The sequence below is a fragment of the Lysinibacillus sp. Y5S-8 genome, assembly GCF_036894365.1.
Lineage (GTDB): Bacteria > Bacillota > Bacilli > Bacillales_A > Planococcaceae > Lysinibacillus > Lysinibacillus fusiformis_D.
Genome location: NZ_CP145889.1, coordinates 3,234,261 through 3,291,931, shown reverse-complemented (window position 1 = coordinate 3,291,931; position 57,671 = coordinate 3,234,261). Strand labels below are relative to the sequence as shown.

General features: G+C 37.8%; 67 protein-coding genes, 5 pseudogenes and 1 other annotated feature (2 of these 73 cut by a window edge). Of the genes and pseudogenes, 67 read left to right on the top strand and 5 right to left on the bottom strand.

Annotated elements, in window-relative coordinates:
- The 7 genes and pseudogenes from V6670_RS16020 to radC form a co-directional block, all read left to right on the top strand.
- A protein-coding gene (locus tag V6670_RS16020; protein WP_141905012.1) for a valine--tRNA ligase crosses the window boundary here: on the top strand, positions 1–1,293 show its 3' portion. The gene continues 1,353 nt to the left of window position 1, outside the view; the window shows 1,293 of its 2,646 coding nt (coding positions 1,354–2,646); its start codon lies beyond the left edge, outside the window; the stop codon is at positions 1,291–1,293.
- A 227-nt stretch (positions 1,294–1,520) separates the two neighbouring features.
- Entirely contained in the window at positions 1,521–1,679 is a 159-nt protein-coding gene (locus V6670_RS16015; protein WP_338651651.1) for a hypothetical protein, read from the top strand.
- A 364-nt stretch (positions 1,680–2,043) separates the two neighbouring features.
- Positions 2,044–3,324: a folylpolyglutamate synthase/dihydrofolate synthase family protein gene (locus V6670_RS16010; protein WP_186436208.1), complete on the top strand. Its 1,281-nt coding sequence runs from the start codon at positions 2,044–2,046 to the stop codon at positions 3,322–3,324.
- Positions 3,321–4,571, top strand: coding sequence for a folylpolyglutamate synthase/dihydrofolate synthase family protein (locus V6670_RS16005; RefSeq protein WP_338651650.1), 1,251 nt, complete (start codon positions 3,321–3,323; stop codon positions 4,569–4,571). Before V6670_RS16010 ends, V6670_RS16005 begins: the two co-directional genes overlap by 4 nt.
- 199 nt (positions 4,572–4,770) lie before the next feature.
- On the top strand, positions 4,771–5,415 hold the full coding sequence (locus tag V6670_RS16000) for a hypothetical protein (protein WP_141905015.1): 645 nt from the start codon (positions 4,771–4,773) through the stop codon (positions 5,413–5,415).
- Positions 5,416–5,513: 98 nt separating this feature from the next.
- Entirely contained in the window at positions 5,514–6,107 is a 594-nt protein-coding gene (locus V6670_RS15995) for a Maf family protein (protein WP_089934701.1), read from the top strand.
- 33 nt (positions 6,108–6,140) lie between these two features.
- Positions 6,141–6,605, top strand: a pseudogene (radC, locus tag V6670_RS15990) (DNA repair protein RadC); the annotation flags it as partial.
- A 78-nt stretch (positions 6,606–6,683) separates the two neighbouring features.
- On the opposite strand, the gene V6670_RS15985 reads toward radC, so the two are convergent.
- The 3 genes from V6670_RS15985 to V6670_RS15975 form a co-directional block, all read right to left on the bottom strand.
- The gene (locus V6670_RS15985; RefSeq protein WP_338651649.1) at positions 6,684–7,862 is read right to left on the bottom strand and encodes a tyrosine-type recombinase/integrase; all 1,179 of its coding nucleotides are present in this window, start codon (positions 7,860–7,862) and stop codon (positions 6,684–6,686) included.
- Between the two features lie 110 nt (positions 7,863–7,972).
- The gene (locus V6670_RS15980; RefSeq protein WP_338651648.1) at positions 7,973–8,440 is read right to left on the bottom strand and encodes an ImmA/IrrE family metallo-endopeptidase; all 468 of its coding nucleotides are present in this window, start codon (positions 8,438–8,440) and stop codon (positions 7,973–7,975) included.
- Between the two features lie 3 nt (positions 8,441–8,443).
- Entirely contained in the window at positions 8,444–8,785 is a 342-nt protein-coding gene (locus V6670_RS15975) for a helix-turn-helix transcriptional regulator (RefSeq protein WP_058844891.1), read from the bottom strand.
- Between the two features lie 394 nt (positions 8,786–9,179).
- On the opposite strand from V6670_RS15975, the gene V6670_RS15970 reads away from it, so the two are divergent.
- Positions 9,180–9,404: a hypothetical protein gene (locus V6670_RS15970; RefSeq protein ID WP_338651647.1), complete on the top strand. Its 225-nt coding sequence runs from the start codon at positions 9,180–9,182 to the stop codon at positions 9,402–9,404.
- On the opposite strand, the gene V6670_RS15965 is transcribed toward V6670_RS15970, so the two are convergent.
- On the bottom strand, positions 9,401–9,676 hold the full coding sequence (locus V6670_RS15965; protein ID WP_338651646.1) for a hypothetical protein: 276 nt from the start codon (positions 9,674–9,676) through the stop codon (positions 9,401–9,403). The two genes, V6670_RS15970 and V6670_RS15965, sit on opposite strands and share 4 nt — an antisense overlap.
- 92 nt (positions 9,677–9,768) lie before the next feature.
- Here V6670_RS15965 and V6670_RS15960 point away from each other — a divergent pair, with 92 nt between their 5' ends.
- The 4 genes from V6670_RS15960 (at position 9,769) to V6670_RS15945 (ending at position 10,889) form a co-directional block, all read left to right on the top strand.
- A complete protein-coding gene (locus V6670_RS15960) occupies positions 9,769–9,981 on the top strand; it encodes a helix-turn-helix transcriptional regulator (RefSeq protein ID WP_338651645.1) in 213 nt (70 codons plus the stop codon).
- Positions 9,966–10,148, top strand: coding sequence for a helix-turn-helix transcriptional regulator (locus V6670_RS15955; RefSeq protein WP_058844894.1), 183 nt, complete (start codon positions 9,966–9,968; stop codon positions 10,146–10,148). The genes V6670_RS15960 and V6670_RS15955 overlap by 16 nt, the downstream gene beginning before the upstream one ends.
- A gap of 35 nt (positions 10,149–10,183) precedes the next feature.
- A complete protein-coding gene (locus tag V6670_RS15950) occupies positions 10,184–10,402 on the top strand; it encodes a helix-turn-helix domain-containing protein (RefSeq protein WP_338651644.1) in 219 nt (72 codons plus the stop codon).
- Positions 10,403–10,487: 85 nt separating this feature from the next.
- Positions 10,488–10,889 (top strand): DUF6877 family protein, encoded by a 402-nt coding sequence (locus V6670_RS15945; RefSeq protein ID WP_338651643.1) that lies wholly within the window; start codon positions 10,488–10,490, stop codon positions 10,887–10,889.
- Here V6670_RS15945 and V6670_RS15940 read toward each other — a convergent pair.
- Positions 10,876–11,163, bottom strand: a complete 288-nt coding sequence (locus V6670_RS15940; RefSeq protein ID WP_338651642.1) for a hypothetical protein — start codon at positions 11,161–11,163, stop codon at positions 10,876–10,878. The two genes, V6670_RS15945 and V6670_RS15940, sit on opposite strands and share 14 nt — an antisense overlap.
- Positions 11,164–11,223: 60 nt before the next feature.
- On the opposite strand from V6670_RS15940, the pseudogene V6670_RS15935 reads away from it, so the two are divergent.
- From V6670_RS15935 to obgE, 55 genes and pseudogenes are all read left to right on the top strand, one after another.
- A pseudogene (locus V6670_RS15935) lies at positions 11,224–11,376 on the top strand (AbrB/MazE/SpoVT family DNA-binding domain-containing protein); the annotation flags it as partial.
- 117 nt (positions 11,377–11,493) lie between these two features.
- Positions 11,494–11,745, top strand: coding sequence for a DNA-entry nuclease (locus V6670_RS15930; RefSeq protein WP_338651641.1), 252 nt, complete (start codon positions 11,494–11,496; stop codon positions 11,743–11,745).
- Between the two features lie 5 nt (positions 11,746–11,750).
- Positions 11,751–11,909, top strand: a complete 159-nt coding sequence (locus V6670_RS15925; RefSeq protein ID WP_131522500.1) for a hypothetical protein — start codon at positions 11,751–11,753, stop codon at positions 11,907–11,909.
- Positions 11,910–11,994: 85 nt separating this feature from the next.
- Positions 11,995–12,474, top strand: a complete 480-nt coding sequence (locus V6670_RS15920) for a hypothetical protein (RefSeq protein WP_338651640.1) — start codon at positions 11,995–11,997, stop codon at positions 12,472–12,474.
- Positions 12,471–13,646 (top strand): DUF2800 domain-containing protein, encoded by a 1,176-nt coding sequence (locus tag V6670_RS15915; protein ID WP_338651639.1) that lies wholly within the window; start codon positions 12,471–12,473, stop codon positions 13,644–13,646. Before V6670_RS15920 ends, V6670_RS15915 begins: the two co-directional genes overlap by 4 nt.
- 26 nt (positions 13,647–13,672) lie before the next feature.
- Positions 13,673–14,488: a DUF2815 family protein gene (locus V6670_RS15910; RefSeq protein ID WP_338651638.1), complete on the top strand. Its 816-nt coding sequence runs from the start codon at positions 13,673–13,675 to the stop codon at positions 14,486–14,488.
- Complete coding sequence (locus V6670_RS15905; RefSeq protein WP_338654657.1) at positions 14,488–16,455, top strand: DNA polymerase; 1,968 nt, start codon at positions 14,488–14,490, stop codon at positions 16,453–16,455. The genes V6670_RS15910 and V6670_RS15905 overlap by 1 nt, the downstream gene beginning before the upstream one ends.
- A 12-nt stretch (positions 16,456–16,467) precedes the next feature.
- Positions 16,468–16,893, top strand: coding sequence for a hypothetical protein (locus tag V6670_RS15900; RefSeq protein WP_338651637.1), 426 nt, complete (start codon positions 16,468–16,470; stop codon positions 16,891–16,893).
- An 18-nt stretch (positions 16,894–16,911) separates the two neighbouring features.
- Positions 16,912–19,326 (top strand): virulence-associated E family protein, encoded by a 2,415-nt coding sequence (locus V6670_RS15895; protein ID WP_338651636.1) that lies wholly within the window; start codon positions 16,912–16,914, stop codon positions 19,324–19,326.
- A 315-nt stretch (positions 19,327–19,641) separates the two neighbouring features.
- Positions 19,642–19,917, top strand: a complete 276-nt coding sequence (locus V6670_RS15890; protein ID WP_058844905.1) for a VRR-NUC domain-containing protein — start codon at positions 19,642–19,644, stop codon at positions 19,915–19,917.
- Positions 19,918–19,919: 2 nt separating this feature from the next.
- On the top strand, positions 19,920–21,296 hold the full coding sequence (locus V6670_RS15885) for a DEAD/DEAH box helicase (RefSeq protein WP_338651635.1): 1,377 nt from the start codon (positions 19,920–19,922) through the stop codon (positions 21,294–21,296).
- Positions 21,297–21,308: 12 nt separating this feature from the next.
- Complete coding sequence (locus V6670_RS15880; protein WP_338651634.1) at positions 21,309–21,809, top strand: hypothetical protein; 501 nt, start codon at positions 21,309–21,311, stop codon at positions 21,807–21,809.
- A 260-nt stretch (positions 21,810–22,069) separates the two neighbouring features.
- Entirely contained in the window at positions 22,070–22,987 is a 918-nt protein-coding gene (locus V6670_RS15875) for a DUF4868 domain-containing protein (RefSeq protein ID WP_338651633.1), read from the top strand.
- A gap of 23 nt (positions 22,988–23,010) precedes the next feature.
- The gene (locus V6670_RS15870) at positions 23,011–23,559 is read left to right on the top strand and encodes a hypothetical protein (protein ID WP_338651632.1); all 549 of its coding nucleotides are present in this window, start codon (positions 23,011–23,013) and stop codon (positions 23,557–23,559) included.
- A gap of 187 nt (positions 23,560–23,746) precedes the next feature.
- Positions 23,747–24,196: a hypothetical protein gene (locus V6670_RS15865; RefSeq protein ID WP_338651631.1), complete on the top strand. Its 450-nt coding sequence runs from the start codon at positions 23,747–23,749 to the stop codon at positions 24,194–24,196.
- Positions 24,197–24,285: 89 nt separating this feature from the next.
- Positions 24,286–24,711 (top strand): annotated as a pseudogene (locus V6670_RS15860) (terminase small subunit); the annotation flags it as partial.
- Positions 24,704–25,954 (top strand): PBSX family phage terminase large subunit, encoded by a 1,251-nt coding sequence (locus V6670_RS15855; protein ID WP_058844910.1) that lies wholly within the window; start codon positions 24,704–24,706, stop codon positions 25,952–25,954. The pseudogene V6670_RS15860 and the gene V6670_RS15855, both read left to right, overlap by 8 nt.
- 12 nt (positions 25,955–25,966) lie before the next feature.
- Positions 25,967–27,379 carry a phage portal protein gene (locus V6670_RS15850; protein WP_338651630.1) on the top strand — a complete coding sequence of 471 codons (1,413 nt, stop codon included), beginning with the start codon at positions 25,967–25,969 and terminating at the stop codon, positions 27,377–27,379.
- The gene (locus V6670_RS15845; RefSeq protein ID WP_338651629.1) at positions 27,360–28,376 is read left to right on the top strand and encodes a phage minor head protein; all 1,017 of its coding nucleotides are present in this window, start codon (positions 27,360–27,362) and stop codon (positions 28,374–28,376) included. Before V6670_RS15850 ends, V6670_RS15845 begins: the two co-directional genes overlap by 20 nt.
- Positions 28,377–28,380: 4 nt before the next feature.
- Positions 28,381–28,665 (top strand): ImmA/IrrE family metallo-endopeptidase, encoded by a 285-nt coding sequence (locus tag V6670_RS15840; RefSeq protein WP_338651628.1) that lies wholly within the window; start codon positions 28,381–28,383, stop codon positions 28,663–28,665.
- Positions 28,666–28,914: 249 nt separating this feature from the next.
- Positions 28,915–29,505: a phage scaffolding protein gene (locus V6670_RS15835; protein WP_338651627.1), complete on the top strand. Its 591-nt coding sequence runs from the start codon at positions 28,915–28,917 to the stop codon at positions 29,503–29,505.
- A gap of 10 nt (positions 29,506–29,515) precedes the next feature.
- Positions 29,516–30,373, top strand: a complete 858-nt coding sequence (locus tag V6670_RS15830; RefSeq protein ID WP_338651626.1) for a N4-gp56 family major capsid protein — start codon at positions 29,516–29,518, stop codon at positions 30,371–30,373.
- Positions 30,374–30,419: 46 nt separating this feature from the next.
- Positions 30,420–30,641, top strand: a complete 222-nt coding sequence (locus V6670_RS15825) for a hypothetical protein (protein ID WP_058844914.1) — start codon at positions 30,420–30,422, stop codon at positions 30,639–30,641.
- Positions 30,622–30,957, top strand: a complete 336-nt coding sequence (locus tag V6670_RS15820; protein WP_338651625.1) for a hypothetical protein — start codon at positions 30,622–30,624, stop codon at positions 30,955–30,957. The genes V6670_RS15825 and V6670_RS15820 overlap by 20 nt, the downstream gene beginning before the upstream one ends.
- A gap of 1 nt (position 30,958) precedes the next feature.
- Positions 30,959–31,276 (top strand): phage head closure protein, encoded by a 318-nt coding sequence (locus tag V6670_RS15815; RefSeq protein WP_338651624.1) that lies wholly within the window; start codon positions 30,959–30,961, stop codon positions 31,274–31,276.
- A complete protein-coding gene (locus V6670_RS15810; protein ID WP_338651623.1) occupies positions 31,276–31,692 on the top strand; it encodes an HK97-gp10 family putative phage morphogenesis protein in 417 nt (138 codons plus the stop codon). Before V6670_RS15815 ends, V6670_RS15810 begins: the two co-directional genes overlap by 1 nt.
- On the top strand, positions 31,689–32,132 hold the full coding sequence (locus V6670_RS15805) for a DUF3168 domain-containing protein (protein ID WP_338651622.1): 444 nt from the start codon (positions 31,689–31,691) through the stop codon (positions 32,130–32,132). Before V6670_RS15810 ends, V6670_RS15805 begins: the two co-directional genes overlap by 4 nt.
- A gap of 42 nt (positions 32,133–32,174) precedes the next feature.
- Positions 32,175–32,945, top strand: a complete 771-nt coding sequence (locus V6670_RS15800) for a phage major tail protein, TP901-1 family (protein ID WP_271910549.1) — start codon at positions 32,175–32,177, stop codon at positions 32,943–32,945.
- 60 nt (positions 32,946–33,005) lie between these two features.
- Positions 33,006–33,482 carry a tail assembly chaperone gene (locus V6670_RS15795; RefSeq protein ID WP_096365116.1) on the top strand — a complete coding sequence of 159 codons (477 nt, stop codon included), beginning with the start codon at positions 33,006–33,008 and terminating at the stop codon, positions 33,480–33,482.
- 35 nt (positions 33,483–33,517) lie between these two features.
- On the top strand, positions 33,518–33,829 hold the full coding sequence (locus V6670_RS15790; RefSeq protein ID WP_338651621.1) for a hypothetical protein: 312 nt from the start codon (positions 33,518–33,520) through the stop codon (positions 33,827–33,829).
- A 5-nt stretch (positions 33,830–33,834) separates the two neighbouring features.
- Positions 33,835–38,388: a hypothetical protein gene (locus V6670_RS15785; RefSeq protein ID WP_338651620.1), complete on the top strand. Its 4,554-nt coding sequence runs from the start codon at positions 33,835–33,837 to the stop codon at positions 38,386–38,388.
- 15 nt (positions 38,389–38,403) lie between these two features.
- Entirely contained in the window at positions 38,404–39,267 is an 864-nt protein-coding gene (locus V6670_RS15780) for a phage tail family protein (protein WP_338651619.1), read from the top strand.
- Between the two features lie 11 nt (positions 39,268–39,278).
- Positions 39,279–41,444, top strand: coding sequence for a hypothetical protein (locus V6670_RS15775; RefSeq protein WP_338651618.1), 2,166 nt, complete (start codon positions 39,279–39,281; stop codon positions 41,442–41,444).
- An 11-nt stretch (positions 41,445–41,455) separates the two neighbouring features.
- On the top strand, positions 41,456–41,800 hold the full coding sequence (locus V6670_RS15770; RefSeq protein WP_338651617.1) for a hypothetical protein: 345 nt from the start codon (positions 41,456–41,458) through the stop codon (positions 41,798–41,800).
- A gap of 1 nt (position 41,801) precedes the next feature.
- Positions 41,802–41,951, top strand: coding sequence for a hypothetical protein (locus V6670_RS15765; RefSeq protein WP_338651616.1), 150 nt, complete (start codon positions 41,802–41,804; stop codon positions 41,949–41,951).
- A 49-nt stretch (positions 41,952–42,000) separates the two neighbouring features.
- Entirely contained in the window at positions 42,001–43,152 is a 1,152-nt protein-coding gene (locus V6670_RS15760; RefSeq protein WP_338651615.1) for a siphovirus ReqiPepy6 Gp37-like family protein, read from the top strand.
- A gap of 330 nt (positions 43,153–43,482) precedes the next feature.
- The gene (locus V6670_RS15755; protein ID WP_338651614.1) at positions 43,483–44,220 is read left to right on the top strand and encodes a hypothetical protein; all 738 of its coding nucleotides are present in this window, start codon (positions 43,483–43,485) and stop codon (positions 44,218–44,220) included.
- A gap of 35 nt (positions 44,221–44,255) precedes the next feature.
- Positions 44,256–44,660 (top strand): phage holin family protein, encoded by a 405-nt coding sequence (locus tag V6670_RS15750; RefSeq protein ID WP_338651613.1) that lies wholly within the window; start codon positions 44,256–44,258, stop codon positions 44,658–44,660.
- Positions 44,657–45,133, top strand: a pseudogene (locus V6670_RS15745) (N-acetylmuramoyl-L-alanine amidase); the annotation flags it as partial. The gene V6670_RS15750 and the pseudogene V6670_RS15745, both read left to right, overlap by 4 nt.
- 629 nt (positions 45,134–45,762) lie before the next feature.
- Positions 45,763–46,374 (top strand): hypothetical protein, encoded by a 612-nt coding sequence (locus V6670_RS15740; RefSeq protein WP_336636923.1) that lies wholly within the window; start codon positions 45,763–45,765, stop codon positions 46,372–46,374.
- A 132-nt stretch (positions 46,375–46,506) separates the two neighbouring features.
- Positions 46,507–46,986, top strand: a complete 480-nt coding sequence (locus V6670_RS15735) for a hypothetical protein (RefSeq protein ID WP_338651612.1) — start codon at positions 46,507–46,509, stop codon at positions 46,984–46,986.
- A gap of 906 nt (positions 46,987–47,892) precedes the next feature.
- Positions 47,893–49,704 (top strand): reverse transcriptase domain-containing protein, encoded by a 1,812-nt coding sequence (locus V6670_RS15730; protein ID WP_338651611.1) that lies wholly within the window; start codon positions 47,893–47,895, stop codon positions 49,702–49,704.
- A 105-nt stretch (positions 49,705–49,809) separates the two neighbouring features.
- Positions 49,810–50,013 (top strand): annotated as a pseudogene (locus V6670_RS15725) (JAB domain-containing protein); the annotation flags it as partial.
- 572 nt (positions 50,014–50,585) lie between these two features.
- Positions 50,586–51,605: a rod shape-determining protein gene (locus V6670_RS15720; RefSeq protein WP_036124163.1), complete on the top strand. Its 1,020-nt coding sequence runs from the start codon at positions 50,586–50,588 to the stop codon at positions 51,603–51,605.
- A gap of 13 nt (positions 51,606–51,618) precedes the next feature.
- Positions 51,619–52,533, top strand: coding sequence for a rod shape-determining protein MreC (gene mreC, locus V6670_RS15715; protein WP_036124096.1), 915 nt, complete (start codon positions 51,619–51,621; stop codon positions 52,531–52,533).
- The gene (gene mreD / locus V6670_RS15710) at positions 52,533–53,057 is read left to right on the top strand and encodes a rod shape-determining protein MreD (RefSeq protein WP_080717089.1); all 525 of its coding nucleotides are present in this window, start codon (positions 52,533–52,535) and stop codon (positions 53,055–53,057) included. Before mreC ends, mreD begins: the two co-directional genes overlap by 1 nt.
- Before the next feature lie 27 nt (positions 53,058–53,084).
- Positions 53,085–53,753 (top strand): septum site-determining protein MinC, encoded by a 669-nt coding sequence (gene minC, locus V6670_RS15705; RefSeq protein ID WP_058843996.1) that lies wholly within the window; start codon positions 53,085–53,087, stop codon positions 53,751–53,753.
- A 1-nt stretch (position 53,754) separates the two neighbouring features.
- Positions 53,755–54,552, top strand: a complete 798-nt coding sequence (gene minD / locus V6670_RS15700; RefSeq protein WP_036124107.1) for a septum site-determining protein MinD — start codon at positions 53,755–53,757, stop codon at positions 54,550–54,552.
- A gap of 93 nt (positions 54,553–54,645) precedes the next feature.
- On the top strand, positions 54,646–55,200 hold the full coding sequence (locus V6670_RS15695) for a peptidoglycan DD-metalloendopeptidase family protein (protein WP_036124111.1): 555 nt from the start codon (positions 54,646–54,648) through the stop codon (positions 55,198–55,200).
- Positions 55,190–55,801, top strand: coding sequence for a stage IV sporulation protein FB (locus V6670_RS15690; protein ID WP_141905017.1), 612 nt, complete (start codon positions 55,190–55,192; stop codon positions 55,799–55,801). The genes V6670_RS15695 and V6670_RS15690 overlap by 11 nt, the downstream gene beginning before the upstream one ends.
- A gap of 45 nt (positions 55,802–55,846) precedes the next feature.
- Positions 55,847–55,924, top strand: a sequence feature (ribosomal protein L21 leader region).
- Positions 55,925–55,938: 14 nt separating this feature from the next.
- Entirely contained in the window at positions 55,939–56,247 is a 309-nt protein-coding gene (rplU, locus tag V6670_RS15685; RefSeq protein WP_036124117.1) for a 50S ribosomal protein L21, read from the top strand.
- A 16-nt stretch (positions 56,248–56,263) separates the two neighbouring features.
- The gene (locus V6670_RS15680; protein ID WP_036124121.1) at positions 56,264–56,620 is read left to right on the top strand and encodes a ribosomal-processing cysteine protease Prp; all 357 of its coding nucleotides are present in this window, start codon (positions 56,264–56,266) and stop codon (positions 56,618–56,620) included.
- On the top strand, positions 56,617–56,916 hold the full coding sequence (gene rpmA / locus V6670_RS15675; protein WP_004226673.1) for a 50S ribosomal protein L27: 300 nt from the start codon (positions 56,617–56,619) through the stop codon (positions 56,914–56,916). Before V6670_RS15680 ends, rpmA begins: the two co-directional genes overlap by 4 nt.
- Before the next feature lie 179 nt (positions 56,917–57,095).
- Complete coding sequence (locus tag V6670_RS15670; protein ID WP_338651610.1) at positions 57,096–57,623, top strand: Spo0B domain-containing protein; 528 nt, start codon at positions 57,096–57,098, stop codon at positions 57,621–57,623.
- Between the two features lie 5 nt (positions 57,624–57,628).
- On the top strand, positions 57,629–57,671 hold the beginning of the coding sequence (gene obgE, locus V6670_RS15665; RefSeq protein WP_036124130.1) for a GTPase ObgE. The gene runs 1,247 nt beyond the window's last position; the window shows 43 of its 1,290 coding nt (coding positions 1–43); the start codon lies at positions 57,629–57,631; its stop codon lies off the right edge, out of view.

Here is a 57,671-nt window from a genome sequence, read left to right as displayed (position 1 = left end):
TGGTTCTCTTCTGCGCTATGGCCGTTTTCTACAATGGGCTGGCCAGATGAGGCAAATGAAGAATATAAACGTTATTACCCAACCAGCACATTAGTAACGGGATATGATATTATTTTCTTCTGGGTATCTCGCATGATTTTCCAAGGTCTTGAATTTACAGGTCAACGCCCATTCAAAGATGTGTTAATTCACGGTTTAGTACGTGATGGCGAAGGTCGTAAAATGAGTAAATCACTTGGTAATGGTGTAGATCCAATGGATGTTATTGAGCAATACGGTGCAGACTCTTTACGCTATTTCCTAGCGACTGGTTCATCACCTGGTCAAGATTTACGCTATACAACTGAAAAAGTAGAGGCAGTATGGAATTTTGCCAATAAGATTTGGAATGCATCACGTTTCGCACTTATGAATATGGACGGTATGACCTATGATGAAATCGACTTAACAGGTGAAAAATCCGTTGCTGACAAATGGATCTTAACACGCTTAAATGAAACGATTGAACGTGTAACTTCTCTTGCAGAACGTTATGAATTTGGAGAAGTTGGCCGTGAATTATACAATTTCATTTGGGATGATTTCTGTTCTTGGTATATTGAAATGGCGAAATTACCACTTTACGGTGAGGATGAAGTAGCTAAAAAGACTACTCGTTCTATTTTAGCTTACGTACTGGATCAAACAATGCGTTTATTACATCCATTTATGCCATTCATTACAGAAGAAATTTGGCAGCACTTACCACATGAAGGTGAATCTATTACAGTGGCTGCATGGCCAACAGTACGTGCGGATCTTCATTTTGCTGATGAAGCAGATAATATGAAGCTCCTAATGGATATTATACGTTCAGTACGTAATATTCGTGCGGAAGTGAATACACCGATGAGCAAAAAAGTACCGCTATTTATTTCAGCGAAAGATGCGGCAACAGTAGCTGTTCTTGAAGCGAATCAGGGCTATTTAGAAAAATTCTGTAATCCTGATGCCCTAACTATTGGTGAAGGTTTAGAGGCTCCAGGTCAATCAATGACGGCTGTTGTCACAGGAGCGCAAGTTTTCCTACCACTTGTTGGTCTTATTAACTTAGAGGAAGAAATTGCTCGCCTTGAAAAAGAGTTAGAGAAATGGGCAAAAGAAGTAAAGCTTGTTACTGGTAAGCTATCAAATGAGAAGTTCGTATCGAAAGCACCTGAAGCGTTAGTCAATGCAGAGCGTGAAAAATTAGCAGATTATGAAAGCAAGCATGCTGTTGTGTTAAAACGTTTAGAAGAATTAAAAAATATGTAATGATGAAGCAATGGATGGCTGTAAAGTCATCCATTGCTTCTTTTTATATGGAGCAAAAGGTATGTGTTCAATTAGGTGAAAATATATAATATTATTTGAAACGATAAGTCTAATAGATTATTGTTATCGTTCGCTCAGTAGGATAAAAAACCTGAATGTTTTGGCGAGTTGGGGTGGCTAGCCCCCTTTTTGTAGAGCCTATTGTATGAAAAAAGGAGGTGTTGAGGTTGACAGGACACATTGCAACAAGTATTACGAAAGTCAATAAAGCATGTGATGAATTAGATTTTGTAAGTGCAAGGGTACTGATAGAAACGAATCTCTTGAAATTATCAGAAGCAAAGTATTATCGTTTATTAAATGCCAGTGGACGTGTGCTCTATTAGCAAATAAACCTCAACAGAATTGTATCCAGTTATCACGTACAGATTTATTAACGATTCAAAAAATAAATGAGTATTGCTCGAATTTCGATATTTAAATGTTAAAAAGAACGTTAAAAAATTCCTTTGAATTAGTACAACGTCCAGATATTCTCCCGCTGTTAAATAATGATGCCAAAATTATTTTAGACAATATGGGTCTCTATTAGATGCTCACCAAGTACATTAATTGAAAAAATAAAACTAACACGCAGTCGCTAGCTGTGTGTTTTTTCGAGTGTTTTGCTATTTAACGATGTTATTAAACATTACTTGTACTAAAATAAAGGTATTGCAGTAAGAGGGAGTGTTTCTTTTGTTTAACACAATGAACGAATGTACAAAATTTATCTTTACATTAAAAGCAGTTGATCATAAACGTGCACCACTTGTCCTCATGCGAGAAGTACTTGCCCATTTAGGTCATCCGCACAATCAACTACGTGTAATTCATGTGGCAGGTTCAAATGGCAAAGGCTCTACGGTGAATGCCTTAAGAGAAATGCTACAACATGCGGGTTACAAAGTAGGAGCATTTACGTCCCCGCATTTGGAGAGAGTCAATGAACGGATGACTATTAACGGCAAGCAAATCTCGGATGAGCAATTTTTAGCCTATTTCAATCAACTAGCCAAAATTATAGAAGAGCAATACAATGGCGATTTTCCCAGCTTTTTTGAGGTAGTAACACTGATTATGTTTCAATATTTTGCCCATCAAGGAGTAGATATAGCGATTATTGAAACAGGGCTTGGAGGACGTTTAGATGCGACCAATGTTGTCACGCCGCTTTTAGCGATTATTACAACGATTTCGCTAGAGCATACTGCATTTTTAGGTGATACATTCGCAAAGGTTGCCACTGAAAAAGCAGGCATCATCAAAAGAGGCGTACCAGTTGTAGTAGGAGTTGGGAATGAGGAGGCATTAGCTGTTATTAAAGCCACGGCAGAGGAACGATACGCACCATGCTTCGTTTTAGGACAAGATTTTACGGTGACAAATAGTGAGCAAGGCACAGATTATCAGCAATTTACATATAAAAAAGAACAGGTCGTGATGATGGATGTACCTTTAAAAATGGCTGGTCCCCATCAAATTAATAATGCAAGTCTTGCTATTACGGCTCTACTTTTATTACGTGAAGACGGATACCTTTCCTTTGCTGATGATACAATTCGTCAAGGACTACAACGCGCACAGTGGGCTGGCCGTTTCGAGCAATGGCCGAATCATATCGTGCTAGATGGCGCTCATAATTCAGAAGGTACAGCTGCCCTAATCCAAACACTCAAGGATGTCTATCCTAACAACCAATATCGATTCATTTATGCAGCATTGGCTGATAAGGATCATGCCAACAGTATAGAGCTAATGGATGCTGTGGCGATTTCAATTGCCTTTACGCAAATAAACCTGCCCAATGCAATGCCTGCCGAGAGCTTAGCGATGTTATCGACACATGCACATAAAACACATCACGAAGAATGGCTAGAAATTGTTCAAACTGTACTACATGAACGCCATGAAGAGGATATTGTGGTCATTACAGGTTCTTTATACTTTATAGCAGAAGTTCGACAATGGCTACAGGAGGAAGGTCAATGATTCCAAAACTTGATCATTATAAAGAAAAATGGCATGTCAAAAGCGATGATGCGATTAAACCTGGTCTTGAGGCGATTGAAGAGGCCTTGTCCTTAGTAGGCAACCCTGAGCAAACATTGCGTGTTGTCCACTTAGCAGGCACAAATGGTAAAGGATCTACGTTAACGTTTCTGGAGGCAATTGCTCAAGAACATAGCTTACGCGTAGGCAAATTTATGTCTCCGTGTATAGTGGATGTACATGATCAAATTCAAATAGCTGGTCACCCTATAACGGAAGCTGAAATGGATCGAGTTTTTCAACAAATGCAACAGGCAGAGCTTAGTGAAAAACTAACGGATTTTGAATTACTAACTGTAGCTGCATTTTTACATTTTGTGAATGAGCACGTGGATATCGTGCTTATTGAAGCAGGTATGGGTGGGTTACTGGATAGCACGAATGTGGTTACACCGATTGTCTCCATTATCCCAAGCATCGCGTTAGAACATACAAAATTTTTAGGCGATACGCTTGCCCATATTGCCCGTCATAAAGCAGGTATTATTAAACGATCTCGCCCCGTCATTATAGGTGATTTGCCAGATGAAGCTAAGCGTATTGTTGATGGTGAAGCCGCTCGAAAAAATGCCAATGTTCTAGCATTAGGTCAACATTTTACTGTCAAATCAACAGCTGATGGAGAATGCTATACCAATGTAGTGCAACAGTTCCAAATAGCAAAACTAACTCGGTCTATGAAGGGAACACATCAAGCGAATAATATGGCACTTGCCATTACAGCATTTTTTGAAGTGGCATCTGTATTAGATGTACCTACGAGTGAAGCAGCTATACGTCAGGCAGTGCAAAGGGCTACTATTTTAGGACGTTTTGAAGAAATAATGCCTTGTGTTATTTTAGATGGTGCTCATAATCCAGCAAGTGCGGAAAAATTAGTGGAAACGATTCAATGTGAGTTTCCAAATGAGCGCATAACATTTGTTATTGGCATATTAGCAGATAAAGACGTACAGCAGATTCTCCGCCTTTTTGAGCAGGTCAGCGATAATTTTTATTTTGTTGATTTTGACAATCCGCGAGCGATGACTGCGCAACAAATGCTAGCCCTTTCCAATGCAGCATCCAAAGCTGTCCTTGTTGATTATGTCCCTTTTTTACATGCACAGTCACTAAGTCAGCAAAGAACAATCGTATCCGGCTCATTGTATTTACTAACAGCGGTACGTAATAGATTAAAAGAATAAACCGACTAGGACTCTTGAGAGGGAGTCCTAGTTTTTTTATAGCTAGAGACCATGTTTTCCTTTCAACAGTTCTGTAGCAAATCACAATTAACTCGCATTTACACTTCGTAATCTACATATACTTATATCATATTGAGTCATCGAATTTTTGCAACGTTACTAGTTGGATAGATCGGTGGAAGGGTGAGGTGATAGATGAATGAAAATTGTAAGTCATGTGATGAAAAAACAAATATTTCGAGCAATGATTATTGGTGGATTTGTTGGTTTATTAGGTGTGGCGATTTTTTTAGGCGTGTTACAGGCCAGTACACAGTTACCGTTAAAGATAAATGGTAGTGAAGTAGCAAATAATCAATCAAAAACAGAGACGATTCCAACTGCCGGTGAGACAACCAATACATCTAATGCCCCTATGTTTTTTGCCAGTCAAGCAGGTGTGTATTCGAATTATGAGAGTGCCAGTTCTTTTGTTGCGGAATACCCAGCATTAAAAGAGAGTGCGATTGTTCAGGTTGAAGGAAAATTCTATGTATGGACAAGCATGGTCACAGAAGAAAGTCAGCTAGAATTTTTACAGGAACCCGCAACCTTTAAAAAAGCATTTACTGTCAGTGGCGCAAGCTGTAAGGAACCAACACTTGCAGAACTGCCAACAGCCTTAGCAGACAAAAAAGCTACAAAATTAAATTTTAAAGAAAATGGAAAGGACTCTACATTACCAGAGGATTGGCAATCAATTGGAGCGGCTGCCTCTACTATTTCCAACGATGTTAACATTATTCGACTGCATGTTTTTGCGCATTATCAATCTAAAAATACATGTCTTCAGGTGAAGTTTTAAGCATAAAAGATCGCGAAAGTATCATTATCTTGATTTTTTGAAAATTTTCAAATCGTCTATTCTTCGTTATCATAAGGATAAGGAGGAATGGTCAGATCATGTTGAAAACAAATTATAAGCTTGTCCTTGCTTCTGCGTCACCAAGGAGAAAGGAATTACTGGGCATGTTAGCACTTCCGTTTGAAGTAATGACTAGTGAAGTGGAGGAAACAAGTGTACAAGCCAACACTATGCAGGATTATGTAAAGGGAGTGGCTCTATTAAAGACGCGTGATGTAGCCAGAAAAGCACCTAATGCCACGATTATTGGTGCAGATACAATCGTGGTTTACAAGGATGAGCTACTACATAAACCAAAAACACGTGAGGAAGCTATTTCACATTTACAGCGATTGTCAGACAACAAGCATGTTGTTATGACAGCGGTAGCAATTATCGAACCAAATGGAAAAGAAACGATTTTTGTAGAGGAAACTACAGTTGTTTTTCATCATTTATCACAAGAGTTAATCGAAGCCTATGTAGATTCTGGAGATCCATTTGATAAAGCTGGTGGTTATGGTATTCAGACAGTAGGCACACTATTAGTTAAACGAATTGAAGGAGATTATAACAATGTTGTAGGTCTACCACTTGCAGCTTTGTTTTCGCAATTGGTAGCACGACAAATTATCCAATTTGCGAAGGAGTGAGTATTTTTGCTGGAAGAGGTTTTACCAAGTTTGATGATACGTGATGTCCATATGGAGGATCGTCCTCGTGAACGGCTGTTACGGCAAGGAGCTGAAAGTCTATCCAATCAAGAGCTGCTCGCCATTTTATTGAGAACAGGGACGAAGGAAGAATCTGTGCTTGCTCTTGCAAATAGAGTATTAAATGTGTTTGAACGTTTACATCATTTGAAGCATGCAACCATCGAAGAAATGGTGGCTATTAAAGGAATCGGTGAGGTGAAAGCCATTCAATTACTCGCAGCTATTGAACTTGGTAGACGATTGGCTCAAAAACAAAATATTGAGAAATTTACGATACGTTCTCCGCAAGATGCAGCAGCCTACTTAATGCCTGATATGACGTCGCTTAACCAAGAGCATTTTGTTGTTCTTTTTCTGAATATCAAGAATCAAATTATTCATAAACAGACCATTTTTATAGGTAGTTTAAACGCCTCGATCGTTCATCCCAGGGAAGAGAAGTCTTATATTTACTGGTGTAAAAGGCTTTAGAGACTGGGAAATATAAAATGAGTGACCAAAAAGTGACCAACGTTATAAAATATCGTCAAACTTTGAAAGTTCTTTTAACTTTACATCTTTTGTTAAATGACTGTATGTTTGGATTGTTTGTCTAACATCGGTGTGTCCTAACTGTTCTTGAATTACTTTAATATTTGAGTTTTTGGCCACCATAAAAGAAGCGAAAGAGTGCCGCAATCCGTGGAAATTTATATAATCAAGATTGTGCCTTTTCAATAACTTTACCCATTCATTTGTCATACTGTTTATATGATTCGGGTATCCGTATGGATTGGTATATAGTAAATCAAGAGGTTCTCCATTTTCGTCGATTGCTGGTTCCCATGCATCGCCGCATAACTCTTTTTGTTTCCTATGTTCTTTCATATATTCTTTTATCTCCTCCATAAATTTATCTGGAACTATAACAGTTCTGGCTAATCCGTTTTTAGGAGGGCCAAGCAGGAACTTTTTTTGTTCGTGATCATAATGTAATTGTGCATCGATTAAAATCGTATTATTATTAAAATTAACAGAGTGGTGGCGTATACCTAAGATTTCAGACCGTCTTAGTCCTAATACTGCTGCCATTTTTATTGCTATTCTTTGTTTCGGTTGCACTCCTTCAAGTACTTTGAATAAAATCAAAAGTTCCTCTTCATTGTAATAACTCTTTTCTCGATGTCGCTTATCAACATTTGGTTCTTTTATTTCTTCCATGGGATCATTCTCTTTAGAGATAAACTTCCATGTTATAGCCTTCGTAAATATACTTTTCAGGATCAGATACTTGCCTTTCAAGTTTTTTCGTCCTGAATCTTTCTCATAAGCAAAAAATTCCTCGATATCAATCGGTTTAATCTTGCTTAATTTCATACCTTTGAAAAATGGAATGATGTAATTTGTTAGTGTGCTATTGTAAGTTTGATAGGTTCTTAATCTTAAATTCTTTTTCACATGCAACTTCATCCATTTTTCCAATACAAAAGCTTCAAATGAAATTTCCTCGTTTTTGGTTACCTTATTAGATGTTGCCACCTCAAGTTCAAATTCCTTTATAGCCTTTTTAATCGCTCTATCAGATAGACTCTTCATACGTACAGTTTTTGTAAAACGAATGCGCCGTCCTCTATCATCATAGCCTTCTTCCACGGTAATTTTTATTCGTGGTTCACCTTTTTTAGTAGGGTTTAAAATTTCATAACTTGCCATAGCTTTTCTCCTTTCTCCTTTCTATTATCTATTTTTTTATTAACTTCACATGAGAACCACCACCTTTAGGGAATGTATGTTCTGTTTTAGGGTAAAAAATTTTTAGGTGTTTAAAGCCAATCGAACATTTCAATGACGCCCAAGGGTTCAAAGCAAACTGTGAAATTATCAATAGATACATATAATCCGTATTTACTCTTGTACCATTCCAAGGCAGCATCTAAAAAGTCTTCTGTAACATTAAGAAAATCTGCAAGTTCGTAGCGATTTACTATGTGTAATTTGTGTGCTTGTATTAATTTAGAAAAAGGGATAAGTCTCTCGTATGCCCAAGCACGGGCCCTTAACTCTTGTTTGCGATTCTCTATACTGGATAGATCAAGGATATCACCAGCAGTTGTGTGATGATGTCCTATCTCTTCAGTAAGTATGCAGTATTTTTCGATGATGGAGGGTAACAATTTGTTTATCCATATGACATTGTCAGCATATAAACCTTTACTTTTCATGCCATTTTTTTCGTATACCTCTATATCTAAATTGTCACATTCCTTTAATAATTCATCATATAAATACATGGGCTATTCCCCTTTTTGTTTGCGCGCCTCACGTCTCATTGCTACAAAGCGTTTAAATTCTTCAATCTCTTCTAATTCTTCTTCAGTCCATTCGTCGCCTTCATGGTGAGCAGCAATGGTATGAACCGTATTATCCTCTGGAATACTTTTTATATTTGTTCGTCCTACTAGATAATCAATTGAGACGTTAAAATAATCTGCTACCTTCTCTAATGTTTCAGCTTTAGGACTTTGTGTTTTTAAAGTGTAAAAGTAGTTTTCGCCAAGTCCCATATCTACAGCGACTTGTTTTAGATTTTTTCCTCTGCTTTTTGCTAATTGTTTTATCCTTTCAAACATTGTCATATCAATAATCTCCTTTAAGCAAGAGATAAAATATATCAAAAAGTACACAACTAGATAAAAATAGTTGACTTAAGTACTCTATTGGGTTATTATCATCTCATAAGCTAAGTTATTAGCTAAAAAAGAGTACAAAAAATACGACCTATGTAAACACATTATTTCGTTGGGGAACGGGTAAAGTGTAGGTTTCAAAGGCTTTATAAAGTCTTATTTAGCTATGCTTAAATAGTACTCTACAGAGTAATTGTTGTCAATGCTATAAGCTAATAATTTAGCTTATAACTTCCAATTAGTTGAAGCGCTGTGATACCGAGCCCATGACGGTATATCTATTTCTACTTATAGCTGATGTGACGGTAGCAACGTTAGAACAGGCGGAAATGAGGTGAGAAGGATGAAGGAGAGCAAAAAGCTAACCAATGAAGAAATACTCCGCCAGCAACTGGAATTGCTAGCAGAGCGCAGTGTCAATGTAGTAAGCGAATCTGAATTAACGCAACTCACATTAGTAATGGTTGAAGTGTACAAACTTTTGCCAAATGAAAAGAAACTGAACTTTATTCCAGAAACTGCAAATGGCAAATGCAAAAATAGTGAACGTGGTCCAAGTTCAAACTAAAACATCTTATTGATATAGTCCCATAAATCTTTTTGTATCCAGCCTTGCGAGTTGTTTTTAACTTCTATAACTAGCCATTCGTCATTAGCATCAGCTTGTGCTTTGATAATTTCTGATATTTGATTTGCTGAAAAATTAGATTTTATTAAAAATACTGATTTTAATGGTTTGCACCAAACATTATTTGTAGAAGCACTTTTAATAGCTTTTATTACACCTTCGTAATTCTTATCAGATTTATTAAGGTCATACGAGATTAAGTATACAGTCAAGGTATAGTCTCCTTTTTAGATGGTAATTTAATAGCTTTAATATCAATGTAACACAATATATTGTGGTAATCAAATGAGGAGTGCACTATATATTGAAAATTCGAGTTAAAGAATTAAGAGAGTATCGTAAGTTATCAAGATATCGACTTGCAAAACTATCAGGGGTTAATGAATCTACTCTTCAAATGATAGAAAACAGTGATAATCCTAACCCTACTTTTCGAGTGATGTGTAAGATTGCAGATGCCCTAGAAGTAAGTTTGGATGATTTAAGAAAGGAGGCTAAGGTATGTCAGAAGAGTTAGGTGCTCTAGTACGTTCAGCATTATTCAAGCGAAAGTGGAGCCAAAAGAAACTGGCAGAATTGGTCGGTATTTCAGATGTCTATCTATCAGACATTATTCGTGGTAATAAAACGGGTCCCAAAGCACAAGAGCATATCAAACACATTCGTAAAATTTTAGAAATTTAACGTGTCCCATTAGTTGTTAGAGAGGAAGTGAAAGTATGACTGAGAAGATTAGGGCAGTAAGAACAGTAGATAAATTAATGCAGTATTTAACTGAACATAATTGTCCTATTGGAAAATCAACTCTTTTAAATTTAATTCATAGTGATGAAATACCTCATGTAAAACTCACTTCACATATATGGATATTTCATTTAGATGCTATTGACCAATGGTTGCAAGGGGAGTGGAAAAAGGAAGGGTGTGAAACCAAATGAACACAACCAACCTACAATGGCTAGCAATGTCGGATGAGGATAAGCAGGCTGAGTTGAATAAGCGAGTGAAAAGGAGGTCATTAAGGTGAATCCAGTGAACATTAAATCAGTTCCAGTTGCATTGGTTGGTGAAGCATTAACATGCAACGTTAGCCCGCTGTATGAATTACACCAAATCGCCTATGAGTTACCTTTAAACGTTTTATCAGATGTGAAACAGCGTATAGGGGATTGGCTTGGCAGCGGTGGCAAAGAAACAGATCCGTACGTTAGGCAACAAGTCGCTTATGCCAAGAATGTTTATTTAGCTTTGAGTGGAAAGGAGAAGCGGAGAGTGGAGGACCAAAAACAATATTCGTTATATCGCAGGTTTGAGGTCATTAACAAAGAACTCTTGGCAGCAGCTGAAATATTAATAGAATGTAAGAGCTTAACACGCCAAGAGCTGATGTTGTTATTAAAAACTTATCAAATTAAGAATACTTGACGCTTAATTCTTCTAATTTTTCTTTTAATTCATTAAGTGATGTAACATTTTGAACTCTATCAACAATTCTGGAACCGTTTCTACAGTCCCAAACATAAATGTCAGCTTTAAACGCCTGCTTTTGATTGTTGAGTCCACTAACTTCAATATCAAAGCCATTCTGTAAGTTACGGTAAATACATTGTTCAGCATCAATCACTTTAATTTCATAGTTAGTTCCTAGTTCTTCTAAAATGGACTTTATTTTCTTACCGGGGTTTTTAACTTCAAACATTTCTATCACCTACCTTTCTACCAATAGTTTAACAGAAAGGAAATATAAGGAGGAAATCAAATGAAATCAACAGGTATTGTTCGTAAAGTGGATGATTTAGGGCGTGTGGTCCTTCCAAAGGAGTTACGTCGCACATTAGGTATTGAAGAAAAGGATGCCTTAGAAATCTATATAGATAACAAAAACATCATCTTAAAAAAATATCAGCCAAATGCTGAAAAGGACGAAGTAATTGCTAATTTGAAGAAGATGGCTGCCAATGCTAAAAATCCAAATATGCTTGAGACAATTGATCGTGCAATTAAATTAATTCGGTAGGGGCTGAGTCTAATGATTGTAGATGATATTACTTATGACAAACATGGACGTATGCAGTACCATCCAGAATTTCATTTTTCTCATGGTAAACCTTTTAGTGAGTCGGAACTTGAATACATTTGTAAGTTTTATGAGGTAGATCACGCTAGAACAATATCATTCGCCATTGGGAGAACAGAACACACTATTCGATCAAAAGTGGATTATTTAAGAAAAAAAGTTTGTTCCATTACTATAAAAATCTTAAAAAGCATTGGTAGGTGAGTTGTTTGAAAACAGTTGAAGATTATCCAATCGAAGATATGTATGGTACTGAAATTCAAAAAGGGGATATTTATTATATTTTTGGTGAATCGGTTGTCTTAGAAAGTAATTTAGATGATTACCTTACAGAACATCTAAAAGGTGAAATGCTTCTTGCGAAATAAAATGAGCCCACACCGTTGCACCGGTCATAGGCTCACATGTAATACACCAATATCAACACTATAACATGAAAAGAGGTAAACATATATGAATTTTACATTATCTATACAAGCACCTGGTCTTGAAAAGGCCCTGAATAACTTAGCTTCTGCACTACAAGGAAATAACGTTGTGAATATTGCACCGGTTGTTAGCGAACCACAATCATTACCTCAACAACAGCCGATGCCTGAACAAATTCAGCAACCTGTACAACCTGCAGCTGTTCCAACTTCTACGCCAGTTCAGCAACCAATGCAGCAGGTGCCACAGCAACAACCAATGGCACAACCCACGCAACCAGTACAGCAACAACAGGCAATGCCTCAACAATCTGTACCAACTTCACAAACAGCTTATTCAATGGACCAATTGGCTGTAGCTGCAACTCAACTTATGGACACTGGCAAACGAGATCAATTAATGCAACTTCTAGCCACATTCGGTGTACAAGCTTTAACAGCTTTACCACAAGAGCAGTATGGCGCATTTGCAACAAAATTACGTGAATTAGGTGCGAACATATGACAAAGGAAATAAAGCACGCTGAGAGGGCGCACGCGTTACTCTCAGCCTCAGCATCGTCTCGTTGGTTGAATTGTACGCCTAGTGTTCGTTTAGAAGAACAGTTTCCGGAATCTACTTCTACCTATGCAGAAGAAGGAACACTAGCGCATGAAATTGCTGAATTAAAGCTCCGTAAATATTATATGGAGCCCATGAGTCAACGTACTTTTAATACTCGTCTGAACAAGATGAAAAAGCATGAGTTGTTTCAAGATGAAATGTTAAAACACACTGACACATACCTGGAATACTTGAAGGGCCTAACTATCGGCATGAAATCAATCCCTTACGTTGCTGTAGAAAAAAGAATTGATTATAGCACATATGCACCTGAGGGCTTTGGTACAGTCGACTGCTTAATTATCAGCGGTGACACATTATATGTTACCGATTTTAAATACGGTAAAGGTGTTCTGGTGAGTGCTGAAAACAATCCTCAAATGAAGCTATATGCGTTAGGTGCTTTGCTAGAATACAGCTTTTTGTATCCAATCAAGGCTATTAAACTGGCAATCATTCAACCTCGTTTAAATAGTATTTCAGAGTTTGACCTTGCAGCTGATGAATTGCTTGCATGGGGCGAAGAAATAAAACGGATTGCCCAACAAGCTTTTAATGGGGAGGGTGATTTTGTACCTGGTGAGCATTGTAAATTCTGTAAAGCTAAAGCACAATGCAAGGCACGTGCTGAACAATATACAGCACTCGAAGATTTTACTTCAATGCATCCAGGGCTATTAACAAATGCAGATATTGGAGAGATTCTTCAACGCGCAGAAGGTATTGAATCCTGGGTTAAAGCCTTAAAAGATTTCGCACTGGCAGAAAGTTTAAAAGGTGCAGAGATTTCAGGATGGAAAGCTGTAGAAGGTAGAGGTTCACGATCTTTTACAGATTTAGATAAAGCATTTGCACACCTTAAGGAAAATGGCATCGATGAAGCATTGCTCTATGATCGCGTACCATTAACAGTCGCAAAAATTGAAAAAGTATTAAAGACAGAACAGTTTAGAAGTTTGCTAGAAGAACCAGGGCTGGTTCAGAAGTCTGCAGGTAAACCAACGCTTGCACCGATAAGTGATAAACGTAAACAGGTGTTTAATGCGCCTGATGCAGCAAGCGATTTTAGCTAATAAAACAAAAAAGGAGAAATGAAATTATGACAAATCAAAATCCAACTCGAGTTATTACAGGTGAAGTACGTTTAAGCTATGTGAATTTATTAAAACCTCGCGAAAGTCAATTCGGAGGCGAACCAAAATACAGCGTGACTTTGTTAATTCCCAAAAATGATTTTGCAACTAAACAGCGCATTGACGCAGCAATTGAGGCTGCAAAAATGCAAGGTAAAGCCAATAAATGGGGAGGGGTAATGCCTCCTGTTGTACCTACTCCGATTCATGATGGTGACGGTGTTAAATCTGACGGAACGTCCTTTGGAGAAGAATGCCGTGGACACTGGGTAATCTCAGCAAGTTCAAGCGTAGACCAACCGCCTAAAATTGTAGACATTAACCTTAATCCAATTCTTGATCCGACAGAGGTCTACAGCGGTATGTATGCACGTGTTGCTATCAATTTAGCTCCTTATGCCTCAATGGGTAAAAAAGGTGTTGGCTGCTACTTAAGTACAAACGTTCAAAAAACACGTGATGGGGAGCCACTAGGTGGGTCAGCTCCAGCTGCAGCAGATGATTTCGGCCCAGGTGCAGGAGGCGCGCCAGGTGTACAAGTGGATCCGTCACAATTGCCATTCAATCAACCACCACAATATGGCCAACAACCACCAGTGCAACCAGGTTACGGACAACAACCTCAATATCAACAACAGCCACCGGCACAACCGATGTATGGTCAACAGCCACCAATGCAACAACCAGGTTATGGCCAACAACAGCAACAACCGGCACAACAGCCTCAACAACAGTTTGACCCAATCACTGGCGCGCCAATTGGTGGCGTGTATGGGCTATGATTCAAACATTAAATATCGACATTGAGACGTTTAGTAGCGTTGATATTAAAAAGGCGGGATTGTACAAATATGTGCAATCCCCCGATTTTCAAATACTGCTTTTTGCGTACTCAGTGAACGGTCAACCTACTCAGATTATTGATTTAGCACAGGGTGAAACGATACCACAAAACATTGTTCAAGCTTTGGCGGATCCTTATGTAACAAAAAACGCATATAACGCAGCCTTTGAATGGTACTCGTTGAGTAAGTTCTTTAAAACGCCTTTAGATCAATGGCGCTGTACGATGTTTCACGGCTTGTATTGCGGATTTACAACTGGACTTGGGCCAACAGCTGTTGCCCTGGGTTTACCGCAAGATAAAAGGAAAATGACTGCAGGTACAGCCCTGATTAAACTGTTTTGTACACCGACAAAGCCAAACAAGAAAAACGGAGGGCGTACTCGCACATTACCTCATCATGAACCTGAAAAATGGCTGCTTTTTAAAGATTATTGCGTGCAGGACGTTGAAGTTGAGAAAGAAATCGCGAACCGATTATACCGTTTTCCAGTACCTCAAGCTGAACAGCAACTTTGGGAGTTGGATCAGCGAATAAATTTAAGAGGGGTAAAGATTGATCAGGAGCTAGTAAATGGTGCTTTACATGTTGATGCCTTAACTACTGCAGCACTAACTATTGAAGCCTCAAATATCACAAAATTATCTAATCCTAACAGTACACAACAGCTTACAGAATGGCTAGAAAGCAAGGGAATCAAAGTTGAAAATCTTCAAAAAGATACAGTTTCGAAATTAATAAATGAATCAACCGATGAAGTAAAACGAGTCTTAGAGATCCGACAAGAGCTTTCAAAAACAAGCGTAAAGAAATACCAAGCAATGATGGCAGCCGTTGGCGAAGATGGGCGAGTAAGAGGACTATTGCAGCACTACGGAGCAAACCGGACAGGGAGATGGGCGGGCCGGTTAGTTCAGGTACAAAACTTACCACGGAATTACCTGGATACATTGGGGCTTGCTAGAGATCTTGTAAGTGCTAAGAAAGTTGAAACCCTTAAACTCATTTATGGAAATGTGCCTGATACGTTATCACAGCTTGTAAGAACAGCATTTATCCCAAGTAAGGGTAATACCTTGTTAATTTCAGATTTTAGTGCTATTGAGGCGCGTGTCATTGCCTGGTTAGCAGGTGAGCAATGGCGTTTAGATGTGTTCAATACGCATGGCAAGATTTACGAAGCCTCAGCCTCACAGATGTTCGGTGTTCCTCTTGAACTGATTAAAAAGGGCAATCCTGAGTATGAGTTACGACAAAAAGGGAAAGTGGCCGAACTTGCTTTAGGGTATCAAGGGGGATCCGGTGCGCTTATACAAATGGGTGCCTTAAATAACGGTTTATCAGAAGACGAGTTACCGGACATTGTAAGGCGCTGGCGGTCTTCAAATAAAAGAATCGTAGATTTGTGGTATTCGCTAGAAAATGCAGCCCTTGCAGTATTACGGACAGGGCAACCAGTGGGTGTGAAAGGTTTACTATTCGCAAGGGAAAGCGATATTCAAAACGGATTAGATTTCTTAACTGTCACGCTACCAAGTGGCCGCAAATTGTACTATGCAAAACCTTTTCTTGCTGAAAATGATTTTGGTAAAGAAGCTATCCATTATTGGGGCATGGATCAAACGACTAAGAAGTGGAGCAAGGTTGGAACATACGGAGGAAAGCTTGTTGAGAATATTGTACAAGCGATTGCTCGCGATTGTTTGGCTGAAACATTAAAACGATTAGAAATATCCGGCTATGAAACCGTAATGCACATTCATGACGAGGTTGTACTTGATGTGCCGGTGCATTTAGCTGATTTAGATAAAGTGGCAGCCATTATGGGTCATCCTATAGCCTGGGCGCCAGGATTACCTCTAAATGCCGATGGATTTATTTCGGCTTACTATATGAAAGATTAGGAGGGTGAAAGTATGTCCTATGAAGATCATTTTAATTCTATCATTAAAAAATTACGATCAGAGGCACAAAGCATTAAAGGGAAATTAAGAGCGCAAAACATTGACCGTGATAAAGAATGGAATTTAGAAAATCAGTTGGCCAAGCTTCAAAATACAATTTCACAGTTTGATATTAAAAAAATAAAGCCCCGAAAACTTTCAAATGGTTCTGTGGTAAACGTATTTATTCTTGATGCTTTCTTGAAGAAATTAAAACAGTTTGACCACGAATTAGTTGAAACAAGTGAAGGGCTAGAATTGCGCTATTGGTCCAAAAAACTACTGGATCAGTCCAAAGGGAAAATGATTTTTTATGCCTTGGATCGGTACCTACTCTTTGAGATCCCTTTAATAGAAGAAACTTATAGAGTGGTAAAGCTTGAAAAGGCCATGGCATAAGGAAGGATGAATGCTGCTATGCAAAATAACAGGCAAATAACAATATCGGCAGCTGGCAGCAGGAAAGCGACTGTATGGCCTGCTCAAAAATTATATTGGTCGGAATTTATTGAACGATTAAGAACACCAATACGAGGCACAGAAACGTTAGAAGAATATCTGAAAATGCCTAAATCCGAACAGGACGAACTAAAAGATGTTGGGGGCTTTGTAGCAGGTGAATTACTGAATAACAGACGTAAAGCTACTAACGTATTAAGTCGCGACATTTTAACGCTGGATTTAGACAATATTCCTTCTAGCGGTACGCAAGATGTGCTAAGAAGGTTAGAAGGCTTAGGGTGTGCTTATTTAACGTATAGCACGCGTAAACACCATGAGAGCAAGCCACGTTTACGCGTGCTTGTTCCATTTAGTAGAACTGTTACAGCTGATGAATACGAGCCTTTAGCACGTAAAATAGCATCAATTATTGGGATTTCTTTTGCGGATCCTACAACGTTTGAAGCTTCAAGGCTGATGTATTGGCCGAGTTGTTCAGCTGATAGCCAATACGTATTTCAGTTTGGGGATAAGCCGTTTTTAGACGCTGATGGTGTGCTTGCTATGTACGGTGACTGGCGCAACATTCAGGAATGGCCAGAAGTACCAGGGGCAGGGCAAACGCATGTCCGTTTAGCAGCCAAACAAGGGAATCCATTAGAAAAGCGCGGTGTAATCGGTGCCTTTTGTCGTCAATACGATATTCACGCAGCCATTGAGGCATTTTTACCCGGTGTCTATACACCAACAGATGATGGCAGTGGACGTTATACATTTATTGAAGGATCAACCGTTGGTGGTGCTGTTATTTATGAAGAGGGCTTATTCCTTTTCTCGCATCATGCTACAGATCCGTGTAGTGGGAAATTAGTAAATGCTTTTGACTTGGTACGATTGCATAAATACAGCGATTTAGATGATGAAGCAAAGGCCGATACACCAGTAAATAAATTACCTTCTTTCGTGCAAATGAGTTCATTCGCTTTAAATGACGCAGGTGTTGCGGCCATCATGAACCAGGAACGCTATGAACGTGCAGTTGCAGACTTTGGCCAACCAGGAAATGCAGTAACAGCAGGTGATGAAGTGAGTTGGATTCACAAATTAAAATTAAATCCTGCAAATGGCCAACCGCAAAGAACAAGCGAAAATGTGTTGATTACTTTAGAAGGTGACACAAATTTACGTGGCCGGATCCGGTTAGATGAATTTGCAAATGCCATTGTTGGTTTTGCACCGATGCCCTGGGCGCCTCGCGATCAGGAACAAGATTCATTTCAATGGGGTGAAAACGATGATTTTGGCCTAGCAATCTATTTGGAAAAGGTACTAGGTTTTCAGTCAAGAGACAAGATTAAACCGGCTTTAAATCAGTGTGCTGCACGTAACCGGTTTAATCCTGTTACGGAATACTTAAACAATGTTACCTGGGATGGTGTGAAACGATTAGAGGCGCTATTTATTGAATATCTTGGCGCAGCTGATACGCCATATGTGCGTGCTGTGACACGTAAATCATTTGTTGCTGCAGTATCAAGGGCAATGGTTCCAGGTTGTAAATATGACACAATGCCAGTATTAACAGGGGCACAAGGGTTAGGGAAAACTACCTTAATTCAAATAATGGGGAAAGCTTGGTTCAGTAACAGCATTGAAACGTTTGAGGGGAAAGAGGCTGCAGAGTTACTTCAAGGTACTTGGATTGTAGAAGTGGGAGAAATGAGCGCTTATAATCGATCAGATTTAACAACCATTAAAGGTTTCCTGAGTCGTACATTTGACCATTACCGAGCAGCTTATGCCGCAAAAACTGAAAAGCATCCTCGTAGCTGTGTTTTCTTTGGTACTAGTAATAGAAGTGATTATTTACGAGATTCAACCGGTGGCCGGAGATTTTGGCCAATTGATGTTGGTATACAGAAGAATGTAAAAAGCGTGTTTCAGCATTTAAGTAGCGAAGTGGATCAGTTATGGGCTGAGGCCGTGATGTATTGGCGGCTGGGCGAGTCGCTGATATTAACTGGCGAATTGTTAGATGAAGCACAGCGTCAACAGGAGAGCCATTCAGAACAGGATCCGCGTGAAAGTCTTATTCGTGAATTTGTAGAACGTAAAGTGCCTTTAGATTGGCAGAAAAAAGATGTTAGTGAACGAAAATTGTATTGGTCAAGTGAGTTTGGCAAGTCTGATATCCAACTAGTAGAACGTGATCGGATTTGTGCAGTTGAGATATGGGTTGAGTGTTTACAGGGTGAAATTCGTAACATGAGGCGAACAGATTCAATCGCGATAAACGATGCAATTGGAAAAATAGAAGGTTGGGAAAAGCGTTCTAATCCTTTTAGATTCGGCCCTTATGGATTAGTAAAAGGTGGATATGTTAAAGGTTGAATGGTCGATTTTTGTATACTTTCCATCTTAAACATGCGTATACTTTGGCTATTTTGTATACTTACCTAAAATTTGTAAAATGTATACCCGTATACTTTGGAATTGTTAGAAAGTATACAGCAAAGTATACGTAAAAACCATTGATGAATAAGCATTTATTAGTATTAGTATACCTTGTATACCTTAAATATAACTATATTCAATATTAGGCATATTAGGTGGATTAGGCGTATATACGTTATGCCTAAATAGCCTAATTATATATATAGGTGAAAATAGCAAAAGAAAGTAGACAAAGAATTGGAGGCTAATATTTTGAGAGAAAAAGATATAGAAACACATTTACGAAACGAGATAAAGAAAATCGGAGGCAAGGCTTATAAATGGGAGTCGCCAGGTAATGCAGGTGTACCGGATAGGATTATCTTTTTACCAAATGGCCAAGTGCATTTAGTAGAGTTGAAAGCACCAGGTAAAAAGCCAACAGCCTTACAACTAGCACAGCATCGAAAATTAGCATTACTTGGTCAACAAGTTTATGTATTAGACAGCAAAGAAGCTGTAAACGGTTTTATTCAGGATGTGATGTAAGCATGACAAAATTTGTGCCGCATAGCTACCAAAAGTATTGCATTAATAGAGTGCTAAATACGCCAGCACTTGGATTGCTTCTTGATATGGGATTAGGCAAAACTGTAATCACTTTAACAGCTATTAATGATTTGAAGTATAACCGTTTTGCAGTTCACAAAGTGTTAGTCATTGCACCTAAGAAAGTTGCAGAAAGTACTTGGTCAAAAGAAGCGTCTAAGTGGGACCATTTGCAGCTGCTACGAATTTCAACAGTTTTAGGATCTGCAACAAAACGGATGCGAGCTTTAAATACACCTGCAGATATTTATATTATTAACCGTGAAAATATTCCGTGGTTAGTAGATTACTATAGGCAAGCTTGGCCATTCGACATGGTGGTGGTAGACGAGTTTTCAAGCTTTAAAAACCATAACGCTAAACGTTTTAAAGCTTTGAAGAATGTAAGGCCACACATTCAACGTATAGTCGGTCTGACAGGTACGCCAGCACCAAACGGCATGTTAGATTTATGGGCACAGATATATTTACTTGACGGGGGAGAACGTCTTGGAAAACATATTACCGGATTTAGAGAAAGATATTTTGAACCGGATCAACGCACAAGAGATCGAGTATTTTCATACGCACCTAAAGCTGGCGGAGAGGATGCCATTCAAAACTTAATAGGCGATATATGCGTATCGATGAAAGCTGAGGATTATCTTGAGTTACCGGACATTACATACAACACAATTCCGGTAATGCTGGATAACAAAGCACAAAAGGCGTATGAGAAGTTAGAGAAGGAAATGCTACTAGAAATCGATGAATCAACAATAGATGCAGGATCAGCAGCTGTTTTGACTAATAAGCTATTACAACTTTGTAACGGAGCTGTTTATGATGAAGATCGAAAAATTGTTGACGTTCATGAATGTAAAATTGAAGCCTTTAACGAGCTAATCGAAGGGCTAAACGGTAAGCCAGCACTTGTCTTTTATAACTTCCAACATGACAAAGATCGGATCCTGAAAGCACTTAGCAAAACAGCTTTAAAAGTAAGAGAATTGAAGACGCCACAAGATGAAACAGACTGGAATAATCGTCAGATAGATATTTTATTGGCACATCCTGCTTCTGCAGCGTATGGCCTTAACCTACAACAAGGAGGGAATCATGTTGTATGGTTCGGCCTAAATTGGAGCCTGGAATTGTATCAGCAAGCCAATAAGCGTTTACACCGACAAGGGCAAACAGAAAAAGTAATCATTCACCACTTAACTGTTTCAGGAGGCGTGGATGAGGATGTAATTTCTGCATTATTAGATAAATCGAGTACCCAGGACCATTTAATGAACGCCTTAAAAGCAAGAATTGAGAAAGTTAAAGCAGAATAAAGAGGTGACGCAATGAAACAAGCTAAATTAATCGAAGAGGTAACGCAAATCGCGACATTGAAAGCTATCGAAGTTTTTAACGCTCAGAAAGAAGAAGAGTTGCAACGCGAAAAGGATAAGCGTCTTTACAATACAAAGCTACTGCTAAAGCATTATCACACTTTCCGAAAATACGTTGATGATGTAAAAGAGGATGTAGAGCCCGAAACACCAATTCAAAAATTAATTTTGAATGAAAAAGATATCGTTGAATCTGTAAGAGCAACGACAGAGCGCACAGTGGAAATGGTGAAGCACTTAGATAGAGCTATGGATGCACTAGCCTATATTTGTGAACGTGAAGAAACTAAACACTATGAAATTTTGCATAAGAGGTTTGTAGAAGGTTTACAAATATCAATAATTGCAAATGAATACGAAATAAATAATCGCACAGTATATAAGTTGATAGACACAGCAGCAGAAAGGCTTGCAACGCTTTTATTTGGGGTGTACGGATTAAAAATTGAGTAAGGGCAATTTTGGGACATTCACGAGGGCAATATGACCGTGTTAATATGATAGTGTTAGATAAATGAGGATGTTAAAATATTGAAACCACCAAAATCTTTTTAATCCCCTTTAAAGATTTTGGTGTTTTTTGGTTGAAATTGTAGATGAAGTGAGATAATATAATAGAACAAGTGTTCTTTTGCGCAACTTCTATTTGATATAATACCCATATGCTGTATAATTTTAGTAATAAATACTTATAGCTAAAGGGGATAATTGTATTGAATATTGAATTTATTAATAGCAAACTAATAGAACAATTAATTAGCGGTGCACCAAAAGTAAAACTTTTTTTAATTGAAAAAATAAAAACAGAAGAAGCTTTAGATTATATCTCATATAAGCCATCATTAAGTCGTTCTTTACAAAAAGAAATAGTTGAAATTGTTCAACCAACTATAAATAAATTGATGGAAAAGGAACAAATTGAATTTAATGAAAATGGTCGACCTAACGGAGTTGTAGAATACTGTGAACAATCATATGTTGGGGTAACTTATGATAATTTGTTAAATAGTTTAAAAGAACCAGTTGAAAGGGTAGATGAAGAAGTTAAGAAAGATTTATATTGTATAAAAATTGAATTGGAAACTGGGAAATATCTTTATTTACTTAACCGTATTCCTCAATTTAAAAAATTCAATAAGGGACTTTGGGGAACATTAGCTGATCAAACATTTAGAAAAGTAACAGAGTCATTTATTGGAATAGAGCCGAGCTTTGATTTACTTATCTTTGAAGACGAAATACTCGTGATTAATAACGTATCAATGCAAAGGATTTTTGATTTAAAAACTATTTATGCTCATAATGCTAATACTGTACTGACCTCTTTTGAAGAAACACATAAAATTGATGGGTTTGAACAATTTAAAATTGATAGCATTGAAGATGGTAACATTGTAAAAAGAATTTCAAGATTAATGTCAAAGCCAGAAAGAATGACAAGGTTCGTTGAAAATTTTGTTAAAGTAGAAGAAATAATAACAGAATTTGATTTGAATATAGAATTGAATGAGGATAAATCTAAAATTAGATATACCGACAAAAAACAGTTAAATGATATAGTAAAATTACTTAACGATGCTTATTATAAAACTGTATTAAATGGCGAAAAAGGAAGAGATGACTTAAGGTAGTTATGGAATGGAGGGGAGAGAAGTTGACAAATCTATTTAAGGTTTTACTTTTTATTTCATCATATTCACCTTTATATTTAATTGTCGCAATTTCAATTCTCCCCTTTAATAATTTTGATATAAATTCAATTATTCAAAATAGACTTGAATTAACAGTTTATATAATTTTAATTGTATTGTTTTTACTATCTTTCTTACCACTTGTGTATATAAACAAATGTGAATGTAACGATGATATAATTGGTAAGCGAGTTTCAAGAAAAAACGAAGAGTTATTAAGTTATCTAGTAACATATATAGTACCTTTATTGGCAATAGATATGGAAAAAATAAGCACTCTGATAACAAATGCAGTACTTTTTATATTAATTGGTTTTTTATATGTGAAATCAAACATGCTTCATATCAACATAACTTTTTTAATATTTGGGTGGAATATTTATGAAGATGAACTTGGAAGGATTATAATTTCTAAGGAGGATTCAGACTACTTTAAGCGCATGGAAGTAGCCCGTAATGATTTAACAGTGAAGCAACTGGGTAGCAAAATTTATATACACAGAAAAACATAATAAATGAAAACTAGATTGACGAGGTATTATCAATATGAATTTCTAAAACATCCTTCGGGATGTTTTTATTTTGCCCTGGAAAGTGAGTATCGAGCAGATTCCTCATCTTTGCTGATCTTGTTTAGGAGTTTAGAAGGAATTTCCATTTTCGAGTCGAATAATGACATAAAGAGGGAGAGTGATTTGAATGACTGAACAAACTAACAGTTCGGATCAGAATATTTTCATTAGCAATTTAATCGAAGCTACAAGAGGGAAAGATCAGGAATTGAGGAAATTCATTGATGAACATTTGTACATAAAGAAATCCTCTTTCGGCATTGAAAGAATAAACAAAAATATAGAGTATTTAGAAACTTTGGATTCGACCCAACAAGCGCTAGTTATAGGAAGGAGTGCCGATTTTAAAGAATCTAACGACCCTTCAAAATATTTCCCTGTACTAATAGCTTTTTTTGGATTTATCATTTCGCTTTATAAATTACTAGATCAGTTCACTGGCACTGTTATTTATTCATTTATGGTAACCTTAGTATTGTCCATTTATTTCACTTGGATAATGATTCGTGCTTTTTCAATATATCCGACAGCAGCATATTTTCATTCTATGGTAACGAACATAAAATTTGAAAAATAGTTTAAGCATCTCTTCGGAGGTGTTTTTTCTATACCTAAAAACAAACTAAGCAACTAGCATAATGGGGTGATGCCGTTGGGAAAGTAAAGAAATTAACACCAAAGCAGCAAGCTTTTGCAGACTATTACATTGAGTTGGGAAATGCTACAGTTGCTTATATAAAAGCTGGATATAATGAAAAAGGTTCTCGTGCTAACTCTGCAAGATTGATAGCAAATGATAGCGTAAAAGCCTATATAGACAATCGCCTTGAAGAACTAAAATCAGAACGTGTAGCAGATCAGCAAGAAGTCATGGAATATTTGACAGCAGTAATGCGTGGAGAGCACACGGAAGAAACGCTTCGAGGTATTGGTGAAGGAGCTCAAACGATTGACGATATCGATGTATCTGCAAAGGACCGTATAAAGGCCGCAGAGCTTCTTGGCAAGCGATACCGCATGTGGATTGACAAGCAGGACATTACGGCTGTTGTAACGCCAGTATTCGTGGATAACGTGCCAGAAGATGACTAAGCGACCACACGTTGATGTCGCAAAAGCGATAGGCGGCGGATACAATCGTTTCTGGCATAATAAGCAGTTTTATCGAGTTGTAAAAGGATCCCGAGGAAGTAAAAAAAGTAAGAATACGGCATTGAATTTTATTTACCGTATTATGAAACACCCTTGGGCAAATTTACTAGTGATCCGCCGTTACTCAAATACAAATAAACAATCCACATATACTGATTTGAAATGGGCGTGTAACCAGCTAAAGGTTGCACACCTTTTTAAATTCAATGAATCACTGCCAGAGATAACCTACATTCCAACTGGCCAGAAAATCCTATTTCGTGGTTTAGATGATGAGCTGAAGATTACATCGATCACAGTAGAGATTGGGATTTTATGTTGGGCATGGTTTGAGGAAGCGTACCAAATTGAAACAGAAGAAAAATTTCGCACCGTTGTTGAATCGATCCGAGGTAGCTATGAAGCTGAGGACTTTTTCAAGCAAATTACAATCACGTTTAACCCTTGGTCAGAACGCCATTGGTTGAAGCGTGTTTTTTTTGATCCTTCAACAAGAGAAAAGGATACGTTTGCTACTACAACTACATTCCGTGTAAACGAGTGGTTAGATGACGTTGATAGAGCTCGCTACACAGATTTATACCGCACTAATCCACGACGAGCTAGAATCGTATGTGATGGCGAATGGGGCGTAGCTGAAGGGCTTATTTTCGATAATTTTGAGGTTAAAGATTTCGCTCCTTTAGAAAAAATTAAAAGCTTGCAAAAAACTGTTCATGGTATGGACTTTGGTTTCACAAATGACCCAACAACATTAGTAAGTGCAGCTGTAGATAAAGCAAATAAAGAGATATGGATTTATGACGAGCATTACGAAAAGGCTATGCTTACTAAGGATATCTACAACATACTTGAGCAAAGAGAGCTATTACGTACTCGAGTTACAGCTGACAACGCTGAAAAACGATTGATTAAAGAGCTAAATAATTTGGGGGCTCGCGGCGTGAAGGCGGCTGCTAAAGGCAAAGGCTCTGTAATGGAGGGTATTAACCTTTTACAAGGTTATAAAATTTATATTCACCCTTCTTGTGAAAATACGATCGAGGAATTTAACACGTACACATTCAAACAAGATAAAGAGGGACGCTGGCTGAATGAACCGATTGATGCAAATAACCATATTATCGATGCCTTACGTTACGCAATGGAAAACATGAAAGCGACGATGGGCGTATTAAAGTAAAGGAGGGTTGCTATGTTAGATCGAACGCACACTGATGAATTAATTGCACATGTTAAAGCTAATACACCTGCACCAACGGAAATTATTAAAGAGCTGTATGACGCGTTTGACAGTAGCAAGATGCTTGAAGGTGTTAAGTATTATGGGGTCAATAATAAGATCAACGAGCGCAAGATTTACACATACCAAGACGAGAAGAAAGTTGAAGATCCAGACGCTATCAACTCAAAAATTCCTTCAGGGTTTCATAAGATCTTAGTGGATCAAAAGGTTGCTTATTTAGTTGGAGAGCCGATGGTGTTTGGTAGTAAATCTGATAACAAGCAGCAACTACAGTTACTAGAGGAAATCATAGGAGAGCAGTGGGAGGACACTATTACCGAAATTGTTAAAGGTGCTTCTAATAAAGGTATAGAGTGGCTGCACGTCTTCGTGAATGAGGATGGCGATTTTGATTATATGGTTGTGCCAGCTGAAAATTTCATCCCAATCTACGACTATAGCAAACGAAAAAAGCTTGCTGCAGGTATTCGATTTTATGCATTGGGAGAGATCATCAAATTAGAGGTCTACGATGATGAAATGGTCACCTATTACGAAATGATTGACGATGAAGTTTATCTGGATGCAAATGTTGAAGTGAATCCATCAGCACATTTTACAGATGCTGAGGGTATTTCAGGGATGGGATGGGGTAAGGTTCCGTTTATTCCTTTTCTAAATAACAGCGAAGAGTTGAGTGATTTACATTTTATTAAAGAGAATATTGATAACTATGACCTGCTTGTCTCTGATGCGCAAAATACGCTCTTAGATATGCAGACTTTAATTTGGGCATTGCGAGGATATGATGGTGAGTCTTTAGCCGAGTTTATGACAAATCTAAAACGGTATAAGGCTGTCAATATAGATGCAGAGGGCGGTATCGACACAGTTCGTGCGGAGGTCCCTGTTGAAGCCTATAAAACGCAGTCGGACACATTAAAAGAGAATGTGTATACATTTGGCCAAGGTGTTAACCCTTCGCCAGACATTATTGGGAACGCACCTTCAGGTGTTGCATTGGAGAATTTATATTCTTTACTGGACATGAAAGCGTCTATGTTTGAGCGCAAAGCCACTCTTTCATTGCGTGAATTTATGTGGTTCATTCAAACGTATTGCGAACTTGCCAAAAAAGGTAATTTTGATGCACGTGATATTACGTTTACATTTAATAAGCTGCTACTTACTAACGAAGCTGAAATTGTCCAGATGGCCCGAGATAGCGAAGGCGTCATTTCTAAAACGACCATTTTAGAAAATCATCCTTGGGTAAAAGATGTGGCTCAGGAACAAGAGAGATTAGAACGTGATGAAAAATTATATGGTAAAGATTTAGAGCTCTTAGACGAGGATGATGACGATGAATCAACAGGAGATTAATCGTATTTTAGATGAGCTTGAATCCAAAGCCGAAAAGGACATCGAAAAAGTATTTAATAAGCGCCTTAAGTCAATCCTGAATCAAATGCTTAAGATGCATCAAAAGTTCGGTAAGAACGGTCAAGCTACCTGGACTGATGTAAATAAGTACAATCGCTTTAATCAAGAAATGAAGTTGATCGCTCAACAGCTTAATGCTGATTACAAAGCTATTATTAAGCTCATACGAGAGTCAGAGGAACGGCTTTACATTGAGAGATATTTAATGATGGCTTACCTCTTACAGCAGTCTACTGGTGAGGAAATGGGCTTTAAAATACCATCTGTTGAAGTGATTCAAGCAGCATTAACAAATCCAGTTGAGTTTTTGACATTACCTAAAATATTTGAAGCACACAGGAACGAAATTATCAGGCGTTTGAACATCGAGATTGCCCAGAGCCTACAAGCTGGCGAAAGCTACACAGATATGGCTATCAGGATTGAAAATGCTATGGGATGGACAAGGAAGAAAGCTACTCTAGTTGCTCGTACTGAAGGTGGTCGAGTGAGGTCCCAGGTTGATTTAGCTATTGAAGAGCAGGCAAGTAAAACAGCGAGGCTAACTAAGGTGTGGATGTCATCGCTTGATACCAGGGTTCGTAAGTCGCATAGAAAGCTAGACGGTCAGAAAGCTGATAAAGATGGTTATTACCATTATGGAAAGTGGAAGTCAAAAGCTCCGAGACTATGGGGCATCGCTTCAATGGATATTCAGTGCCGTTGTCATACGATCTATATGGTGAATGGCAAGTTACCAGAGTACAGACGAGGCAGAGACTACATGGACGATACCTACCAAAAGCAATTAGCTGCTCGAATTGATGCTTATATGTCTGATTTAGGGCTTACTTACAAACAGGCTTTAAACAAAGCGTACAAACAGGTAAAGCCTCCAAGTATTGTGGTTCCGTTCGTGAGTTATGAAGAGTGGAAGAAAAAATTCAGTGGAGAGTGATGAAATGCCAATTCCGTTACAAGTAAATGTAGCTGGTATTGATTATACAGTGCAATACCAAGAGGAAATATTAAAAAAACACAGCCTGATGGGTCAAGTGATATACGCTGAATCTGTAATTGAAATTGATCAATCTATGAGTAAAAGTAAGCAAGAGCAAGTATTTGTTCACGAATTAGTTCACGCTATGTTGAATGAGGCTGGATATGAAGAACAAGACGAGGAAATGGTGAATAGGCTATCTATCGTTTTATACCAAGTGTTGAAACAAAATGATTTGAAATTTTAGTCGTCTTTGACGGCTTTTTATTATGCCTGAAAGTGGTGATTTATGTGAAAGAAAGTTTAGAAATCATTTACGGCCATCCTTGGTGGACCACATTGTGGCTATGGATTTCATTGGTGATAATCGCTGCTATTATTCATAGTCACAAAAAATAATAGATTCTAGCGTCTTTTTGGCATTTGCAGACGTTAAAGATTCAAAGCAATACCCTATCGTGCGTACTACGATAATGCGAAATAGGAGGAATAAAACATGAAAAAAGAAGATTTAATTGCTTTAGGTTTAACAGAGGAACAAGCAGATAAAGTAATAGCAGGCTATGGTCAAATGGTGCCTAAATCGCGTTTGGATGACAAAATACAGGAACTTAAAACAGCAAACGATACTATTGCTGAACGTGATACACAGTTAAAAACATTACAGACAAAGGCAGCAGGCAACGAAGAGTTGCAAACTGAAATTACTCGCTTGCAACAAGAAAATGCAAATGCAAAAGCAGATCATGAAGCTGAATTACAAAAACGTGATTTTGAGCATGCATTAGATAGCGCGTTACGTGATGCAAAAGCAAAAAACGTTAAAGCTGTTAGAGCAAATCTAAATTTAGAAGCTATAAAGTTAGATGGTGATAAGTTACTTGGCCTTGATGAACAATTAACAGCATTAAAAGCATCTGATGATTACCTATTTACACCTGAAGGATTGAAGGGGTATACGCCTCCAAATCCAGGGGGAGGTGGTAAGCCAAAAGTGACCAAGGAACAATTCGATGCCATGAGTATTAGTGAGAAAACTGAGCTATATAACACAGACTATGAGCTCTATAAATCATTGAAAGAATAGGAGAATGAATATGAAGAAAGTAATTGGTTTACAATTTTTGAACAAACAATTTCAAAGCTTAAACATCCAGATGTTTGCTCAAACAAAAGCTGCTGATCTAATTAATCCAGAGGTTTTAGCAGATGCAATTTCAGCAAAACTGCCTAAAGCTATTCGTTTTGCACCATACGCAACGACTGACAATACGTTAGTAGGTCAACCAGGTGATACGATTACTCGCCCAAAATACGGGTATGTTGGTCCAGCTGCTGATTTACAAGAAGGTGTTCCAATGGACACTACAAAGCTCAGCATGACTACTTCCCAAGTAACGGTAAAAGAAACAGGTAAAGCAATCGAAATTACCGAAAAAGCGATTATTACAAACGTTAAAGGAACGTTAAATGAAGCTGAAAAACAACTACTTTTAGCAATGAAAGATAAAGTTGAAATCGATTATCTAGCTACTTTAAATACTTCCTTGTTATCTCATAATGCTGCACCTGTCACTCCAACTGCTATTATTGATGCTAAAGATGTTTTTGGTGATGAAGGAGAAGTTGAATGTGTACTATTTATTCACCCTAAAGACTATACAAAATTAGTGAAATCTTTATTTACTGTAGGTGGTAGTATTCAGGAAACAGCAATAGCTAAAGGCAAAGTTGCTGAATTAGTTGGTGTTAAAGATATCGAACGTTCTAATCGTATAACTGAAGGTACAGCATTTTTACAGAAATTCGGTGCAGTTGAAATTGTGAATAAAAAAGAAGTTGACGTGAAAAAGGACGAAGATATTCTAGCTCGTACAGTTGTTGTAGCAGCCAACGCACACTATACAACTAACCTTTACAACGATAACGGTGTTGTGAAAATCGCCACTACTTAGAGAGGATATACACCTCTCTTTTTATTTGTGAAAAGGAGGGAAGAGTATGCTTTTGCGCCGTTATCATAATGTAAAAAAGGAATCTACAGAAGAGAAAGTCAATAGTTCACTAAAACAAGAAACGTCCCCAAATCTTGAAGAATTAACTGTTAAAGAGTTACGAGATTTGTGCAAAGTGCGTGGTATTAAGGGGTATTCAAATAAAACAGAAGAAGAGCTAATTGAAATGCTCTCAGGTGGTGTTGTAAATGTGGAATCCGACAAATGACGAAATCAATGAAATCATTTCATTAAATAATGATAAATCCACTACCCAATTAGTAGACCATTACACAGCACTAGCGCCTGTTCTCTACGACATTGGCTGTTCATGGACCAATAACATGTTTGACATGTCAAAGGGTGCAGATAGGCAGAAACAAAGTGCTATGAAGCTATTCATTGCAAAGGCAGGTAAGTTTTTCGAAACTACTGAGTTAGGTTTAGTTAGTAGATCCATGGGGACGGTGGCTTATTCATTTTCAGACGAGATTCCAGCAACAGTTTATAAGCCATTAAAGCCATATAGAAAGCTGAGGTGGTAGCATGAAACAATTTCCTCATGAGGTTGAAGTAGTTCAGAAACGTAAGATATCTGATGGTGCAGGGGGCTTTAAAACAGAGTGGTCTCCTGTTGATACAATTGAGGCATTCGTTGATACACCAACATCTAAAGAGAGGTTATTAGCGCATCAGGTTCAAAACCCACTTGATTGTTTTATGTATTACCCTTATCGCACAGATTTAAAATCTAATATGCAACTACGCTTTGATGGTGAAATTTATGCATTCGCTGGTCGTCCCGAAGATCAAGGTGGACAACATGAAATCATGCGGGTTGCGTTAAAGTTGGTGACTGGATAATGGCTAAGATTACATTCAGTGGACGTCGGTTATTAAGGGCGGCACAACGGTTTGAAGAAGGGCTACTTGATAAAGTATCCGACATCATATATGAGACAGCAAGGATCATACAAACGCAGGCTAAGGCTCTTGCACCAGCTGATTATGGTAGTTTACGAGACTCTATTGAAATGAAGATGCTAGGTAAATTTAATGCGGTAGTCTCAGTTGGGGTTCATTATGCAGTGTACGTGGAGCACGGCACAGGTATTTACGCTGAGAATGGAAATGGTCGTAGAACACCATGGACGTATTTCAGCACAAAACTAGGTCGATATGTAACTACTGAAGGTATGAGAGCTCAACCATTTTGGGGCCCTGCTGTAGATGCTGGTCGAGAATATTTCGAAAGAGAAATGAGGCGATTAGGCTTATGAGTAATTACTATGCATTGCCTTTCTTTGATTTGCAGAAAGCTATTTTTCAAAAGTTAACGGCTAGTCAAGCTCTAACATCCATTACACGAAAAGATGAAGATGATCTTGGTGTTTATGATGCAGTCGATGAGAATACACCGTATCCATATATAACAATCTCAGAGCCTTACACGAGCCCATTCGATACCAAAACAAGTAATATCGAAACCATTACTTTCACGGTTCATATTTGGTGGAAAGATAACGATGATTACAGTGGTAAACGTAAAACGTATGAGATGTTATCAGCTTGCCAGCAAGCTCTAATGGCTCGAAATTACTCAATACCAGGTGCAAGAGTATTAAGTGTTACAAGACGTGAATCTCGCGTAATAGACGATAATAGCCCTGGTGTAAAGCATGGCATTCTAACAATTCAATATAAAGTACAAAACATATAGCAGCCTTATGGGGCTGTTTTTATTTTAGGAGGGAAAACAATTATGCAAAACGGTAAAGACACGGTCTTACTCGTACAATTAGCAGATGCAGCACTTGGCTCAGATGGTTTCTTGATCGGAAATCTTACTGAAAATAGTTACTCGCTTGAGAGTGAATTAGTAGATGAACAAACTAAATTTGGACGTATTTTAGCTTATGGGCAATCCAGTGAGTCATTCGAAATCACAGCTTATGGTGATAAAAATGATCCTGGACAAAAAGCAATTCTCGATGCCATTCGAAATGAAAAGCAATTAAAAGTGTGGGAAGTTGATTTAAAAGTAAATGATGATGATACGCATGACGCGAATTTTGCCTACACGTTAGTTGAATCGGTGGAGAAGTCATCTCCAGGCGATGGCTTCCAGGAGTTGTCTGCAACATTACAAGTCATTGGTAAATCACAACAAGGTAAATTGCCTAAACTTCCGCAAGAGGTAATTGAATTTGCAACGTACGGCTTCGAAACACCTGGTGAAAAGTCGGGCGAATTTGGTAAGGATCAAACGGAAAGTGTAGTAGTGGAGAGTGTATCAGTAACACCACAAACAACATCGGTAGTAGTAGGCAGTACTCGTCAACTTACAGTGACTGTTCTTCCAGCGGAGGCAGCCAATAAAAACGTTACATTCGTTTCAAGTGACGAGGCTGTTGCTACGGTGACATCCGCTGGATTAATCACAGGCGTGGCAGAAGGTTCAGCAACAATAACGATTACAACGGTAAGTGGTGGTAAAACAGCAACTGTCGCTGTAACAGTCACAGAATCGTAATCAAAGCACTCTCAGGGGTGCTTTTTCTTTTACTTAAAAACATTAGGAGGGCTATATAACATGGCTACATTAACAATTGCAGGTAAACAACACGACGCGAAATTTGGTTTCGCATTTAAAAATTTAGCAGATAAAAACTACAACCAAACTGACAAGGATGGTAATGAAGTGGGTGGTTTTAGTTCTATTTATACAGGATTACTACAATTTGATATAGACGCATTAAAAGCTTTTTGGGATTGCGGTTTAGCTCACTTGGGGACTAAAGGACGCCCAACAATTGCTGAAATCGAGAAAGGTTTAGAAGCACGAATTGATGAAGATGAAGGTACAGAAGAACTGTTCAAAGAGGCGTTTTGTGAAATTGATTCTTCGGGTTTTTTCAAAAGAGATGCCAAGATGTTTTGGAAGAACTTAGAGCTATTCAAAACGATGGGCAAGACAGACGAGGAAAAAGCCGAGAACGAGAAGGGCATTCAAATGCTTATGGACGCCAAGGCGGAACTATTGGGCGAAACAACCGAGTCGACGGACTAGAATGGCTGGAAGTACTTACAGACGTTGCACAGCACATGAAGATTTACGATGTAGATCTCATTATGTCTTGGACGCCTAATGAGTACAAAGCATTTAAAAAAGGTGCCCTTCTCCAAGATGTTGACGACTTAGAAAACATGGCGCGTATGGCAGTCTTTCATCGTATCGCTACTAATAAAAAGAAACTCAATATCGAGAAGGACTTGTTTGACGCTAGAAGTGCTCGCAAGCGAATTATTGATGGCGATAACGCATGGAAAGAGTCGAAGAAGATTGATACTACTCGACATACCAAAGCACAAGAAGCGATGAAGCGATGGGCTGAGAACTTTAATAAGAAAGGGTGAGATAGATGAACGGGAACTTTTCAGCGCGTATTGGTGCACGTATCACAGAGTTTATGGCTCGTATGCGACAAGTGCAGAATACCATACGAACTACTGCAAATGACGTGCGTGTAGACATTGGTGCGGATGTTAGTGAATTTCGCCGCCGCATGGCTGAAATACGTGCTCGTATAGCTACATTAGTGCGAGAGAAAGTCGTCATTAAGATTGAGGCAAGAATACAAGAATTCCAGAACAGTATAAATCGTATAGCGACAAATATTAGGGCATTTGGGGAGCTAATGCAACACACGCTAATGGGTACGTTAATGGCGGTTTTCCCTGCTCTATCTCCATTGATAGCCAATTTAGGGGTAGCAATTGCTAACTTAGGTCCAATGATTGGAACTGTTGCAGGCTCTACTTTTGCTTTAGCAGGAGCATTTGTTAGCGCAGGTGCAGCAGCTGGCGCATTTGCGATTGTAGCAATACCAACCATCAAAAAATTATTTGACGAAAATGCGAAGTTGAACGCTACTCAAAGTAAAGCAAAACAATCCTTTGAGACAATGAAAAAAACATATCAGTCCTTAGTAAAAGAGACTGAAAAACCAGTCCTGCAAGCTTTTACAAGTGCTATGCAGTTCACAAATACATTACTTACTAAACTAAAGCCCTTATTTTTATCTAGTGCTCAAGCAGTTGCAAAATTAATGGATCAGCTTAATCAATCACTAGACTCTCCACCAATTCAAAAGTTTTTGGAATACCTAAATACTTCTGGTGGTCCAATGCTCGAGACTATTGGACGCGCATTTGGCAACGTGTTTAAAGGTTTGTTATCCATGCTTACAGCGTTTGCTCCATTAAGTGCAAGTACTGCAAAAGGCTTCGAGGATATGACTGCTCGTTTTGCGGAGTGGGCGAACGGGTTAAGTGGTAGTGCAAAGTTCCAAAAATTTATGGATTACGTAAATGAAAATATGCCAAAGATTAGAGCAATCTTCAGAGATGCTACAGCCGGCATAGTTTACTTTTTTAGCGCATTTGCTGGTTCATCATCAGGTATGATGGACGGTCTGGTAGCAATGATGGCTCGATTTAAAGAATGGTCAGCTAGTCTTTCACAAAATCAAGGCTTCCAGACATTCCTATCCTATGTACAGCAAACAGCTCCGAGTGTATTGCAACTAATTGGTAATCTCACTAAGTTTCTTGTGAACTTGGGTATCGGTATGGCTCCTCTTGGTGCAGCTATTATAAACATTGTTAATAAATTTTTAGAGTTCACTAACTCGGCAATGGAAGGTAATCGTGCTATAGGCGTGATTTTAGCTGGGCTAATTTCATTGGGCGGTATCTTACTAGCGGTAGTGCCTAATGTTATTGCTTTTAGTAAATTATTTAAAGGATTAGGCCCAACCTTAACAGCCGGTTTAGGAAAGGCTTTAAAGGTAGTCGGAGGTTTATTCACAAATTTTGGTGGGACCATGGCAACTCTAGGTACTAAAGTGATGGCTTTTGCAACAAGGTTTGGAAGTGGTTTAGGTTTAATTACAAATCCAGTTGGTTTAGTTGTAGTCGCTATAGTAGCTTTCATTGCGATCTTGGTACGCCTGTATCAAACTAACGATAAATTCAGGTCACAAGTTCAAACTGCTTGGGAAGTAATTAAAACAGGAATTTCCATGGCTGTAACAGCTATTAAAAATTCAGTCATGTCAGTTTGGACACAGATAACGTCATTTTGGAATGAAAACCAAGAAAGCATTAAGGCAACTGCCTCTACAATTTGGAAGTTTATTGGTGATGTAGTGACAACAGCCATGACAGTCATAGGAGATATCATGAAGTTTGTGTGGCCTGTTGTGAAAGCTTTAATTGTCTCTACTTGGGACGCGATAATGAATGTCATTAAAGGTGCAATTGATATTATTCTAGGCATTGTAAAGGTGTTCACATCATTGTTCCAAGGAGATTGGAAGGGTGTATGGGATGGAGTTAAGCAGATCTTAGGTGGAGCATTACAAGCTATCTGGGGTGCTGTGAATCTTTACTTTGTAGGTAAATTACTTGGCCCACTCAAAGCTTTTGGCTCCACTGCTAAGACATTCTTACAAGGCATTTGGACAGCTATTAAAGGAATATTCACGAATACTCTAAATACGATTAAAAATACTGTTACGACTATTTTTAGTGGTATTAAATCTACGATTATGTCGATTTGGAACAGTATAAAATCTTTCTTTAATACGATTCTAAACGGTATCAAATCAATTTTTATGAGTATTTGGCGTAGTATTGCCTCATTTTTAGATAATATGTTTACAAGCATCTCTGGTCTTGTCCGGTCAGTTTGGAATGGGATTAAAAATTTCATTTCAACCGTATTGAATGCTATTGCTAACGTTATCAAAAGCATTTGGACAGGCATTAAGAACACAGTTTCTACAATACTGAATGGCATTAAAAACGTGATTGAAACGATATGGAACGGATTTAAAACCACTGTTTCAACAGCGATGGAGAATGTCAAAACGGCTGTCGTTAATGGATGGAATGCAGCTAAATCATTCCTAGAAAACATTAGTCTAGTGAAGATTGGGGAATATATTGTAGCTGGTTTAGTGACAGGGATCAATAACTGGTTCGGCAAGGTAAAAGCAAAGGTTATGGAGCTAGCTGAATTATTACCAGAATGGCTACGAAACAAACTAGGCATCCATTCACCATCACGCGTCATGATTGCTTTAGCTAAATGGATTCCCATCGGTGTTGCTAAGGGTATCGAATCTGCTACTAATGTGGTTCAAAAGGCAACGAATATCATGGCTGGTAAGGCTATCCCCGATTTCAGTAAGTCTATTACAACAACAAAATCCGCGATGGATAACATTAATTATATTGTTAAGAATTCAACGTCCAACACAAGCGCTAATGCTCTTGCTATCCAAAAAGATTACGCTAAGAAACGTGCTGATCTTGACCGTAAAACTGAACAACAAATTTCAGTTATCAAAGCATCATCATCTAAAAAGACGCAAACAAACACTAAAGCTCAACAACTACGTATTAACAACATCTTAGCTGATGCTGCAGCTAGTCGTCAGAAATTAGCTAAACAAGAAGCTGATGCACTTGCGAAAGCAAGAAGTAAGTCGCAAGCTGAAACGTTAGAAGCTTTAGAGCAGTATGTGTCTAACAAAGAATCCCTTGAATTATGGTCTACTGAACAACAAGCAGGGTACTGGAAGTATGCGACTACTCTGTTTAAGGAAAATACAAAAGAGCGTATTAAAGCACAAAATAATTACAACAAAGCAATGGCCGAACTTGCCAAAGAGCAGTTTGAAAAAGAGAAAAATTACATTGAGCGAAAAAAGAATTTCAATCAGTTATCACTTACACAGGAACTAGCAGCTTATGAAAAGTACATGAAGCAGTACAAAGCTGGTAGTGAGGAACGTATTTACTACGAAGAAAAAGTAGCACAAACAAAGAAAGAAATTCATGAGAAGTTAATCTCTCTAAACGATGAGTTTACAGCTAAGATTCAAGAGACTAACCAAAAACTAATTGATGGTTCCAAAGCACTTACACAAGAATATGAGGATGCAGTTAATTCTCGGAAACAATCTTTGTATAGCGCTATAGGTATCTTTGATGAAATGGAAGAGAAAGCAGCTGTATCTGGTCAAAAGTTGATTGATAACCTGAGAGGTCAAAATCAGGCATTCCAAGAATGGGCAGCTAATCTACAAGCATTAGGTGCAAAAGGAATTGATCAAGGGTTATTATCTGAACTACAAGCGTTAGGTCCATCTGCATCTGCTGAGATCGCAGCCTTAAATACATTGAGTGCTACTCAACTAGCCGAATATGTAGCATTATGGCAAGAGAAATCTAACCTAGCACGTACACAAGCTGAGTTAGAGTTAACGGGGATGAAAGCAGATACAGCTAAAAAGATTGAAGAATTAACAGCTGAAACGGCTACGCAGTTAGATACTTATAAAACAGAATGGGCCAACAAAATTAAAGAAGTGCGGACAGGCACCGTCAATCAATTCAATGCAATGGTTGCCACAATGCCTCAGATTGGCCGTAATGTGATTAAAGGTATGCAACAAGGGTTATCAGAATTAACACCTGATTTACTTGCGCAAGCTCAATCCATTGCAGAGAGTATCAAAGCTACTATTCAAGGAGCACTAGACATCCATAGCCCGAGCCGTTGGGGTAAAAAGATGATAGGTCATAATTTGGTGAAAGGGATTATTATCGGTCTAGCTGACATGAAATCGGATGCCATTAAAGCTGCTGAAAGAGTAGCTGAATGGATTCAACCTCACGTTGAAGTTAGTGATATTATTAACGACATCAATGGTGCCATCGATGCCATTCAAACCGAGATTGAACACAAAGTAAAAGTAGATGTTGATGTAAATGGTGAAGGTGGACAAGGTACGAATGGTGGAGGAGTACATCAAGTGGTGAACTTACATTCACCAACGCCATTAAGCCCATCAGAAAATGCACGGGAATTGAAACGTGTTGCTCAACAAATACCATTTAGATAAAGGAGAGGTCGTCTTGTGGAGACAGTCACATACACAAATCGCTTTGGAGAGTCCGTCACATTTGGCGGTCCTCCTTTTTATTTACAAGAAATTATTGGGTTAGGTGATGTTCCAGCCAATTTACAAACACAACGGGTGCCATACGAGGATGGCAGTACATTGATTGATATATTGCTAGAGGAGCGTTCTATTGATATTACATTCTTAATTGTTAATGCGGTTGACGAGGGTGGATATGAAACGGTATCAAGGCGGAGAACAGAAGTAGCACGTATCGTTAATCCTAAGCTTGGTCCTGGTACTCTACGTTATGAAAATGATTTTCTAGTCCGCGAAATTTTAGTAGTCGCATCTAGTGTACCGATTTTCCCAGATGGTGAAGGCAGGGCTAAAACATTACAAAAAGGCATGATCAATTTCGTGGCACCAGATCCGTATTGGCGCAGTTTAAAAATCGATGAAGAACCAGCATTCAAACCGTTATTCCAGTTTCCTTTCAGTGGTCCTTTTCAGATGGGGATGCAACGAGATAGACGAATCATAAACAATGATGGAGATGTTGCTGCACCACTTTATATAGAGTTTTATGGACCTGCAACCAACCCGAAAATCGAAAATATAACAACTGGTGAGTTCATTAAGGTCAACCAAACACTCGCTGAAGGTGAAAAGATGGTGATCGATACAACACCAGGAACAAAATCGGTTGAATTTGTAGGTGTAAACGGAGCTCGTAGAGACGTAATAAACTGGCTTGATTTAGATAGCATCTTTTTTAAGTTGCAGTTAGGTGAAAATGACATCAATTATACAGCTGACAATGACGTCCAAGGAGCAATCGTAAACATCAGCTACCATAAGCGATATAACGCAGTATAGGAGGGATAAAAATGGCTGAAATATTTAAGTTTTTTAATAGTGCACCAGGAGATGAGCGTTGGCACTATGCGAGTGATTTTGCGGATTACTTTAGTAACGTGTTATCGAGTGGGCTGTTACATAAGAATGGCTCACCTAACCTACAAGTAAAAGTAAATGCTGGAACAATGCAAACGTATATTGAGGCAGGAGAGGCGTTAATACAGGGTTATCAATATCAAAATACGCAACCACTATTCTTAACACACGGTTTACCAGAACCAAGCTTAGACCGAATTGACCGTATTGTTTTGCGATTGGATAAACGAAACAATGCACGTCACATTAAATTATTCGTGAAAGAAGGGGTATCAGCTTCAAATCCTGTTCCACCAACTTTACAACGAGATCAATACGTATTTGAATTATCATTAGCTCAAATACGGTTAACTAAGAATACATCGACGCTTGAACCGTTAAAACTCATCGATGAACGTATGATAGAAAATCTATGCGGTATCGTTTATTCGCTTATTAGCGTACCTACAAGCGTGTTTCAGCAACAGTGGGATTATTGGTTTAATCTCAAGAAACAGACGCTTGAGGATGATATGGAAGCTTGGCAATTACAGCAGAAAAATGACTTTGAGACGTGGCAAGCAATTCAGAAACAAGAATATTTAACTTGGATTGAATCGATTAAAGATATATTGGATGAAAATGTAGCAGCTAATTTAGCAGCTAGAATAGCCAATTTAGAGCAGGAGCTTGCTAACCATATAGCTGAAGTTTCACATATAAAGTGGATTGAAACCGTAGGAGGTACAGCAAACGCATTAACTGCTACTGTTTCTGGAATTACAAGTTATAAAAATGGCTTGGCTGTTTCATTCCCTGCTACCTCCAACAGTACCGCAGCAATGACATTAAATATAAACGGCTTAGGTGCTATTCCTATTAAGAAAGCTAATGGCACAGCATTTAGTAACGCAAAGGCTAATGGTGTATATACTGTTCGTTATCGTGCAGGGGCTTTTATCTTACAGGGTGAAGGGGGGACGGGAAACGCACAACCTAGCGACGTGCGAAAAGACAAGACATTTACCAATGACTACGGGGAGCAAGTAGGAACGCTCGTTGCGTATGGTACTAGCGAGGAAATACCGATTGATAAGTTATCGTCAAGTATTACACCTAACTTTTTTGGTGATTTACCTTTGATATTGAACTACGGCAGTATACTAAACAACACCGCCGTATCCCAAACGATTATACGATACAACTATGTGGATAAAGTATTACATCTAGCAGCGGGTATGGCTTATAAGGCGTATGATGGACAATCGCTCAAGTGGTCTATTTCTACGACTAATACTACAGGTTACACGCATTCATTGGATGCGGAAAATCGTATACTTTACATTTCGGTAGTAGACGGCAAAATTGCAAAAAGGGATTCAAACAACATTGCGGCGCAATATTGGGAAACAACAGACACAGGCATGGATGGCGCTAACAGGGTTACGAATATTCCAGGCAATCAAGGCTTTATAGGTTTTCAAGGTGGTACTACGGGTTTGCGTTTTGCGACAAATGGCAATAAGCTATGGACGTTAACGAGTGGCATTATTAAAGGTACAATCCTAGCGCTATGTGCAACACAATCTAATACGATTTTCGTTGTCGCTTACGAGTATACAGGTTCATATGTATCTACTTTATACAAAATCAATGGCGCTACAGGTGCTGTTACCACAACGGCTTTATCTGGTTTCGGTTCGGTAGAACTCGTGCGATTTATAAGGATAGACGAAGTTAATCAAAAACTTGTTTTAATTGGTGAATACGGAGGTATGCAAACGCGATCTATCAACGACCCTTCAACGATATTTAATGCGATTTCAGGAACGCGGGTTAATGAAGTTAAAGGTATGGAAATTGATAATCAAGGTCGCATATATGTAGTGCACAACAGCGGTACTAATGGTTTCGGACTTACCAAATTCACGACGCTGTTAGGTGTTATGTGGCAATGCAAACTGCATGCCACCACTAGCTTTACAAGTTTTATGCTAGGACTCGATATTGATCGTACACCTAACACGCCTTACCCAGAGCTGTATCTTGCTAGGGTGCAAGGTTCAGGTAGTAGTGGTGAAGTATTTAGAAGTAAACAAACATATACGATAATGACATAGGAGGGCACACAATGCCAATAGTATTTTTAGACCCAAATCATCCAAGTGGGACAAAGGTTCAACTCATAGCATATGACACAACAGGATGGACAGAAGACGATTTACGAAGTGGTATCATGGTGGAAGCTATTCCCGAACCCGAAACCAACGGTAAAGGATGGGAATTGCATATCAACAAAGATACTAAAGAAATGTGGTACGAGTATTTCGAGTTACCTCTATCACCCGAGCAAATCATTCAAAATTTGCAAAATGAATTAGTTACAGTCAAAGAAGCCAACACAGCGCTCGAAAAATCTCAAACAGATCAAGATGAATTGCTTATGCAATTAATGTTATCGATGGGAGGTAATTGATTTGAGTGCCATTTACAATCTATTTTTGCGCAATTGGTGTAACTGTAGAGCTACGGAGGAACAAATTGATTTAGCTGTTACAAAAGAATTAATAACCGAAGAAGAGGCTATTAAGATTAAAGCCACTGAACAGAATAACAAAAACAAGTAAACGCAGCATAAGCTAGCGTTATTTTTATGCACTTGAAAGGAGAAAATATGTGCAAAATATTCCTTTAAGAATCATTGATGATGAATTTAATTTACTAGGTGAGGTAGATCGGTATACATCAGCTCAAATTGGTATCTCATGGTCAGGTATTGGAGAGTTAGAGCTACAGATCAATCGTTACCTACAACATGCTGACAAATTGGTCAAAGGCAATATAATCTTCCCTTACAATCGATTAGATCAAGCTTACATCATCAGGCATCGAGAAATTGAATTAGACGAAAACGGCAAGCAAACGGAGAACTGGAGCATTAAAGCCTTGTCTCTAAAAACTTTCACGTCTCAGCGCCTTATCTATCCGGCAGCAGGCAAGACTCACGAGAGTGTGACAGGGAATGTTGAAACAGTCATGCGACATTTTGTGAACACACAGATGATTAATCCTAGTGATCCTACTCGTATCTTTCCACGATTAGTGTTAGGGACTAACCAAAATAAAGGTCCAGCCATTGAAGAAAATTCAAGGTATGACCCTTTAAATGAAAAGCTGACCGAACTTTCAGAGCTTCATGGATTAGGTTGGAACATTGAGCTTGATCTGAAAAATAAACGTTTTGTATTTATTGTGAAAGAAGGAAGAAAACTAGTAGCCAATCAAACGGGGCTGCCACAAGCTATTTTCTCAACGGAGTTCGAGACGATTGAATCCCTCGAATACACCGAGAGTGATTTGGATTATAAGAATTTCGCAGTCGTAGCAGGTCAGGGAGAGGGCATAGAGCGCAGAATTATCTCTATTGGTGATGCTGTAGGTGCTGACCGTTATGAAATGTTTGTGGATGCCAGAGATGTGTCAGAGGAAGATGATGAGGGAAACCCACGTCCAGTTGAAAAGGTTGTGGCTGATTTAAACAAGCGTGGTAACGAAAAGCTGTCAGAGCATGCTCAAGAGATCTACTTGGGCGGACAGATACTTACTACATCAAGATTGATTTACGGTAAAGATTTCAGTGTAGGTGATGTGGTTACCGTTCGTGATAAAGGGTGGGGCGTTACAATGGACACTCGGATAACTGCTGTAAAAGAAATTTATGAATATGGCAAGCGAAAGATAGAGGTTGTCTTTGATAATGATAAGCCTACCTTCATAAGTAAGATGAGACGAGAGATTGATGCATTCAAATATGAGTTGAAGAAGTAAACGCAAGCAGACGCTTAGCGTTATTTTTATTGTTTAAAAGAGGTGACTTAGTGCAAATATTGGTTGTATTTCAAAAAGACACAAGACAAGTAATAGCTACATTTGAAATGAACACCTTTACTACAGAAGCGAATGTATTAGTACTTCCAGGAGTATCATATTTAATTACCTTCAAAAGGGATATATTTTACACAGGCAAAGACAAAAAACTATATATAAGAGAAGTTTAGTTGTGCCTTCCACAGATTATTGAGGAGGGCTTTTATATTCAAAATTATATTATTGAAATACCTTTTGAAGTTACTTATGATATTTTGAGGAGGGATTATCTTGGATGAAATACTAAAATATGTAGAATTGGCTCCACTTTGGTTATTTGTAGTTGCTGCATTTTATCTTGTGAAATTATTTGCAAGGAAGTCATTAAATCATGATTTAGATATTGTTCTAACTCCATCTTGGCAAGTAATTGTAGAACAATTAATAATTGTTTTAGTTTCTTCTTTACTATTTAGCGGGATTATTTTTATAGAAATGCTTGATTACCACAATATTACACCTGAAGAATTTACTACAGAAAATAATGTCTTTTTCGAAACCTTCTTTTTAATTTATATAGTGACTGGGGTTTATGTATCATTGTTATGGTTTCTTATTAAAGCTTTAACCAGTATATTGTGTAATAAAAAGGTTTATAGCACCGTCGTTAAAGATGAAACTTGGAAAATAGATCAAGCATATGCAAAAAATATTTTATATCTTAGTATTGGTGGTAGAAAGCTAAAGCATGTCTATAATGAAGACATTGAGATTATCACAGAATATCATCAAAGTGAAAAGGTTAAAAGTATGTATGCAAGGATAGGGAATATTGAGATATATAGAACATTAGGAATGATATTATCCAGTGTTATTATTTTATTAAATGTCTATTTGTATTTTAATAATATTAAAAATGAAGTTAGTTGCCTAATTATTTCCCTATTTATAATTATACCAATATTTATATTCCTTACTGGTTTTAGTGATTACGAATTGAATAAAAATAGAGAGCGTCCTCAAGATTGAGGATGCTTTTCTTTTTGGAAAAAGGACGTGTTCAGATGGAAAAATGGATTGCTGTAGTAAGTGGAACAATAGGCACTATCATTTCATATTCAGTGGATGGTCTAGGAATGGCTGTTACTGTATTGATTGGGTTTATGGCTATTGACTATGCAACTGGCATCATGAGTGGAGTTGTTAATCAAAACTTAAATAGTCGTACAGGCTTCAACGGCATCATACGCAAGATTTATTATTTAATGCTAGTAGGATCGGTTTATTTATTATCTGTTGTGATTCCAGGTATTGAGTATGCAGGGGATGGGGCAGCCATTGCATTTTGTGTTCTTGAATTTATTTCAATTACAGAAAACGGTACTAAAATGGGCTTGCCAATGCCTGACTTTGTAAAAAATATTTTAGCAATTGTGAAGGATAAAACAGGAGAGGGTGAGGTTAAATGAGCTACATATTCAAGCAAACTCTTTTACCTTCAAACAAGTATTCATTAAAGGCTCCATATACCATGGCACCACAGTTCATTACCGTACACAATACAGCCAATGATGCACCAGCAGAAAATGAAATTTCGTACATGATTGGCAATAATAATCAGGTTTCTTATCACGTTGCTGTAGATGATAAAGAGGTTATTCAAGCAATTCCCTTCAACCGTAGCGCGTGGCATTGTGGGGATGGTGGTGGCGACAAAGATCCTAACGCCCTAAAGAAAGGGAATCGGCTTTCAATTGGTGTAGAAATTTGTTACAGCAAAAGTGGTGGTGTGCGTTATGGTGTTGCAGAGGAAAACGCCGTTCAATACATTGCAAAGCTTTTAAAACAGTTTGGATGGGGTATTGAGCGAGTGAAGAAGCACCAGGATTGGAACGGTAAGTATTGTCCACATAGAATTTTAAGCGAAGACCGTTGGAATAGTTTCTTGAACCGTATTAAAAAAGGTATGGAAACAAATGAATCAGAACAACAAATTGTAGAGGATGATGATACTATGAAATTCACTAGCACAACCGCAAAAGCTGCAGTACGTGATTACATTCAACAAGCCGTAGACAAAAAGGTGATTGATAAGTCATGGCTTGAAAAATTCGATAATGGAACTATGACAAGTGGTGATTTTGAAGGTTTGAAGATCATCATTGCACAACGTAGCGCTTAATAGCTGAAGCCTGTTACCTTAATTGGTAATGGGCTTTTTTTATTTTAAAAACATAGATTTAAATTATTTACAATGAAAATAATAGTAATTATTGTTAAGGTTTTGTAAAAATGATAAATCATTCTCTTGATAAGAATGTCAAACAAAATCCGACGAAATTGAAGATAATGCTACTTTGTAACCACTTCACTTCATAAATACCGCCACATTGTTGCGTGGATAATGGCGTAATGTGGCGGTTATTGTAAATTTAGTGTAAATTTCACGCCATATTTTGGCGTGATTTAGATATAGGTACGCATACTTTTTTAATGTTAGGATATTAAATGACTCGAGAGTAATGAAATGTTATAACATTTTAATTTTATTAGGATAACGGAGGATTAATTTTGAAGAATAATATCTTTAAAAATATTATAGGTTTGATTTGTTTTACATTAATTTTTAGTATTGTTACACCTAGTTTTGCATTTGCAAGTGAATCTCAAGATGCAGACTTAATAAGTCCTGTAAATCAAGAAACAGGTAGTGTTTACGAAATAGAAAATGATACAGAATTTGAAAATCTAGAAATCATTCAAGACGAAACTACACAAATAGATGATATAAGTCCACCTAGTATTGATAATGAAATCGAAGCTCAACCATATGCATTACCACTTGTTCCATTATTAGCAGGCATTGTTATTAAAAAAGGTGTTGAATATGTTGTAAAAACTTCTGCAGGCCGTATAGTTAAAATTAGTGCTCATGCTGCTGATCAAGCAGTAGATCGTAAGATTACAGGGAAAATGATAGATGAGGCTTTGACTAAGGGTTCAAAATATGTAGATGGTTGGAGCGGAGAACGTATTGGTTGGTTAGAGGGAGCATCTTTGAATCAAAGAACTGCAGTCCTACTTAATAAAAATACTGATGTTATCGATACAGTATATAATCAAAACGAAAAGAAATTGAAATGGTTAAAAAGCAATTGGCAGTACAAAGGAGATATTAAGTAAAAAAAGCACTACGGGAGATCCAGTATAAAGGTAATTCATATATAGCATTACAACAATCCATGGTATAGTAACTGTGGATTGTTGTTATTTAGTTAATATAACTATCGCTAATAGTGTAAGGGGGTTTTAATTATGGCTTTATTAAAAGATTATAGTGATCAACCTAATTGTGAGGTTGAAATAAATTTAGTTTTAGTTAATGAATCTAGTGTGAAATTTAATATTCTATTTCGATCAGGTCATAGTTTTCCTGAAATAAGTTCTGAAATAGTTTGTATGAGAAGAGACTTTTTTAAATTATTAGAAGATCTAAGACAAATTGATACTAAACATCTAAGTATGTTAGAGGCCCATGATCCTGGTTTATGTATTTATCATATCCCACTATTTGGTTCTTATTATTACCCTGGACATGGTTTTCTTCAAGTACCTGAACATGAAAGAGACGAATGGGAACCTTATTATAGATTAATTTTTGTGTTAGATGCAGGGGAGAGAAATAATCATAGTGCATCAGAAACTGGGCCTGCACTATGTTTAAAAGTGAAAATGGAGCAAATTAACGAATTTGTAGAGACCTTAATATCAGAGGCAAATAGATTGAGTTTATAATAAAAATCAATGTAGTAGGATATTTAACAAATAGAACATAATAAAGCCTTTAATATAAAAGTTGAATAATTTTTAATCAGTCACCAAAATAAAGACCAGGCGCTCAATTGAAAGTGAGTACCTGGTCCTTTTTTGTTTATTCACTTTTTGATTGTTATTTAGGTAAAAAAAGTGACCAAAAAAGTGACTAAGCAAATAACTTTTATTAAATCTGAATAAATCAAAGCAACTTCAACTCTATTAAAAAACCATTTAAATAAGCGTTGTTAAAACATTTTACATTTTAATAGAATAGAGTAACTTCTATATTAATAAACGCCTCGATTGTTCATCCCAGGGAAATTGTGCGCCCATAAGGGTTTATAAGGAATCTGCTTTCGCATAGCAGTAGGGACATATCACAAGCTTCACCCTATCATCAGCCAACTTATCTGAAAGGGAAACCGGACAGGGAGTGTAGCATGTTGGAAAAGCCATAAGTTACTTAATGACCGATGTACGACTGAATGGCGAGATGAATTGTATAAATAAGGATAAAGGCTAAACTGCTTGAATGACAGCTCAAGGGGGACTACGGGGACCTTTAGCGGGAGGTCATGATTTACGCTATTTGAAATGTGCATTGTCCTTAAAGATTTCGAGGTCAATGATGTGATACCATTTCACCCAACTTTCGTATAAAAGTAACGAGCGAACGTCATATCCGACATTATACATGCGACAAGTCTTTATAAATCTAAATGGGGATTACCTAAGTCAGAATGCCTTTGGGCTATGTGTATAGACACTGAATATCTGATATGGTAACGGAGCTCTCGTAGTAGTCCGAGCTAGGGAAAGCCTAGTACATGGCGAAGGGGAGCAGTTTACAACGTTAATACAAAATTGGGAAGGAGCGGAGGCTCTATGAGAATTCCGAAAGTAGTATTAAATCGTCTAACTGCCAAAGCAAAAGATAAGAATTATGTATTTGAACGGCTATATCGTAACTTATACAATAAAGAGTTCTATTTTGAAGCTTACGCAAAATTGTATACAAACAAGGGTAGTAATACAAGAGGGATCAATGAAGATACGATTGATGGTATGAGTATAAAACGTATTGAAAAGCTCATTGGAAAATTAAAAACGCAAACGTATCAACCAAATCCAGCACGACGGACGTATATCCCAAAAAAGAACGGGGAAACAAGACCGCTTGGCATTCCTACCTTCGAGGATAAATTAGTTCAAGAAGTTGTTCGGCGATTACTTGAAAGTATTTATGAACCGCATTTTTCCATACACTCTCATGGATTTAGACCAAATCTTAGCTGTCATACAGCATTGAAAGAAATCCGCAATACTTTTACGGGAACAAGATGGTTTATTGAGGGGGATATTAAAGGCTTCTTCGATAATATAGACCACCATGTATTAATAAATATTTTAAGAAAACAGATTCAAGATGAAAAATTCATCAATTTAATCTGGAAGTTTTTGCGAGCAGGCTATGTGGAAGATTGGGTATTTCACAAAACTTATAGTGGCGCACCACAAGGCGGGGTTATTAGTCCTCTGTTATCGAACATTTATTTAAATGAACTCGACAAATATGTGGAGCAATATATAGAAAGTTATAATAAAGGTGATAAACGTACACACAATCTTACTTATCATAACCTAGCATCAAAAATTGCGAAGAGAAAAAGTAACAATAAACGTGATTGGTCTAAATTAAGTGAAGAACAAAAGAAAGAACGGTTAAAAGAATTAAAAGCGCTTTATAAAGAATTACAAAGCCATGATAGTAAAGACCTTTTTGACCCAAATTACCGACGCTTAAAATATGTGCGGTACGCAGATGATTTTATACTAGGTGTCATCGGTAGCAAAAAGGAAGCCGAACAAATTAAGCAAGACTTGAAAACGTTCTTAAAAGAACAACTAAAGTTAGAGTTAGGCGATGAAAAGACCTTAATTACTTACAGTAAGAAAAATGCGCGTTTTCTTGGGTATGATATTCGTGTTATGAGAGATTGGCATAGAATGAAAATGCCAAATGGAACAAAAAAGCGTAAGTTCAACTATCAAACAAAGCTTTTCGTTCCGCATGAAAAATATATCCAAAAACTTGTACAGTTAAATGCGTTAAAAATAGGAGCAAACAATGGTTGGAAACCCATTCATCGCCCGTATTTGGTGCATAATGATGATCTTGAAATTTTACGTACGTACAATGCTGAAATAGAGGGTTACTACAATTACTATCGTCTAGCGAGTAATGTACATGTTTTACAGTCTTTCCGTCAAACGATGAAATACAGCATGATTAAAACGTATACGAATAAATATAAAAGTACTGTCAGCAAAATTATCACTAAATATAAGATTAATGGGCAATTGGGTGTTCGATATGAAACCAAAGAAGGTCTAAAAATTGCTTATTTTACAGAGCAACGAATGGAAAAGAACGATACGATTAAACAGCCAACAGTTGATATAGTTGAAAATACATTAATTTATACAGGGCGAACGAGTATGATTGACCGATTACTTGTCGAAAAATGTGAATGGTGCAGTATAATGGGAGTACCACTTGAAATGCATCACATCCATAAACTAAAAGATTTAAAAGGCAAGAAAATGTGGGAACAAAAAATGATTGCCCGAAGAAGAAAGACAATGGCGTTATGTACATCGTGTCATCACGATTTACATAATGGTAAGTTAGATTAAAGTAAATGGAAAGCCGTATACTCTGAGAGGAGTACGTACGGTTTGGAGGGGAGTTCTTGGAAACCTAATATAGAAATATATTAAGGCGCTGGGTTCTCACCCTACTTTCGAGAAGCTGTTAAACGGTCTGCCGCTTCCATTATTTGTGCTCATAATCATCCAAGTGGTGTGCCAACACCTAGTACGGAGGATATTGAGGTAACGAAGCGAATTGTTGAAGCCGGTTATATTATCGGTATTGAATTAATTGACCATGTGATCATTGGTGATCATCAATTTATTAGCATGAAGGAAAAAGGGTATTTTTAACTCTGCATGAAGCATGCAGAGTTTTTTTTATTGAGCCAGCAAATGCTTTTTATACAGAAAGTTAAACATCTTCGTTAGGCAGTTATAAAATTTTTGTATTTTTTTGTGGTTTATTGGCGAACCTTTTTCTTTACAAATCGTTAATGTATTCATAGAAACGCTATTATCTTCACAAAAATTGGTAGCCTGATACACGTTGTCTTATGAGAATAAAAATTATATGCTAATCTATACGTACTATTTTTAGTTTAAGAGGGAATTAAAATAGTATCTTTTCTGTGAGATGTAGTATGTGACACTACAAATTCTTGCGCTTTTCCGTTATAATGAACGGTATGAATTTTATCTTTATTTCAGGGAGGACTCCCATCGAAATTGGTGGTGAGGTGAATGAGTGTGTAATTTTTTCGAGGTGTCAATCACCAACTGATGAAGATAAAAGCTTTGACAGGTGTGATAGGCTTTGAGAGGAGTCAATTGTGTTTTTTACACAATTAAAGTTCCTGCACATTGTCGTCAAAGATAATGGATGTCAACGAAAGTATGGCTTATATAGAAAGGGAGTACACAATTTGTTTGGACTAGGAAGCAAAGATGTCGGGATTGACCTCGGCACAGCGAATACATTAGTGTTTATTAAAGGAAAGGGGATCGTTTTACGTGAACCTTCAGTTGTAGCAAAAAATACAAAAACAGGAGATATCGTTGCCGTTGGTAATGATGCGAAAAATATGATTGGTCGTACACCTGGCTCAATCGTAGCAATTCGTCCAATGAAAGATGGCGTTATTGCTGACTTCGATATTACAACAGCAATGATCGAATATTACTTAAAAGAGGCATGTAAAAACTCTGGAGGCAACTGGAAAAAACCGAATGTGATGATTTGTGTGCCTTATGGCATTACATCAGTGGAGCAACGTGCGGTTATTGATGCAGCACGACAAGCGGGTGCAAAAGAGGCGTTCACAATTGAAGAGCCATTTGCAGCAGCAATCGGTTCAAATCTTCCTGTATGGGATCCTACTGGCTCAATGGTTGTTGATATCGGTGGTGGTACAACAGAAGTTGCCGTTATTTCTTTAGGTGGTATTGTAACGAGTGAATCCGTACGTGTTGGTGGGGATGCGATGGATCAATCCATCATTTCGTATATTCGTAAAACATATAATTTAACAATTGGTGAACGTACTGCAGAAGCTGTGAAAATGGAAATTGGTACGGCATTGGCAGAAGGTCCAGAGGATAAAATGGATATTCGAGGACGTGACCTATTAACTGGTTTACCAAAAACAATCGAAATTTCTTCACAGGAAATTTCTGAATCATTGCGTGAAGCGGTTGCCTCTATTATTGACGGCGTTCGCAAAACATTAGAACAAACTCCTCCTGAATTATCTGCTGACGTAATGGAACGTGGTATTGTATTAACTGGTGGTGGTGCGCTATTAACAAACTTAGACAAAGTTATTAGCCAAGAAACAAACATGCCAGTCTTTATCGCAGAAGATCCGTTAGACTGTGTAGCAATTGGCACAGGTAAAGCATTAGATCATATCGACTTAATTCGTCAACAACAAGTAAAAGGGTAAGGAGGTTGAGGCAATGCCACACTTTTTCTTCAATAAGAAAGTAATTTTGCTGCTCGTAGGTATGGTTTTTCTTGTGGCATTGATTAGCTTCTCATTACGTGATCGGACGAATGCAACTTTACCAGAGCAAATTATTAAAGATACTGTCGGCGTCGCACAATCGATTGTTGCGAAGCCGGCGAATTATATTAATGGTATTTTTAATAGTATTGACTCCCTCTTAAACACGTACGAAGAAAATAAACGTTTAAAAGCACGCTTAGAAGATTTTGCAGTTGTACAAGCTGAAGCTACGGATTTAAAATCAGAGAATAACAAGCTACGAGAGCTATTGGATAAAACCGAGAGCTTGAAGGCATTTAATCCAATTCATGCAACAGTGATTGCTAGAAATCCAGACCAGTGGGAAGAGAAAATTATTTTAGATAAAGGGTCTTCCCATGGTGTCCAAAAAAATATGGCAGTTATGACGGCGAAAGGTTTAGTAGGGAAAATTATACTAGTAACACCTTTCACATCTGAGGTAGAGCTTTTATATACAAATAATCCAAACTATCGTGTTTCTGCGATGGTATTAGGAGAAAAAGAAGCATACGGTTTAATCGAGGGCTTTGATGAAGAACGTAATAAACTCATTATGAAGCGAATCGATTCTAGCTTAACGGTGAAAGAAGGCGAGCAAGTAGTTTCTTCAGGGCTTGGTGGTATTTTCCCAAAAGGTGTCCCAATCGGAGAAATTACAGAAGTTAGTACAGATGATCATGGCTTAACAAAAATGGCTTATGTCAAACCATCTGCTGATTTTTCAATTTTAGAACATGTTGTCATTGCTAAACGTACATCAACAGTTATTGATGGCTCAGACGGCAATACAACAAATGAAGATTTATCGAATCCGCAAGAGGCGAGTGAAGAGGAGGCGGAATGATGGTTCGATTTCTCATCCCCTCTGTAGCGGTTTTACTATTCTTATTAGAGCCAGAATTTGCTATGCTTTCCCCGATTGAAATTAAAGGGGAAGTCTATTTTCTGGTACCACGTTTTTTAATCTTATATTTAATTTTTATATCCATCTATTACAGCCGTAAACGTGCGGTAATGTATGGAGTTTTTTTTGGTGTCTTGTATGATGTGTTTTACATTGATATTATTGGATTATATTCAGTGCTTTATCCACTTATATGTTTTTTAGCAGGCTCTATCGTGAAAGTTATCCATCAGCACTTAGTTGTGACAACGACAATTTCAGTTGTACTAGTAGCCATTTTAGAATTTATACTATATCAATTTTTCTTCCTAATTGATTTTACAGCAATACCTTTAGCGGATTTCTTACGTTCACGACTACTACCAACAATTATTGCTAATGCTTTATTTTTAATGATTCTTGGTTGGGCCTTCAAATATCTAATTAATGCGCGTGTCTTACAGAGAGCACGTGAAGTTTCTTAATAAAGAACAACGTGAGGTGAGGCATTCATGAAAAAACAGTTAGTTAATATGAAGGGAACGAAGGACGGTTTTGTACTACGTCTAGACGATCAATGTTCGTATAGCGAGTTAGTAGAAGAATTGAAGAAAAAAGTGTTAGAAGGCGGTATCGATGGTAAAGTAGATGTACAATTATACTTAGGCTATCGATACTGTACTGATGAACAAATGAATGAGCTGATAAAAATTGTAGAAGAAACGGAGCAACTTATTGTATCTAAGGTGCAAAGTGAAGTACTGACTGTCCAAGAAAGCAACCAGAAAATGATTGAAGGTCAACAAGATACATATATTGGTGTGGTCAGGTCAGGACAAGTTCTGCGTTCATCAGGGGACATTATCATTGTAGGCCATGTAAATCCAAACGGTCGAGTAGAGGCTGGCGGTAATGTATATGTCCTAGGTAGACTAAAAGGAATTGCACATGCGGGTGTGCATGGCAATAAAGAAGCAATCATTGCAGCATCTCGATTTGAAGCCACACATATCATGATTGCTGATCAAGTTCAGGCAATGTCAGATGAACATGTAAACGCGATCAATCAGGCAGAAATGACTTGTGCATTTCTTGGCTATGATGGACGCATTACGTACGATCAAATTCATGCCTTAAAAAATATACGACCATTGTTAAATGTGTCTAAGGGAGGAAGCTAGTGTGGGAGAAGCGATCGTCATAACTTCAGGTAAGGGCGGTGTCGGTAAAACAACGACAACGGCTAACCTTGGGACTGCATTGGCTCTACAGGGTAAAAAAATATGTTTAGTTGATACAGATATCGGCCTACGCAATTTAGATGTCATTTTAGGTCTGGAAAATCGCATTATTTATGACCTAGTTGATGTGGTGGAAGGACGCTGTAAAATCCATCAAGCATTAATTAAGGATAAGCGCGTAGATGAGAAACTATTTTTATTACCTGCTGCTCAAACAACGGATAAAAACGCTGTTACCCCTGAGCAAATGAAGAGCTTAGTAGAGGAATTGAAAAGGGATTATGATTATGTATTAATCGATTGCCCTGCCGGTATTGAACAAGGCTATCGTAATGCTGTCGCTGGTGCAGATCATGCGATTGTTGTGACAACACCTGAAATCTCTGCTGTTCGTGATGCAGATCGTATCATTGGTTTACTTGAACAAGAAGAGATTACAGCACCTAAACTTATCATTAATCGTATTCGACAACATATGATGAAGAGTGGTGATACATTGGATGTCAATGAAATTACTACACATCTTTCTATTGATCTATTAGGCATTATTGTCGATAGTGAGGGTGTCATCTCATCTTCCAATAAAGGTGAACCAATCGTCATGGACCCATCAAATAAAGCTTCATTGGGCTATCGCAATATTGCCCGTCGTATTCTTGGTGAGTCCGTGCCATTGATGGCTATTCAAAATGAGCAAAGAGGTATGTTTTCAAAACTAAAGGCTCTATTTTCAAAATAAATGACAACCTTTTCGTACAAATGTACGAGAAGGTTTTTTCTTGTGCATGTTTGGACATGCAATCTCATATAGTGTGGAAAAAAGGATGAGAGCTTGTTTAAAAAATGGAAATGGTTCGTCACGATACTACTTGTGGCAGCAATCATGCTTGTAATTCGTTTAGAAGATCAAGGCGTAGTAGATACACCCGTTCGAAAGCTTGTAACAACCTCTGCAGATTTAACCTATTTAAGTGAGCTCGGACAAAGTTGGTTCGAAAAAGAAAAAGAGACCATCATGGTATCAAGTGATGTAGGGCAGGCCGATCTTCTAACATTTGCTAATGCCCAAGTTTTTAAAGAAGGTTATTTATTGCAGTATGATGTTGGTTTACCGATCTATGCTGGGCAGAATGGGTTGGTCGTTTTTACTGGTCATACAAAGTATACGGGCAAGACTATGACAATCAGCTATGAGGACGGGACAACGGTATCTTATGGTATGTTAGATAGTTTAGCGCAGCTCCCTTATACATCGATTCAAGCTAATGATTTAATTGGTATGAAAGAAGCTGGTCAATTATATATGTCCATTGAAAAGGGAGATACTCATTATGATTTAGAGCAAATTGTACAATGGCTTGAATCGACGGAGACCAATGAGGATTAAATTACATCTTCTATGTATCCCTCTGGTATTTGTCATGATTTTTAGTGGACAATTAGCTTATTACGCCATCATTTTATTTTCTTTGCTGTGGCACGAGGCAGGTCATTTAGTAGCAGCAGTATTGTGCGGAGTGAAGGTGAAATCATGCGTTATTACACCATATGGGGGAGAAATTCAATTTGAAAATCCAGCGGTTGTGCAAGCTTCGTCACTCCTATGGATTGCATTAGGAGGACCAATCGCTACCATAATTGGGATTGGCCTCGCTTTTTTTATGCCTGATCTGCTCGCCAATAAGCTAATAACTGTACAATTAGTGTTACTGGCTGTAAATATTGTGCCCATCATACCGTTAGATGGTGGCAGACTAGTATTAGCCTGGCTATTTTTAAGTTATCCAAGAGCTCAAGTGGTGGAAATGTATTATTGGTTGTCTTTCATCATTGCCACTACACTATTACTAGTCACTTTCAAGTTCTTGCCACAGTCTATTTTTTTAGCCATCATTAATTTATTCATTTGGCTGCAAGCATTGAAAGAATGGCGCTATCGAAAATATAGAGTTGCTTTTGAAAAATATGTTATGAATAGATTGACTTAAAAAAAAACGTATGGTAATATTTTAATGTTATTGTTTGTAGCACCCGTGCTACTACAACCGCTCTGGAAAGGTTTAAGTATCTAATAAGATCACCTTTTAAAACAGGCGAGTCTGAGTCTAAGAGGAGGTGCAGTAAAATGTACGCAATTATTGAAACTGGTGGTAAACAAATCAAAGTAGAAGCTGGTCAAGAAATCTATGTTGAGAAATTAGGCGTAGAAGCTGATGAGGTTGTTACTTTTGATAAAGTATTATTCGTAGGTGGCGAAAACGTTAAAGTTGGCGCTCCATTCGTAGAAGGCGCTACAGTAACAGCTAAAGTTGTTAAAGAAGGCCGTGCGAAAAAAATCGTTGTTTTCAAATTGAAAGCTAAAAAGAACTACCGTCGTAAACAAGGTCACCGTCAACCTTACACAAAATTAGTTGTTGAAGCAATCAACGCTTAATTGTGAGGTGTAGCGAATGATACAAGTTACGATTCATCACAATGAAAATAGACATGTGTCAGCATTTGAATTTTCAGGACATGCTGGGTACGATGAATCTGGTAAAGATTTAGTGTGTGCAGGAGCATCTACTATTGCCATTGGTACAGTAAATGCTATTTATGCATTATTACAAATTCAACCAGAAGTCGAACAAGCTGCTGAAGGTGGAGGCTATCTTAAGGTAGATTTACCATCAGATTTAGAGCCTGAAGTAGATGCAAAACTACAGTTAATTGTTCAAGTAATGACTGCCCAAGTGTATTCTATGGTGCAAAATTACGGACAATACATCCAAATCAACTACAACCAAGTAGGAGGTGGAACTCGATGAAATTATTATTAGCATTAGACCTTCAACTTTTCGCATCGAAAAAGGGTGTAGGTTCTACTAAAAACGGACGTGACTCTGAGTCTAAACGACTTGGTGCAAAACGTGCTGATGGCCAATTCGTAACTGGTGGTTCAATTCTTTACCGTCAACGCGGTACAAAAATTTACCCAGGTACAAACGTAGGTCGTGGTGGTGACGATACACTATTTGCTAAAGTGGACGGCGTTGTTAAATTCGAACGTTTAGGTCGCGATCGCAAACAAGTATCTGTATACCCAGCACCACAAGAAGCTTAATCTTTTAAAAGATATCATAAAGCGGAGGACTGCATTTATTGCAGTCCTTTTTTTGGCTAAATTTCAACAATGCCGATTCTTTAATCAATTAAGCTGAGGCATAATTGATTAAAGAATTAAGGGAAAAATAGAGCAAAACTTGTTATACTAGTAAGGATAACTTTATTGGAGTGAATGGGATGAACAATCAATCACTAACCATTAGTGAAGTATTACGTTTTGCAAATCATGATTATGTGAATCAACTGCAACTGATTCGCATGAATTTAGATTTAGGTAGAATTGATGAATCAAAGAAACTTATTCAACATTATTCAGAACAATTACGAGTGTTTTCTATCCTCAATCGACTACAATTACCACAAACAATTGAGTGGCTACAAACAGCAGGATGGCGTTATCCATCACTAGCATGGAAGCTAAGCGGTGAGATAAAAAAGCCAGTGACCAACAATATTGATCGGGAAGTTGTAGATTATTTAAACAAAACAGTTATGCATGTTTATGATACATTAGATCCATTTACAGAGCAGATCCTAACGCTTGATGTACGTGTTGACGATCATACATTTGCCGTGACATTCACGCTAAATGGGTTATGGAGTGCTGATGCATTCACCGAAAAAGGTTTGAAACAATTCGACATTCAAACAATTGAGCAGACAACTACGCTCTGGCAATATGTCTTGAGTGCAAATAGGGAGTGAACTAAATGTTTGTTGATCACGTAAAGATTTTTGTTAAAGGTGGCGACG

Excerpts from the sequence above, each read along its gene's own strand:
- V6670_RS16010 (WP_186436208.1), top strand. The coding sequence starts at position 2,044 with ATGAACGAATGTACAAAATTTATCTTTACATTAAAAGCAGTTGATCAT.
- V6670_RS16005 (WP_338651650.1), top strand. The coding sequence starts at position 3,321 with ATGATTCCAAAACTTGATCATTATAAAGAAAAATGGCATGTCAAAAGC.
- V6670_RS16000 (WP_141905015.1), top strand. The coding sequence starts at position 4,771 with ATGAAAATTGTAAGTCATGTGATGAAAAAACAAATATTTCGAGCAATG.
- V6670_RS15995 (WP_089934701.1), top strand. The coding sequence starts at position 5,514 with ATGTTGAAAACAAATTATAAGCTTGTCCTTGCTTCTGCGTCACCAAGG.
- V6670_RS15985 (WP_338651649.1), bottom strand. The coding sequence starts at position 7,862 with ATGGCAAGTTATGAAATTTTAAACCCTACTAAAAAAGGTGAACCACGA.
- V6670_RS15980 (WP_338651648.1), bottom strand. The coding sequence starts at position 8,440 with ATGTATTTATATGATGAATTATTAAAGGAATGTGACAATTTAGATATA.
- V6670_RS15975 (WP_058844891.1), bottom strand. The coding sequence starts at position 8,785 with ATGACAATGTTTGAAAGGATAAAACAATTAGCAAAAAGCAGAGGAAAA.
- V6670_RS15970 (WP_338651647.1), top strand. The coding sequence starts at position 9,180 with ATGAAGGAGAGCAAAAAGCTAACCAATGAAGAAATACTCCGCCAGCAA.
- V6670_RS15955 (WP_058844894.1), top strand. The coding sequence starts at position 9,966 with ATGTCAGAAGAGTTAGGTGCTCTAGTACGTTCAGCATTATTCAAGCGA.
- V6670_RS15950 (WP_338651644.1), top strand. The coding sequence starts at position 10,184 with ATGACTGAGAAGATTAGGGCAGTAAGAACAGTAGATAAATTAATGCAG.
- V6670_RS15940 (WP_338651642.1), bottom strand. The coding sequence starts at position 11,163 with ATGTTTGAAGTTAAAAACCCCGGTAAGAAAATAAAGTCCATTTTAGAA.
- V6670_RS15930 (WP_338651641.1), top strand. The coding sequence starts at position 11,494 with ATGATTGTAGATGATATTACTTATGACAAACATGGACGTATGCAGTAC.
- V6670_RS15920 (WP_338651640.1), top strand. The coding sequence starts at position 11,995 with ATGAATTTTACATTATCTATACAAGCACCTGGTCTTGAAAAGGCCCTG.
- V6670_RS15915 (WP_338651639.1), top strand. The coding sequence starts at position 12,471 with ATGACAAAGGAAATAAAGCACGCTGAGAGGGCGCACGCGTTACTCTCA.
- V6670_RS15910 (WP_338651638.1), top strand. The coding sequence starts at position 13,673 with ATGACAAATCAAAATCCAACTCGAGTTATTACAGGTGAAGTACGTTTA.
- V6670_RS15900 (WP_338651637.1), top strand. The coding sequence starts at position 16,468 with ATGTCCTATGAAGATCATTTTAATTCTATCATTAAAAAATTACGATCA.
- V6670_RS15895 (WP_338651636.1), top strand. The coding sequence starts at position 16,912 with ATGCAAAATAACAGGCAAATAACAATATCGGCAGCTGGCAGCAGGAAA.
- V6670_RS15885 (WP_338651635.1), top strand. The coding sequence starts at position 19,920 with ATGACAAAATTTGTGCCGCATAGCTACCAAAAGTATTGCATTAATAGA.
- V6670_RS15880 (WP_338651634.1), top strand. The coding sequence starts at position 21,309 with ATGAAACAAGCTAAATTAATCGAAGAGGTAACGCAAATCGCGACATTG.
- V6670_RS15865 (WP_338651631.1), top strand. The coding sequence starts at position 23,747 with ATGACTGAACAAACTAACAGTTCGGATCAGAATATTTTCATTAGCAAT.
- V6670_RS15855 (WP_058844910.1), top strand. The coding sequence starts at position 24,704 with ATGACTAAGCGACCACACGTTGATGTCGCAAAAGCGATAGGCGGCGGA.
- V6670_RS15850 (WP_338651630.1), top strand. The coding sequence starts at position 25,967 with ATGTTAGATCGAACGCACACTGATGAATTAATTGCACATGTTAAAGCT.
- V6670_RS15845 (WP_338651629.1), top strand. The coding sequence starts at position 27,360 with ATGAATCAACAGGAGATTAATCGTATTTTAGATGAGCTTGAATCCAAA.
- V6670_RS15840 (WP_338651628.1), top strand. The coding sequence starts at position 28,381 with ATGCCAATTCCGTTACAAGTAAATGTAGCTGGTATTGATTATACAGTG.
- V6670_RS15835 (WP_338651627.1), top strand. The coding sequence starts at position 28,915 with ATGAAAAAAGAAGATTTAATTGCTTTAGGTTTAACAGAGGAACAAGCA.
- V6670_RS15830 (WP_338651626.1), top strand. The coding sequence starts at position 29,516 with ATGAAGAAAGTAATTGGTTTACAATTTTTGAACAAACAATTTCAAAGC.
- V6670_RS15825 (WP_058844914.1), top strand. The coding sequence starts at position 30,420 with ATGCTTTTGCGCCGTTATCATAATGTAAAAAAGGAATCTACAGAAGAG.
- V6670_RS15820 (WP_338651625.1), top strand. The coding sequence starts at position 30,622 with ATGTGGAATCCGACAAATGACGAAATCAATGAAATCATTTCATTAAAT.
- V6670_RS15815 (WP_338651624.1), top strand. The coding sequence starts at position 30,959 with ATGAAACAATTTCCTCATGAGGTTGAAGTAGTTCAGAAACGTAAGATA.
- V6670_RS15810 (WP_338651623.1), top strand. The coding sequence starts at position 31,276 with ATGGCTAAGATTACATTCAGTGGACGTCGGTTATTAAGGGCGGCACAA.
- V6670_RS15805 (WP_338651622.1), top strand. The coding sequence starts at position 31,689 with ATGAGTAATTACTATGCATTGCCTTTCTTTGATTTGCAGAAAGCTATT.
- V6670_RS15800 (WP_271910549.1), top strand. The coding sequence starts at position 32,175 with ATGCAAAACGGTAAAGACACGGTCTTACTCGTACAATTAGCAGATGCA.
- V6670_RS15795 (WP_096365116.1), top strand. The coding sequence starts at position 33,006 with ATGGCTACATTAACAATTGCAGGTAAACAACACGACGCGAAATTTGGT.
- V6670_RS15790 (WP_338651621.1), top strand. The coding sequence starts at position 33,518 with ATGAAGATTTACGATGTAGATCTCATTATGTCTTGGACGCCTAATGAG.
- V6670_RS15785 (WP_338651620.1), top strand. The coding sequence starts at position 33,835 with ATGAACGGGAACTTTTCAGCGCGTATTGGTGCACGTATCACAGAGTTT.
- V6670_RS15775 (WP_338651618.1), top strand. The coding sequence starts at position 39,279 with ATGGCTGAAATATTTAAGTTTTTTAATAGTGCACCAGGAGATGAGCGT.
- V6670_RS15770 (WP_338651617.1), top strand. The coding sequence starts at position 41,456 with ATGCCAATAGTATTTTTAGACCCAAATCATCCAAGTGGGACAAAGGTT.
- V6670_RS15750 (WP_338651613.1), top strand. The coding sequence starts at position 44,256 with ATGGAAAAATGGATTGCTGTAGTAAGTGGAACAATAGGCACTATCATT.
- V6670_RS15735 (WP_338651612.1), top strand. The coding sequence starts at position 46,507 with ATGGCTTTATTAAAAGATTATAGTGATCAACCTAATTGTGAGGTTGAA.
- V6670_RS15730 (WP_338651611.1), top strand. The coding sequence starts at position 47,893 with ATGAGAATTCCGAAAGTAGTATTAAATCGTCTAACTGCCAAAGCAAAA.
- mreC (WP_036124096.1), top strand. The coding sequence starts at position 51,619 with ATGCCACACTTTTTCTTCAATAAGAAAGTAATTTTGCTGCTCGTAGGT.
- mreD (WP_080717089.1), top strand. The coding sequence starts at position 52,533 with ATGGTTCGATTTCTCATCCCCTCTGTAGCGGTTTTACTATTCTTATTA.
- minC (WP_058843996.1), top strand. The coding sequence starts at position 53,085 with ATGAAAAAACAGTTAGTTAATATGAAGGGAACGAAGGACGGTTTTGTA.
- V6670_RS15690 (WP_141905017.1), top strand. The coding sequence starts at position 55,190 with ATGAGGATTAAATTACATCTTCTATGTATCCCTCTGGTATTTGTCATG.
- rplU (WP_036124117.1), top strand. The coding sequence starts at position 55,939 with ATGTACGCAATTATTGAAACTGGTGGTAAACAAATCAAAGTAGAAGCT.
- V6670_RS15680 (WP_036124121.1), top strand. The coding sequence starts at position 56,264 with ATGATACAAGTTACGATTCATCACAATGAAAATAGACATGTGTCAGCA.
- rpmA (WP_004226673.1), top strand. The coding sequence starts at position 56,617 with ATGAAATTATTATTAGCATTAGACCTTCAACTTTTCGCATCGAAAAAG.
- V6670_RS15670 (WP_338651610.1), top strand. The coding sequence starts at position 57,096 with ATGAACAATCAATCACTAACCATTAGTGAAGTATTACGTTTTGCAAAT.